Here is a 46,132-nt window from a genome sequence, read left to right as displayed (position 1 = left end):
CCCCCGGATCATCAACCGCAACAGGAGGGGGAAGTCATGCCGGACCCGAAGGCCGGAGGCCCCGTTGCGGAGCCACGAAAACGGTAACGGGGGGGCAGGGCCCGCGGCTACGTCGTGCGGTCCTCCCGGCCCTGAACGCGCCGGGCGTGCGGCACACAGCAGTGGGCCGGCGGCGGGGCCGCGGGAGCGCTGTGGGTGATGTGCTCGGTCCTCGTCCGGGGCTCCGGATCGTCATCGAGCGGATGCACGTCGGTCCAGTAGATGCTGAGCATCGTGCGGAGCGTCGTCGGATCCTGCCCGGGGCCCGTGGGCACGGTCAGCCGGTCCAGATGCCGCCACAGCTCGTGGTCGGCCGGCTCGGCGCCGCCGCCGTTGCGGGCGTGGACCGCCTGGTGGCGTTGTACGGCAACAGCCAGTTCACGGAGCGTCTCCCGGCTCTGCTGACCGGAGCTGAGGCTCTGCGCCCGGTTCACGTTCCGCTGCTCCTGGCCCAGCTCGGAGATGGCTCGCTGGACACGCTGGTGGAAGTTCGCGGTGCGGCGCCGCAGCGATTCGAACTCGGCCCGGGTGGCGAACCATTCACGCTTGCCCGCCTCACCCCGCGCGAAGCACTCGACGCGGAACTCCTCGCGCTCGGTCTTGCGGCGGCGCAGAACGCTCGCGGTGCGCTCGTGGACATGCGTGAGGATCTTCCGGGCGCGCGGCAGATTGTCGGGGTGAGTGATCGCCGCCCATGTTCTGGCGTCGCGGGTGGGCGGGTGAATGTTCGAGGTGAGAATCTGCTCGAACTCTTTGTCGGCGAGCTGCGCGAGGTCCTGGGCGTCCACTACTGGCCTCCAAGCCGGTGTTGGGCGGTATGTGTTCAGCGTGGCGTATGTCACTGACAAGAACGTAGAAATCCGGAAATAGAACGCGTCAGGTCCAAGGGTCATGGGGACGGCATTGGTGACGGTGTGTCAGCCGGGGTCCGTCGGCCCGCTCCGTACGGCGGTGGTCAACAGGCACGGCCCACAGGAGACCGCCGCGTCGGCGAACGCGCCTCGTTCGCGACGCGACCCCCGGGCGCGGATTCGTGAACACGGCGCCTCCGGCGCGGAGTAAGGCCACCCTCCGCATGTCCGAAACTGGACGCCGCGAGTCAACGTGCCCGGTGGCTGCCGGTCCTCCGTGGCTTGCCGCCTGGACCGGTCGACTGGGCTTCCGTCCATGGCTCGTGGTCCCTGTCGAACTGGTGATCCTCGACTGCGACGGTGTTCAGGCGCGCCACCACGGCGCACGCACCACGTCGTCCTCGGAGACCTGGCAGTTCAGGCCGTTCACGACCTCGTGGCGACCAGCGCCTCGCTCGCCTCACCCCCGCCGCCGAGCGTCCAGGCCGGCTTGAGGACGGGCACGGCGAAGACGACCGCCAGCAGGATCATGTGGCCGGGTCCGCCCTTGAGATCCTCCGCCTTTTCGTTGGTGCTCATGGCGCAAGTCTTGGCGGCGTCCGGGCGGTCGGCGAGGCGACCTGCCGGGGCCGCCGCCCGCGCGGTGCGGCACGGTCGGTCCGGGTATCACCCGAACGGCGGATCCCCGGCCGGTCCGTCAACGGGCCCGGAGGTCCGTGACGGCGTGCCGCGCGACGGTGGCGGCGGATACGCGATCGTCCGCGCCGTTGCGGGACGGGGTGGGCGTTGGTCTAGTGAAATCACCTGCCCGATGGGGGCCACGAGGCGACCGCGACGATCCGTGGGCCCCGGGCGGCCCACGTCCGTGTCCGGCGCAGGGCGATCCCGGCAGGCGTGCCTGCCGCTCGTGCTCTCCCCCTCACCCGCACTCACTGGACGGTGACCATGACCATGTCCTCCTTCGGCTCCTTCGGCGGCCCGGACCCCTTCAACGAGCTGCTCAACCGGTTCTTCGGGATGTCCCCGGCGTCCTCACCGCCACAGGTGCAGCGGGTTCCCATCGGGCGGCTGCTGACCGAATCGGCGCGCGAGCTCATAGGCCGGGCGACCACCCGCGCGACCGAGGACGGCAGCCGGGACCTGGACACCGAGCATCTGCTGTGGGCGGCCACCCAGGTGGACCCGGCACGCACCCTGCTCGAACAGGCCGGCGCCAACCCCGACGAGCTGGCCAAACGGATCGCGCAAGTCCTGCCGGGGGAGAGCGCCACACCGTCCGCCGAGCCGAGCCTGACGCCGTCCGCCAAGCGTGTGCTGCTGCAGGCCTACGAGCGTTCCCAGGCAGCCGGTGTCTCCTACATCGGACCCGAGCACATCCTCGGCGCGCTGCTGGACACACCGGAGTCCGGTGCGGCCAGACTGCTCGGCTCCTACGGCACGGACACCGGCAGACTGCGGCGCGAGGCGGAGAACGCGGCACGGGCCGAGGGCACCCCGGCGGGCAGAACCAGCGACACCCCCACGCTCGACCAGTACGGACGGGACCTGACCGAAGAGGCGAAGGCCGGGAAACTCGACCCCGTGGTCGGCCGGGCCGAGGAGATCGAGCAGACCGTGGAGGTCCTCTCCCGGCGCTCGAAGAACAACCCCGTGCTGATCGGCGAACCCGGGGTCGGCAAGACCGCGATCGTGGAGGGAATCGCCCAGCGCGTCGTGGCCGGGGACGTCCCGCGCACCCTCAAGGACAAGCGGGTGATCGCCCTGGACCTCTCCGGCCTGGTGGCGGGCTCCCAGTACCGCGGCCAGTTCGAGGAACGGCTCAAGAACGTCATCGAGGAGGTCAGCGCCGCCGCGGACTCGACGATCCTGTTCATCGACGAACTGCACACCGTCGTCGGCGCCGGGGCGTCCGGCGAGGGCGCGATGGACGCGGGCAACATGCTCAAACCCGCTCTGGCCCGCGGTGAGCTGCATGTCGTCGGCGCGACGACCATCGACGAGTACCGCAAGCACATCGAGAAGGACGCCGCACTGGAGCGCCGCTTCCAGCCCGTCATGGTGCCCGAGCCGACGGTCGAGGAGACCATCCAGATCCTGGAGGGCCTGCGGGACTCCTACGAGGCCCACCACCAGGTCCGCTTCGCCGACGACGCCCTGGTGGCGGCGGCCGAGCTGTCCGACCGCTACATCAGCGACCGCTTCCTGCCGGACAAGGCCATCGACCTCATGGACCAGGCGGGTGCCAGGGTTCGGCTGCGCTCGCTCGGCCGGTCCACCGAAGTCGTCTCCCGCGAGGACCGGCTCGCCAAGCTGAAACGGGAGAAGGACGAGGCGGTCGCCTCCGAGGACTTCGAGAAGGCATCCGGGCTGAAGACGCAGATCGCGGAGACCGAGGGCGAGCTCGCGGGCATCGAGGAACGCCGTGAGGGCGTCATGGACGTCACCACCGCGGACATCGCCGATGTCGTCTCCCGCCGCACCGGTATCCCGGTCACGCAGCTCACCGCCAGCGAGAAGGAGAAGCTCCTCAAGCTGGAGGATGCCCTGCACTCCCGCGTGGTCGGCCAGGACGAGGCGGTCACCGCGATCGCCCAGGCGGTGCGCCGCAACCGGGCCGGAATGGGCGACCCCGACCGCCCCGTCGGCTCCTTCCTCTTCCTCGGCCCCACCGGTGTGGGCAAGACCGAACTCGCCAAGGCGCTGGCCGAGTTGCTCTTCGGCGACGAGCACCGCATGGTCCGCTTCGACATGAGCGAGTTCCAGGAGAAGCACACCGTCTCGCGGCTCGTCGGCGCACCGCCCGGATACGTGGGCCACGAGGAGGCCGGCCAGCTGACGGAGAAGGTACGCCGCCAGCCGTACAGCGTGCTCCTGTTCGACGAGGTGGAGAAGGCCCACCCGGACGTCTTCAACACGCTGTTGCAGGTACTCGACGACGGACGCCTGACCGACGCACAGGGACGGACGGTGGACTTCCGCCACACCGTCGTCATCATGACGTCCAACATCGGTGCCCAGCGCATCCTCGCCCACAAGGGCGATGTCTCCGAGATCCGCGACGACCTCATGGGCGACCTGCGGGGGCACTTCCCGCCGGAGTTCCTCAACCGTGTCGACGAGACGATCATCTTCCACGGCCTCGACAAGGACGACCTCGGCCTCATCGTCGACCTGATGCTGGACGGCAGCAAACGCCGCGTACGGGCCCAGGGCATGGAGCTGGAGATCACCGAGGCAGCGAAGAAGCTCCTCGTCGCGCACGGCCACCAGCCGGAGTTCGGCGCCCGCCCGCTGCGCCGCACGATCCAGACCGAACTCGACAACCGCATCGCCTCCCTGCTGCTGAGCGACGAAGCGGAACCGGGCGACACCGTCGTCGCCGACGTGAAGGACAACGCGCTGGTCTGCTCGATCCGCCGGCCGGAGCCAGGGGCGGAGGCCGGGGCCGATACCAAGTCGGGTGCCGGGTCAGGGTCCGGGGCCGACGCGGCCGAGTAGGCCCCGCCGCCGATCCCCGACCACAGGGCCCGGTGCGCACTCCCGGGGGCTGCGCGTCGAGCCCTGCCGGGGATCCGGCAGCGTCTCGCCGGGTCAGTCCTCGGCGTGCAGTACGCCCTCATAGGCGAGCCACTGGGCGAAGGCGTGCAGTCCGCGTGCCAGACCCGTCGCGGGCGTCCAGCCGGGCGGTCGCACCGCGTCCGCCGGGACAGGCCGCCCGTTCCCGGACCCGGCAACGGCCCCGTCCCCGGTCCGCACCGGCACGGGCCGTACGGCCTCGTGCACGGCCTGTGCCAACTCGGCCGCCGTGCACGGCTTCTCCGGCGCGACCGTGAGGACGTGTGGTTCCGGCCGGGTCCGGAGCACGGCCTCGATCGCGTCGGCGAGATCGTCCACGTACACCGGATGCACCTCGGCGTCCGGATCGCCCTCGACCACGACGGGGCGGCTCCGCAGCGCCTCCCACACCATGCGGCCGACCCGGCTGTCGCGCGAGCAGCCGGGGCCGTACACCTCACCCACGACCAGGCGGTACGGGACGGGGTCGCCCTGCGGACGGATCGTCACCTCCGGTTCGGCGCAGTCGAGCCGCGTGAGGTCGATCACCGCGGCCGACCGCTCCTCCCGGTCCGCCAGCCTGCGCACGAGGTGTTCGCCGAGCGGGGTCGCCGCCCCGCGCCACACCGGGCCGCCCGGCCGACAGGACCGCGGCCGGTGCCCGGCGGCTGCCTCGTGCCCGGCCCAAAGCGCCCGCCGCGCCACCTCGGCCAGGGGCTCGCGGCGCCGCGCGATGTGTTCCTCCGTACTGGTGTTGCTGATGCCGCCCGGACCGATCGTCGCCACCGCCTCCGCGTACGCCCCGGACGCCTCGGGCGGCACCGCGAATCCGGCGCGGGCCGCCTCGAACCCCATCGCGACAGCCGTCAGCCAGGTCCCTCGCACATCCGCCTGCCCCGCGCCGCCGCCGGGCGGACGGAGCAGCGCGGGCGAGAGACCGGCGCCGCGCAGGTACTGCTCCGCGTCCAGGTGCAGCCACCGCTCCGGGCCGGGGCCGGCGACCCGTACCGCGCACTTCGCGACGCCGTACTTGAAGAACGGGATCACCGTCAGACCGGTCAGGGTCCGGCCCTCGTCCCCGGCCCCGTCCTCCGGCAGGAAGCAGACCGAGCGGCGCGGGCCGCGGAACGCGTTCCCGGAGATCGAGCCGCGGTCCTCGTGCTCGGCGAGGTTCGGCACGGCGACATGGCGCGGCACACCGCTGGCACACAGATAGCGGTACATCAGGATGTCGTCGGGCCAGCCGCCGAGCCGTTTCCTGCCGTATGCGACGAAACCCTCGGCGACCCGGCGCGGCAGAACGATCGCCACACAGGGGAAGTACTCGTTGACGGCACCGACCCAGCGGGCACCCGCCATCGCCCCGAACCGCACGGCCGCCCCGTTGCGGGAGTCCCAGAGGGCGAACAGGGCGAGCGCCGAGTCGGGCAACTCCTCGATCGCGCACCGGACCCGGTCGAAGAAGGAATCGGACAACACCATGTCGTCCTGGATCACCAGTTGATGTGTGGCCCCGTCCTCGATCGACGACCACGCGGCCAGCGCGGTGCGCAGCACCGACGGAGTCCCGGTGGGGTCCGGGTCCATGACGACCCGCAGAAGGCCGGACGGCGCGCTCAACGCCAGTTTCTCGGCCGCCGCGCGGCGCTTGGGATGGGTCATGACCACTGCGCTGAGCCGTTGACGCGCCATACGTCCTCCCTCTGTCCGGGCCTGCCCTGCACCCATGTGCCCACCAGCCGGATCCGGACAGTACGGATGGCTCGCACGGCCCGCAAGAGTGCCGAAATCGCCCTCTGGCGGGCATGCGACGGGCCCGACGATGCTTGCGCTCGCACGCCGAGCAACGCCTACACCCCCTGACGCCGGAAAGAGGCTTCCATGCCCGCGTTACCCTCCTTGACCGTCGCCGAGGGCTCCACCGCCAACCAGGAGAGCGTCCGCTCCCGGCTCGAACAGCTCCGCGACGCCCGCGTCGTGGTGACCGGCGGCGGCGGACTCGTCGGCAGCCGGCTGGTCGCGCTGCTGCGGAGCGCCGGAGCCGTCGTCACCGTCCTGGACCGGATGGACGCCTACCCCGAGTCGGGGCACGCGACCTTCGGGGTGGCGCGCAGCGGCGCACGCCTCGTCGTGGGCGACGTCCGCGACGCCGCGGTCGTCGGCGGGCTGCTGCGCGAGGCCGACTTCGTGGTGCACGCGGCCGCCTACGCGGATGTCGCCGCCTGCACCCGGCGCCCCGACATCGCCTTCCGCGCCAACGTGGAGGGCACCCAGGTCGTCCTGGAACAGGCCGCCCGCCACCCGCTCCGCAGGCTCGTACTGGTCTCCTCCGCCTCCGTGTACGGCGACGGCGTGCCCGGCATCGAGGGGCCGCAGGTCTTCCACGAGGACATGCCCCTGCACCCGGTCTCCGTGTACGCGAACTGCAAGCTCTGGGCCGAGCACCAGACCCGGCTGATGCTCGGCGCCTCCAGTGGCACCGAGTACGCGGTGGTGCGTTACTTCTCCGTGTACGGCGAGCCCCAGATCCCCAAGCCCGGCAGCCACTCCTGGATGGTGCCCTGGCTCTCGCTCCAGGCCCGCCTCGGCCGGCCGATGCGCCTCAACGGCGGCGGGATCCAGGTCCGCGACCTCATCCACGTCGACGACGTGGCCGAGGCCACCGCACTCGCCCTGACCGAGGACCGGATGGCCGGACAGACCGTCAACGTCGGTACCGGCAGGCCCACTTCGGTCAAGGAAGTGGCCGACCTGATCGCCCCGTACTTCCCCGGCGCGCGGCGGATCACCACCCCGCGCCCCGAGGGGGACCCGCTCGGCGGCTACGCCTCGGTCGAACACTCCAGGGAACTGCTGCGCTGGCAGGCGGGCATCGGGGTCCGTGAGGGCGTGGAGCGCTACGTGCGATGGCTGCTCGCCACGCCGGACGCCACGCCGCGCTGGCTGGCCGACGAGGCGGGGCATGAGACGCTGCCCGACGACGGGCCCGCGGGGACGGCGACGGAGGCGACACGTACGACATGAGTCATGCCGGTTCCTACATCTGGTCGTTGCGTCAGGAAGTCGGCTCCAGGATGCTCCTCGTGCCCGGTGCGCAGGTGCTCCTGCTCGACCCCGAGGGCCGGGGGCTGTTCCAGCAGCGCGTGGACAACGGGGTCTGGGAACTGCCGGCCGGTGCCTGCGAGGAGGGCGGCGACTTCGTCGACGCGGCCGTGCGGGAGGTCGCCGAGGAGACCGGACTGCGGGTGGAACGGGACGACCTGGTGGCGTTCGGGTCGCTCTCCGATCCGCGGGTGCACACCCTCACCTACCCGAACGGGGACGTGACGCACTGCTTCGCGCTGTGCTTCTTCGCCCGGCGCTGGTCGGGGACGCTCACGCCCGGCGCCGACGAGGTGCGCCAGGCACTCTTCCGGCCGCTCGACGCTCCGCCCCGGCCACTGCACCCGCCGACGGAGGTGGTGCTGTCCATGTACGAGAGGTTCCGCACGGAGGGAAGGTTCCAGGCACGGTGAATGCCACACATCCGATACGCGCGGTGGTTCCCTGCCGGGCCTGCCTGTCCGGCGAGGACCTGGACTGGCTCGGCGGGGGCCGCTCGGTGAGTCTCGCGCTCGGCCTGATGACGACCGCGGAGGTCGTGCCCGGCCCCGTTCCCGACGGGGAGACCGAGGACAGCTGGCGGCGGGGGGTGTGGACGTTCCTGCGCGAGCGGCTGCCCGGCCTCGCCGCACACCCGCCCGCCGTCACCGTGCGCAGCGAGGCTCCCGCGGCGAGCGGTCTCTCGTCGTCGACGGCACGGATCGTGGCGCTGTTCCGGGCGTTCACGGACGCGTCGCTCTCCGGGCGGCGCGTCCCCGACACCACGATCGCGCAGTGGGCGTACGAGTTCGAGTTCGCCGTCTTCAACGGCGGCGGCATGGACCACCTCGCCGTCGTCGAGGGCGGCGCGCTCCTTCTCGACGGCCGCGCGCAAGGGCTTCCGGCCGTACGGGAACGGCTGGACCTCCCGGCCGAGTGGCGGGTGGTCGTCGTGGACTCCGGCACCCACAAGGACACCAGGCACCACATCCGGGACGTACGGGCGCAGCTCGCCGCCGGTGACCCGGCGCTCGCCGCGTACCGGCGCGCGGCCGACGAGGCGTCGGGCCGCGTGTGGGAGGCGCTGCGCGGCAGGGATCTGGCCGGGCTCGGGGCCGCGATGACCGACGCCCACGCAGCCATGCGGGACCACCAGCGGATGTCGACGCCGCTCCTGGAGGAGCTGCGAAGGGTCGCGCTGCGCTCCGCCGGCCTGCCGCTGAAGCTGAGCGGGGCCGGCGGAGGCGGTGCGCTGGTCGGTGTCTGCCGGGCGGAGGAGACCGCGGAACGGGTGCGGTGCCTGGAGCGGGCGCTACGCGTCTCCCATCCGGGGGCCCGTGCCCTGCCCACCACGGCGGCACCGGGCACCCGCCGGGCCCCGGTGCCGGCCGACACGGTCTAGAGGAACGGGTCGTAGTCCTCCGTCGGCGGGAGCTCGCCGGTTCCGCGGGCGATGCGCTCCAGCTCCAGGTTGGAGCCGTGGCGCGCGCAGTGGAACCGGCAGTCCCGGCTCGGGTCGACGATCCCGCGGTCGGAGTCCTGCCAGATGGTGGCGAGGTCGTCGGTGACGGCGTCGCCGATGCGGGCGAGCGGGTTGCCCCGGTGGTAGGCGCACACGTACACCCCGGAGGGGGTGATGAGGGTGCGGAGTTCGGCGACCCGGCAGCGGTCGTACTCCTTGGGCTGGACGGGGCCGACGTGGCTGCGCAGGGAGGTGAGCGTGGAGGAGTTCACGAGCTGGAACCGGTCGCTCTCCAGCCGGGCGGCCTCGGCGAGCTGGCGGTCGACCGAGTCCAGCATCTCCTGCGGGACCTGTACGACGTGGTGGTCGTCGTCGAACATGGCCTTGGTCTCGAAGTAGTCGCAGCCGATGTCGTGGGCGAGTTCGGCGGCGCGCAGCACCTCGTGGTGATTGGCGACGGTCCGCCCGTCCGGTTCCCGGCGCGACATCACGAGGAAGGAGTAGCCGAGCGCTCCGGTCTTCTCGGCGGCGAGCAGCCGCATGTTCCCGATCACCTTGTCGAAGACGCTGCGGCCCTTGCGGTCCGGCCGGAACAGGCCGTACGTCTCGGCGGTGCCGGCGTCGACGGAGACGCGGACCCAGGTGGCGTACCGGGCGAGCTCGGCGAGGTTCTGCTTGATCATCGTGCCGTTGGTGACGACCCCGACGGCCAGGCCCGCCTCGCCGAGGATGCGTAATACCTTGCGGGTGCCGCGATGGGCGAGGGGTTCCCCGCCGCCTATCAGGACGACCGCCCGGACGGACAGCGCGACGAGTTCCTCGGCGAGGGCGGCGAGCCGGTCCGGGGTGAACCGGCCCTGGTTGAGGAGCTTTCCGCTGATGCACTCGGGGCAGGCCAGGTCGCAGAACGTGGTCGGGTCCAGGTCCACGACGAGCGGGGCGCGGGAGGGCGAGCCGGAGGCGGCCTGGAGGATCCGGGGCCAGCCCGAGGGCTGGTAGAGCTTGGAGACGAGGTCGAGGCGGTCGTGCGTCACAGGGCTCTCCTCTGCGGGGTGTACGGGGTGTCGTCGGCGGGGCGCACCGGTTGTGGCCGGGCTTCGTTCAGCCCTTGACCGCGCCGGTGGCCAGCCCCGCGGCGATCTTGCGCTGGACGGCCAGGAAGAACACGACCACGGGCAGGGCGGTGAGCGTGGCGCCCGCCATCAGCCCGCCGTAGTCGGTGCCGAAGCTGGTCTGGAAGGAGACCAGCCAGATGCTGAGGGTCTGCTTCTCAGGGGTGGACAGCAGGACGTAGACGAGGACGTACTCGTTCCACGCCTGCACCATGGCGAAGACGGAGGTGGCGACGAGCCCGGGGGCGAGCAGCGGCAGGACGACGCGGACGAAGGCGCCGAAGCGGCCGCAGCCGTCGACCATCGCCGCCTCTTCGAGCTCGACCGGGATCGCCGAGATGAAGCCGTGCAGCATCCACACGGTGAACGGCAGCGTGAAGACGAGGTAGACGAGGATCACGCCGCCGAGACTGTCGGTGAGGCCCGCCTCGTTCAGGAGCAGATAGACGGGGATGACGAGGGCGGCGAGCGGGATCATCTGGACGGTGAGGATCACCACGACGAACGCCTTGCGGCCGGCGAAGCGGAACCGGGAGAGGGCGAACGCGGCGAGGGTGCCGACCAGGAGCGAGACGAGGACGGTGCCGAGACCGATGACGGCACTGGAGCGGACGTTGGACCAGAAGGTCTCCGTGCGCATCGCACGGGCGAAATTGGCGAGGGTGGGATGGGCCGGCCAGAACTCGGGCGGCAGGCTGAGGATCTCGGTCGCCGGCCGGAACGCGGTGATGACCATCCAGTAGACCGGGAAGCCGATGGCGGCGGCCACGAGGAGGCCGAGGACGTCGTAACGGCGCCGGGACCCGCGACGCGGCCCCGTGCCCGGCCCCGGCCGCTTGCGCACCGCGCTCATTCGACCTCCCCCAGCCGCAGCATCTGCCGCAGGTACAGCACGGCCCCGGCGAGCAGCAGTACGACGGTGACCAGGGCGATCGCGGCCCCGGCGCTGTAGCGGTTGACGGCGAAGGACTCGATGAAGGAGTACACGCCGAGCAGGTAGTACTCGCGCTCGGGCTGGCCGCCGCGCATCAGCCAGATCTGGTTGAAGACACCGAAGTCCCAGATCGACATCAGGGTGGTGACCATCACGAACAGGGGTTTGATCGCCGGGAAGGTGACGTACCGGAAGACCTGGGAGGGGCGGGCGCCGTCGATGAGGGCGGCCTCCTCCAGCTCCGGCGGGATCTGGGCGAGCGCCGCGTGCAGGCTGATCGCGGCGAAGGGCAGCGCGCCCCAGACGACGACGGCGGTGATCACGGCGAAGCCCTGCAACGGGTCGGTGAACCAGTTGTGCCGGGCGAGATCGAGGCCGGGCAGCGTCGAGAGCAGCCAGTTGACGACACCGTAGTCCGCGTCGAAGAGCCAACGGAAGATGGCCGCCGCGACCATCACGGGCATCGCCCACACCGCGACGAGGATCCCGGCGAGGACGGCGCGGACCCACGGGGACACCAGCCGCATCAGCAGGGCGGTGAGCAGGCCGAGCGCCATGGTGAGGGTGACGCAGACGAGGGTGAACAGGGCCGTGCGGGCCGTCACCGTCCAGAAGAACCCGTCGCCGAGGATCGTCCGGAACTGCCGCAGCCCGGCCCAGGGCGGCGCCGTGCCGCTGAACAGCTCCTTGCGGGTCATGTCCTGGAAGGCCAGGGTCACCATGTCGACCAGCGGATAGCCGAGGACCACGAGCAGGGCGAGCAGGGCCGGGGCGATCAGCAGATAGGGCAGGAGGGGGCGCAGCCTGCGCCCGGCCGGATCAGCGCTCATTGACCACGGCGTCGATCCTGCGGTCCGCTTCCCGCGCGGCGTCCGCCACGGACGCCTTGCCGGTGGCGATACGTTCCAGCATCTCGGGCAGGACGTTGGACTTCTCCACCGAGGTCCAGCCGGGTGCGAGGGGAGTGACCCAGCCGCGCGTGGCGGCCTGGGCGGCCGGACCGTTTATGCCGCTGGCAGCGACATCCGCGAGCTGGACGGTGTTGTTGGGCAGGGTGTTGGCCGCGATCAGCTGCTGCTGCGACTTCCGGTCGGTGAAGAGGCGGATCCAGTCGTTCGCCAGGTCCTGGTTCTTGGATTTGACGGGCACGGCAAGGGTGGAGCCGCCGAGGAACGGCGGGAGCAGCTGTCCGGACGGGCCGGGGAAGGCGAAGGTGGCGAACTTGCCCTTGAGTCGCGGGTCGCCGCCGGAGCGGGCGTCGGCCGCCGCCTCGGCCTCCCAGGTGTTGCCGTAGAAGACGCCGACCTTGCCCTGACCGACGACGGCGGGCTGGTCCCCGTTGTCCTTCGCCCGGTCACCGACGTAGTAGTCGTCCAGGAGCTTCTTCCAGGCGGTGAGCCCGGCGACGGACTTCGGCGAGGAGAGCGCGCCCTGCCAGCGGCCGTCCTTCTCGACCGCCATCTCGCCGCCGGCGTCCTTGACGAAGCCCATGGCGGCGTACCAGTAGCGGCCGGGCATGTAGAAGGCCGAGAAGCCCGGGTCCTTGGCACCGAACTGCTTCTTGAGCCGGTCCAGGGCGGAGATCAGCTCGGGGTACGTGCGCGGTGCGCGGGTGAGGCCGGCGCGCTGGAAGTAGTCGGTGCGGTAGACACCGACACGGGCTCCCGCGTAGTACGGCACGCAGTATGTCCGGCCCTCGTCGCGACAGGCGTCGGCGAGGGCGGGCAGCCACTGCCCGGAGCGGTCGAAGCTCTTCGGGTCGAGCGGTGCGAAGGCACCGTTGACGATGTAGTTGGTGGTCTCGCTGTTGCCCATCTCGACCACGTCGGGCACGTTCCGGCCCGCGAGGACCGCGTCGAGTTTCTGGTTCTTCGTCGTCCACTGCTGGTACTGGACGTCCACCTCGACCCCGGGGTGCTTCTTCGCGAAGCGGGCGTTGGCGGAGGCGACCAGCTCCGGCCAGCTCTCCCGGGCGTCGACCGTCAGCCACACCGTCAGCTCGTCGCCACCGCCGGCCCGTTCGCCCGCGGCGCCCCCACTGCAGCCCGCCACCGCCGTGAGCAGCAGGAGGGCTCCCAGGATCATGGATCGGCGGTGCGGGCGCAGTGCCATGGGTTCCTCCGTGCGGGGTCATTGAGACGTACGGGGCTGAGGCGACGGTCTTCTCACTACCCCGCGGGCCGCGACTCCCCGCAGCGACACGGAGTTTCGGCCGGAACACGACGGTGCGCTTCCCACGAAGAGCCCAGCACTTCCCCGCTGCGCTGTGCGGATGCCGACGGGCGCCGCGACGGCGGGGCCGCAGTCAGGCCACGCTGACGCGATCGGCACGGTGGGTAGCGGGGTGGCTCTTGACGGTGACGTGACAGTGCCCGCAGTTTGGCCTGCGGCACTCCACGACCCCGATCGAAGGGCTTGTACGTGACCGAGCAGAGCACATCCGCCCCCGACATCTCCGCGCGCCCCGTGCGGGTCAACTCCTGGAACGGCTGGGATCCGCTGCGGCATGTGATCGTCGGCCGGGCGGAGGGCACCGTGGTGCAGGCCCCCGAGCACGCGGTGCGCCGGGACTACCCCGACGACGGCTTCCCCCTGGGGACGTACGGCCCCATGCCCGCGGACATGGTGGCCGAGGCCGAGCAGCAGCTCGACGACTTCTCGGACATGCTGCGGCGGCGCGGCATCAGGGTGGACCGCCCCACCCCGTTCGACTTCAGCCGGCAGGTGGGCACGCCGGAGTGGACGCACGAGTCGATGTTCGGCTGCATGCCGCCCCGGGACCTGCTGCTCACGGTCGGCAACGAGGTCCTGGAAGCGACCATGTCGTACCGCAGCCGCTGGTTCGAGTACCTCTGCTACCGGCCGGTGCTGCAGAGCCTGTTCGACGCCGACGACCGGATGCGCTGGGAGGCCGCGCCCAAACCGCGGCTGACGGATGCCTCGTACAAGACCGGGTTCTGGGACACGTACAACGAGCTGTCGACCGAGGAGCAGCTGGCCCGGGTCCGCGACTACGACCTGGTGCTCACCGAGGCCGAGCCGCTGTTCGACGCAGCGGACGTGGCACGGTTCGGCAAGGACCTGTTCGTGCAGCTGTCGTTCGTCACCAACAAGAGCGGGTACGAGTGGCTGCGGCGCCACTACCCCGACCACCGGGTGCACGCGGTGACCTCGACCAACACCCATCCGCTGCACATCGACGCGACCTGGGTGCCGCTGCGGCCCGGACTCGTGCTGCACTGCGGCGAGCGGCTCGCGGACGCCGAGCTGATGGAGTTCTTCAAGCTCAACGACTGGGAGATCGTCGAGGCCGTCCAGCCGGCGAGCTGGGACCATCCGCCGAAGCTGTCCTTCTGCAGCCCTTGGCTCGCCGGGAACATGCTGAACCTCGACGCGAACACACTGTGCGTCGAGGAGAAGGAGGTGCGGCTCGCGGAGCAGCTGTCGTCGTACGGCTTCGAGATCGTGCCGGTGCCGTTCCGGGCGGTCGGACCGTTCGGCGGCGGGCTGCACTGTGCGACCGTCGACATCGAGCGGGAAGGCACGCTGGAGGACTACTTCCCGCACAGGTACGGCCGGTTCTAGGCATGGCACACGGTCCCGCGATGGTGCCGGACGGTGTCGGCGCGGTCGTCTTCGACTTCTACGGGACGCTGGTGCGGATGGTGGAGCCGCTGCCGCCGGACCACCGCGGGATCTTCGCGCGCCGGGGCCTGGCGGCCCAGGGCGAACTCTGGGGGGACCAGTGGTCGGTGGGCCCCGGCGAGGGCGAGGAGCACGTGGCGCACTCGGTGAGTGGGGCGACGTACACGGCGTGGGAGCGGGACCGGCTGCGGCGGCGGGCACGTGGCTGTGGGGTGCCGGAGGGTGAGTTGGACGGCCTGGTCGCCGAGCTCGACCAAGCGATGAAGGCGGTCCGGCTCGAACTGTTCGCGGACGTCCCCGCAGTGCTCGCGGCACTGCGGGAGCGCGGGCTGCTCGTCGGGGTGTGCTCCAACTGGTTCTGGAACCTGGAGGAGTGCGTCGAGGCGGTGGGGCTCGGCGGGGCCGTGGACGTGGTCGTCGGCTCCGCGCGGGCCGGGGCGCGCAAACCCCATCCGCTGATCTACCGCGCGCTGGTGGAGCGGTGTGCGCTGCCGGCCGGGCGGGTGCTGTTCGTCGGCGACATGTGGGTGCCCGACGTGCTCGGTCCGCTGGCGGCGGGAATGCGGGCGGTGCATCTGTGGCGTCCCGACCGCGCCGTGGAGGGCGTCGCGCCGTCCCTGCCTCGGGGGGCGGCGCGGATCCTCGGACTGCGGGAGCTGCTCACCCCGGCAGCGGGGTCCGGTGGCGAAGGCGGTCGAGGAGGTTGCGGGTGACGCGGACGACGGCCGGGTCCTGTTCGTGCCCGCAGACCACGGACCAGTCGGTGGTGCCCGCGGTGAAGACGGTGCCGCCCGCGGTGTGGATGCCCATCGTGGCGGCGCGCGGGCTGCTGATGGCCGCTTCGCGCACGGGACCGTTCCAGTGGCCCCACTTGAAGTGGTGGAAATCCTCGTGCACCGGTTCCAGCACGTAAATGCCCAGAATCAGGAAGGAGTCCGGAGTTCCGTCCTCCCCGGTGGCGTGGGCTGTTCCGTCTGCGTCGTAGGCGAAGGCGGCGCCGTCGCATTCGTATCCGATGAGGGGTGTTCCCGAGCCGAGCCGGTCCGCTGTTCCCCCGTCGGACCCGTCGCGCAGTCCGGTGCCCTCATAGATCCAATGGCCGGCGTGCTGCACCGTGTATCCGGAACGAGGGCGATCTCCGGGCCATTCCGTGGCGGGCCACATTCCACCATTGCGGAAACTCACCCCGGTGAGCGAATTCTCCGGATTTCCGACTCCGTCGGGTGCGGGCGTCCACCATTGGTCGGTGGCAGGCGCATGAGGGTATTCGTCACCGACATGGTGATCGGTGTCGGAGACGAAAGCAGTATTGTCGTCCGTCGGATGCACACGCCACCAGCAGGTGTTGGCGCTGAGAAAGGCGATGTTTCCCCCCTCGCGGACGAATCGCTCCGCGTGCGTGCGCATCGCGACGCTCCAGTATTCGTCGTGGCCGACGCTCAGGAGGAGATCGTACGAGGAGAGCAGGGCGGGGTCCTCGTGCAGATCGAGGTCGGTGCAGAATTCGACGGGATAGCCGTTGCGTTCCAGCCAGGCGATGAAGGGCGCGTCCCAGTAGGCGAGGTCGATGACGCCACCGGGGCGGTGCAGGCTGACCTTGTGACCCCGGAGGGCGCCGTCGGCGCCGGTGCGGTGGACGGGGTGGTCGTAGAGGCTGACGGCGCGTTCCAGACCGGGCCGGTCGGAGCGGTTGTAGGCGTGTCGTGTGAAGGTGGACTTCTTGTAGAGGATGCGGGAGTGGCCGCCGGGCACACGGGGGCGTACGACGAAGAACTCCCGAGCGTGCCCTTCGAGGTGCTCCACGTCGAGCAGGGGCGGATTCCCGGCACCGTCCGGACCGGGTCCGGTGCATTCGATGAATTCGACCAGATGAATTCCCGGCTGCCAGTCCTCCGGTACGGGAAGGGAGATCGGCGGCCAGTTCCAGTCGTCGGAGGGTGAGGCGAGTCCGGGTATTCCGTCGGGGTGCGCGGGCGGGGCATGCAGGATTCCCCGATACGTATCGGATTCTCCGACGGGCACGAGCTCCTGTCCCAGCCGGTAGAAACGGAGACGGAACGCAGGGGCGTCGGTGGAGATGTGCAGCAGTACTTCTCCACCGGCGATGACGCTTTCACGGCCCAGATATCCTTCAATCATGGCGCACATGCTAAGCAGCGCCCGATCGGACGACAACAGTGTCGTGAACCGGCCATTCGAGCCACCTTTTTGGACATAGCAGGTATTTTTTCGACTCCGCGTCAAGTGGCCCGGGTAGGGCGGAACCAGACAGGACATGAGACCGTCCGCCGACCGGTGAGGGGCTCGAATGAGCGGTGAATTCCGCGTACGGGAAATGGTGCTGGGGATCGAGGGGCTCGCGCTGCTGCGCCATGCCATGGATGCCGACGAGGCATTCGTCCAGGATCGGCTGGCGGAAATGCGCCGCTTCGTCCTCGACGAGGAAAAGCTGCCGGACGGCGGGGCCGCGGTCAGCGAGCTCGACGAGGCGGAGGGATACGCGGCCTGGTCGGCGGTGTACGACTCACTGCCCAGCTCGTACATCGAGGTGGAGGAGCCGGTCGTCCACTCGATCCTCGACGGCCTGGAGACGGGGGTGGCGCTCGACGCCGCCTGCGGCACCGGGCGGCAGACCCGGGCGCTGACCGCGCGCGGCCACCGCACGATCGGTGTGGACCAGTCGCCGCAGATGCTGGCGAAGGCCCGCGAGCACGCCCCGGACGCCGAGTTCCGTGTGGGGCGGCTGGAGCGGCTGCCGCTCGACGACGACTCCGTCGATCTCGCGGTCTGCTCGCTGGCCATGACGCATCTTCCGGACCTCGCCACAGGTGTGGCGGAGCTGGCGCGGGTGGTCCGGCCGGGCGGGCGGATCGTGGTCTCGGACCTGCACCCCTTCGTCATCTCGCTGCAGGGCCAGTGCCTCTTCGTGCGGGGCGCCGAAGAGCTGGCGTTCGTACGCAACCACGTGCATCTGCCGAGCCGTTACCTGGACGCGTTCGGCCGGGCCGGGCTGCGGGTGCGCGGCTGCCACGAGCCGCTGTTCAACGGGCGGCTCGCGCCCGGCGGTTACGAGGAGTTCATCGCGGACGCGGCCCGCGCCGCATGGGACGGCCTGCCGATCGTCGTCGTCTGGGACGTCGAGGTCCCGGCCCAGGAGCTCTCGATCTCTCCTGGAAGAGGGGCTTCATGACCCTGGTAGTGGTACGTCACGCGGAACGGCCCGAGCTGTGGGACCGCATTCCCGAGCGGTTCGCCGGTGTGGTGCCCGAGTACAACCTGCACGGTGACATCAACGGCGACTACTGGAACCGGCTGTTCGAGGACTTTCCGGAGTTCCAGTTCGTCCTGTACGACGACGAGCACGACGTGGTCGTCGGCGCGGGCCGGTCGTTGCCCCGCGCCTGGGACGGCACGGTCGCCGATCTGGGCCCCGGCCTGGACGACTCGATCGCGCGGGCCTTCGCGGACCGCGATGCCGGGCGCGCGCCCGGCGCCCTGTGCGCGCTGGGCATCGAAGTGGCCGAGGACCACCAGGGCCGGGGCCTGTCCAAGGTGCTGCTCGACGCGATGTCGGACACGGCGCGCCGCGCCGGGCTCGGGACGGTCCTGGTGCCGGTACGGCCCACGTGGAAGGACCGGTACCCGCTGGTGCCGATCGAGCGGTACGCGGCCTGGACGCAGGACGACGGGGCTCCGTTCGACCCGTGGATCAGGACCCAGGTGGGCGCGGGCGGCACGGTCGCGGCGGCGTCCGAGCGGTCCTCGCGGATCACGGGCACGGTCGCCGAGTGGGAGAGCTGGACGGGTCTCGCCTTCCCGGAGGACGGGCAGTACGTCTTCCCGGGCGGCCTCGCGCCACTCGATGTCGACCGGGCGCGGGACCTGGGCGCGTACTGGGAGCCCGGGGTGTGGATCACGCACCGGGTCGGGGCGGGCGCCGGCCCTTCGTAAGGGGCCGGGCGGTCCGCTACTGCTCGAAGCGGGGGTGTCCGTCGGCGGACACCCCCGCAAGCCGTTCGCCCGCGCGGACGGCGGTCCACGCGAACGCCGCCATCGCACGGACCTCGTCCGGGCCCGCCTCGGGACGGCGTTCGGGCGGGAGCCCGGCGGGTCCGGCGGTGGCGACGGCGGAGCGCCTCATCCGGTCGAGCGCGTCCGGGGGGACATCGTCCGGCGAGGGGGACAGGCGCCGGGCCGCTCGGGCGGCCTGCCGTCCGAGCAGCAGACAGTGGATCCACAGCTCCTCCGCGAAGGCCCTGCCGAAGCTCCGGGCCACATCCGCCGCCAGTCCCTGCGGCAGGTGCGCGTCCCGTGCGTCCCGGACCAGCTCCTCGGTGAGCCCGGTCGCGGACAGCACCTCGCGCCACCGGTGGTGGCCGCGGCCGCCGTCGGCACTGTGCTCCTGGCCGGCCAGCCGGATGTATCCCTCTCCGTACCGCATGTACGGGATCCATCCCGGCTCCTCCAGGACGCGGCCCCGGGCGAGCAGGGGAGCGGCGTCGGCGGCGGAGGTGGGGCAGACGGCGAGGCGGATGCCCTGGGCCGCGTGGCCGTTGATGCTGCTGGTGCCGATGTGCTCGACGATGTTCGGAACGGCGAGCAGGCTCATCCGGCCCCGGCCGCGGCTGCGGAAGAAGACGGAGAGCAGTTCGTCGTCGTGGCGTTCGGCGCTCTCACGGGCGTACTCGCGGAAGTCGGCCGCGGTCCCGGACGGCAGGCAGACCCCCAGCGACGGCGTGAACTCATCGGGCACGGCCCGCACCCAGCAGGCTCCGGCGAGAGCGGCGAGCCGGACGGCGGCGCCGTTGCGCGCGTGCCAGTTGGTGTAGAAGACCAGTGCCTCGTCGGGAAACCGGGCAGCGGCCCGCCCGACGATCTCCAGGAGCTCGACGGGGGCGTCGACGTCGTCCTGGACGACGAGATGATGACTGGCCCGCGGAGTCACGGTGGCCCATGCGACCAGGGCGGTGCGCAGGGCGGAGGGCGGCCCCTCGGGGTCGGGGTCGAGGGCGAGACCGTCGAGCCGCAGCCGGGCGGCGAGGTCCTGGGCCTGGGCGAGGCGCACGGGGTGGGTCATGACGGCCGAACTCACGTGGACCTCGGTCACACGGCACTCCTCGGCTGCTCGGCGGGGGTGGTCGCCGGTCATAATCGCAGAGCGCGGCCGCGCGGGGGCCGGAGCGCGGGGACTTTGGCCGGATCAGGGGCGGTGGCGGGTGCCCCAGTGGGAGCGGGCGTGGGGCTCGCCGTCGATGGGGCAGCGCACGGCCTGGTGGTGCCGGCCGCCGGCGCCGTCCACGCGGACGTCCGGAACCCGGCGCCCCCGGAACAGCAGGACGGCGACGACGAGCCAGCACAGCACGATGGCGGCGTCGGCATACACGACGAAGCCGAGCGGCAGACCGGCCCGGTGCACCGCGACTGCCACGAGCCCCGCGAGGCCGCCCCCGACGACGAGCAACAAGGACCGCAGAGTTCGCCGCACTGTGAACCCCCCTCATCCGTCACGCTGCTTGCGAGCTTCCGAGAAGTGAACGGCAGAGCATCCCGTCGTGTGACGGCCCATTCCGGCCAGTCTGGCCCGACACCGCGGCAGGCACGGCGCTGTGCGCGGCCGCGTACTGACGTGAGTCGGACGGCGGCGGCAAGGTCCAAGAGCGGTAGCAAATATGTTCCGGGGGTGAATCACTCGACCCGTAAGGGTGATTGACCCCCCGGGCGATGCGGCCACGCGTCGGGGTGCGGCTAACTCTGCTGCTTGTGATTCACACCTTGCTGCGTACCGCCACGGCGGTCGCTCTCACCGCCCTGCCCCTCACCATGACGAGCCCGGCGCACGCCGGAGAAGACTCCGTCGCACCACGGGCGAGCTCCGTTGCCCCACAGACGGATTCCACCGTCCGACGAACGGCTTCCACCGCGCCTCAGCCGGTTTCCACCGCCCAGCAGCCGGTTTCCACCTCTCCACAGGCGAACCCGTGTGCCACCGTCGTCGCGCCTGCCGGACAATTCTGCGTGCCCTCGCCCAAGCAGTGCTTCACGACGCCGTGCCCTCAGTACGATCTCGTGGCCATCCCGTTCCGCCCCCGGCCCTGGGGGACGGCGAAGCCGTGACCTCCGAAGGTTCCGCACCCACCTTCTGACGCCGCCAGGGGGACGGCGCGCTCCGCTCCTCCCCGCCCCCTGCAGGTGATCGTCCGCCTATGGCGCTGAAACGTCGATGCCCTGCTGCGCGGCTGCCGCACGTCCATGGCCGCGGGCGCGCAGCGGGTGGCGTCGCGGCCGCGACCGGGCGTTGTCAGTGGCCGTAGGTATGTTCGGTCGTGTCCTGCCGTTGTGGCGGGGAAGTCGCCTTGGTGCACAGAGGAGTGGTGTGTTGTCAGATTGGGAGAGGTCGAGCACGGCACGGGTGACAACACCCGCGCGACCGCGCAAGCTGGCCAAAGTCCCGTTCGTCGAGCTGGCCGACGGACGCCTGCAGGGTGTGGTGTCCAGCGGCTCCGACATCGGGCGGGTCTATGTGTCGTCGGTCGCCGCGGCCACCTACGCGTTCGCCTGCAGCACCAACAACAACCGGCCCTGCGGCGGCGCGCGGGGAGCGTTCTGCAATCACATCAGGGCCCTGATCAACGAGGCGGTGCTGCAGTACGGTGCCGAGCGCGTCGCCCGCTACCTGAAGGCCGAGCCCGCGGACGGGGACCCGAGCGCGCAGACGATAGCCAATGACATGAGCGCCGCACGTCCGTCGCAGGGGGACACCACGGCCGCCGCACCCGTCTTCAGCAGGTTCCTGCGCCACCTCGCCTACCTGGAACTCGCCCCGACCACGACGCCGTTGCCGGAGATGCAGTGGTTCCCGCCGACCAGGGCGGTGGCGTGATGCGTGCCGACCTGTTCGCGGAGGACATCACCGGACTCGACGAGGCCCTGGAGGCCGTCGACGGCTTCGACCGGGCTCTCGTCGCCGGCCTGCTGCGCCCTCAGCCCGCCCAGAGCGCCGGACTGACCGGACTCGCCCACGCGGTCGCCGGTACGCCACTGGCCGCGAGGGTCGCCGAGGCGGCCGGGAAGGCGGCGGACGGAGCCGCGGGCGAGGACCACCTCCTCGCCCTCGCCGCCGCCCGCACCGCGCTCCTCGGCTCCGTCCACGACGCACTGATGACCCGCATCGAGGAGGCGACCGGCCGGCCCCGTGCCGAGGCGACGGTCCCCGCTCCCGCCGAGCAGCAGGGGGCGAACCTGCTCATCGCCGCCCGCTCCTGGCTGGCCGATCTGGCGCGCTGCGGGTGGCAGGGCATCGACCACGAAGTGGTATCCGGCGCGGCGCCGGTCGTCTCCGCGATGCTGCCGGATCCCGCGCTACGCCGCCTGGCGACGCTCCTGGACGGCTTCGCCGCCGAACTGGCGGCGTCGTGTCCGGGCCTGTCCATGGAACGGATCCCGGCACGCCGCTGGGCCGACCTGTGGTCACGCGCCCTGCTGCTGACGGTGCCCGGCGCGGCCGATGTGCCCGTGACCGGTACGGCCACCGGCCGTCTCCTGCCCCTCGGTATCGACGTCCATGAACACGCCACCGCCGTACAGGCCCAGGTTCACGCGGTGTTCGAGCCCGCCGACGGCAGCACGCCCCGCCTGGTACGCGCCGGGGCGGCGGTGCCGAAACCCGACACGGTCGTCGGAGCAGGGCTCTGGCAGCTCCTCCGCCCGCACATGTCGCTGCTGGCCGCCCTCGGCGAGGGCCGCTCGATGGAGCTCACCGACATGCCCGTCACCGCGGAGGGCGACCTGATCTGGAGCGACGAGCACGCACGCCGGGGTGAGCCCGCCGACGCCTTCGCCACCGCCCGCGTCGTCCTGCCCACGGCCACCGACGCGGCGACAGCACCCCTGGACCGCCACCCGGCGCGCATCGCCGTCCCCGTGTTCCTGGAAGGCTATGCCGCCACCAAGGACGACGACGCGGTCACGTTCACCCTCGCCGCGGGCCCCCTCGCCGTCGACACCGACCGCGTTCCGACCGCCGGACCGCTCACCCCCGAGGCCGTCGCGGCGTCCGGCGCCTGCATCGCACTGCTCCGCTGGGACGCCGGGACGTATCGCGTGCAGCCGCTGGCCGTCGAGACGACCGTACGGAAGAAGGCCGTCGCGATCCACGCCGGGGGATGGGCCGGGGGCACGACCGACAAGGCCGGTGTCAAGGCCGAGAAGGCCGCCACCGACGCCGTGGCCGTGCTGCGGGAGCGTGCGGGGAGGCTGCTGCGGAAATGACGGACCATACGACGGAACGAACCACCGGGACCACGGCCCCGCAAACCATTCAGCCCCAGCAAACCACTCAACCCGCCCGGACCCCGGAGGCGGATCCCCAGGACAACCGCCGGCAGGTCCTGTACTGGCGGCTCCTCGCCCGGCTCTTCGACCCCGAGGAGCAGAGCACGCTGGAATCCGCGAGCCTCGCCGTCGTCGAGGACATCGGCCTGCCCTCCGCGCTGCTGGACCCACAGGCTTCCGTCGACTCGATCGTGCAGCGGCACCCCGACCTGGCAGCCGAGTTCGACGGCCTGATGACACCCGACCCCGACTCGGACCTCGGCTCCGAGGGAGCCGACGTCCGCGACCGGGCCGCCGAAGTACGTCGCGCGGCGCTGGTGTCGAAGGTGCTGCTCAATGTCTTCGCCTCCGGCTCGGGCACGGTCACCGCCGGACAGCTGGCGCGCTGGCAGTCCGACGCGGGCTGGCTCGAACGTGCCCTCGGCTGCGTCCCCGGCGAGCTGCGCGGCGGCCGTCCCGGTGGAGGGATGGCAGGAGTGGGTGTCAGCCCGACCGGGAGCGGCGGCCGGCACACGTCCCCCGACCTCGGCCGGCTGATCCCGGAGATCGGACCGGAACTGGCCACCATCGAGGCCGACCTCGTCAAACGGATGCACCTGCGCGAGGTGCTCGCCGATTCCGGGCTCGCCTCGCGGCTCACCCCGAGCATGTCGCTGATCGAGCAGCTGCTGCGGGACAAGAACAACCTCTCGGGCGTGGCCCTGGCCAACGCCAAGGACCTCATCCGCCGCTTCGTCGACGAGGTCGCCGAAGTACTGCGCACCCAGGTGGAGAAGGCCACGGTGGGACCCCTGGACCGCTCGGTCCCGCCCAAGCGGGTGTTCCGCAACCTCGATCTCGACCGGACGATCTGGAAGAACCTCACCAACTGGAGCCCGGAGGAGGAGCGGCTCTACGTCGACCGCCTCTACTACCGGCACACGGTCCGCAGGACGACACCCCAGCGCCTGATCGTCGTCGTGGACCAGTCGGGCTCGATGGTCGACTCCATGGTGAACTGCACCATCCTGGCGTCCATCTTCGCCGGGCTGCCGAAGGTGGACGTCCACCTGATCGCGTACGACACACAGGCGCTCGACCTCACACCATGGGTGCACGACCCCTTCGAGACCCTGCTGCGCACCAACCTCGGGGGCGGCACCGACGGCACGGTGGCCATGGCGCTGGCCCAGCCGAAGATCGCGGAGCCCCGCAACACCGTCGTGGTGTGGATCTCCGACTTCTACGAATGGCAGACCGAGCCACTGTTCCAGAGCATGGTCGCCATCCACCGTTCGGGAGCCAAGTTCATCCCGGTCGGTTCGGTCACCAGCTCCGGCCGCGGCAGCGTCAACCCGTGGTTCCGCGAGCGCTTCAAAGACCTCGGTACGCCGGTTCTCTCCGGCCACATCCGCAAGCTCGTCGACGAGCTCAAGACGTTCCTCGCCTAGAAAGGCCCTTTCATGTCCGACCTGTTGCGCGCCCCCGCCGAGATCAAGTACGCCGAGGAACTGGAGTGGCTGGAGTCCATCGACGACAACCCCAAGCCCTTCTCCTGGCGGCTGTCCCCGAAGATGGTCCGCCTGTTCATCCTGGGCTCCGAGCGGTCCGACGGCCTGGACCGGGAGATCTCGCAGAAGTGGTACGGCGACCGCAGTTTCGTCGAGCGTTCCATCGTCACACTGGCCTCCGACCGCGGCCTGCTGCTCATAGGTGACCCCGGCACGGGCAAGAGCTGGCTGGCCGAGCTGCTGTCCGCCGCGATCTGCCGCAATTCCACACTGGTGGTGCAGGGCACGGCCGGCACCACCGAGGACCACATCAAGTACTCCTGGAACGTGTCCATGGTCATCGCCAAGGGCCAGTCGAGGGAATCGATGATCCCCTCGCCGATCATGACCGCGATGGAATCCGGCGCGATCGGCCGCTTCGAGGAACTCACCCGTTCCACCAGCGACGTGCAGGACGCGCTGATCTCGATCCTGTCCGAGAAGTACATCTCGGTACCCGAACTCGACAGCGACAGCATCGTCTTCGCCAAGCCCGGCTTCTCGATCATCGCCACCGCGAACAGCCGCGACCGAGGCGTCAACGACCTGTCCTCGGCACTCAAGCGACGCTTCAACTTCGTCCGCATCCCGGTGGTGACGAACAAGAAGAGCGAGGTGGAGATCGTCCGCTTCCGCACCGAGGAACTGCTGCGCCGCCACCAGATCGAACTGGAAGTGCCGCCGACCCTGCTCGACGTGCTGCTGCAGAGCTTCGCCGACCTGCGTGCCTCGGCGGCCGCGGCCGGCAGCGACGACGAGAAACTGGAGTCCGCCCTGTCCACCGCGGAACAGATCGGTGTGCTGGAGGACGCGGTGCTGCACAGCAACTTCTTCGGTGAGCGCGCCCTCACCGCCCGCACGCTGGCCTCCTCGCTCGTCGGATCGCTGGCCCGGCGCGAGCCCGAGGACCTGGCCATCCTCAACAAGTACCTGCACGGTGTCGTCGAGCCGCGCAGCAAGGAAGAGGGCGGATCCTGGCCGGAGTTCCTGGAGGGCGGCCGCGACGCGATCGCCACCCTGTCATGACCAGCACCCACGAGGGGACCTTCGAAGGACTGCGGGCCCAACTGCAGGAGGCCGCGGCGACGTTCGCCGACGGACCCGACGCGCTGGAGGGCATCCTCCTCGGCATCGTCGACGACGTCGACCACGCGGTCCGCGAGCCGCTGGAGATCTTCCCCGTCTGCCATCACTCACCCGCCTCGGCGATCGCGATGGCACGTCGCCTGCGGGAGAAGCAGCCCAAGGTGGTCTACCTCGAACTGTGCGAGGACATGGCGCCGTTGCTGACCGAGCTGCGCAACTGCAAGCTCCCGGTGGCGGTCCAGTCGTTCGCGACCGAGGTCGACGGCTTCCCGGTCGAGTGGTCCCCGCTCTCGGTGGTCGCACCGATCACCGAGGCCTCCGCCGAGTACCAGGCGATCGCCTACGCCCTGGACACCCCGGGCGTGGAGCTGGTCCTCGTCGACCGCTCGTCGGACCACGTCTTCCAGTGGGACGCACGTGCGGCGGAGTCCACCGAACCGGCCGGCCCGGACGCGCCTCCCGCCGAGGAGGAGGCCGCACTGCACGGTGACGCGGTCGGCGTGGAGATCGGCGACCTGCGACCGCGCTTCGCCGAACTGGAGGAGCACCTGCTGCACCACGGCAAGGTGCGGCACTGGTCGGAGTGGTGGCACCAGTACGTCGAGCTGCCGCTCGGTGACAGTGACCACGACACCTACCGCCAGGTCATGCTCCTGATCGGAAGCCTCTTCCGGCGACTGGCGCCCGGCGACTCCCACCGGCTCCGGGTGGACGAGGACCGGGAACGCCACATGTGGACCAGGATGCGCGAACACCTGGCCGCGACCGGCACCGACCCCGCGGACTGCCTCTACGTGTGCGGAGCCTTCCACGCGGCCAGCCGCGTCGCCGAGTTCGGTGTCCACGGCACGGACACCTTCGAGATCAGCCCGCCCAGTGCCACCAGGTGGCAGCACGGCCTGATTCCGTCCAGTCACGCGGCGATCGAGGCGCAGTTCGGCCTCGCCGCGGGATCGGTGTCGATCGCCGCGACCGTATGGGCGAAGAACGTCCGGCGCACCCGCGTGGAGCCCTTCCGCCTGGCCGGACAGGCGGGCGCCAAGAAGTCGAGGGCCAAGGCCAAGAAGGCCGTGGTGGCTGCGGTGGGGCCCGTGGAGGCGATCCCGCCCTCGGACAAGCTGACCGGATTCCTGCAGCGACCGCCCGCACTGGACCGGCTCGACGAGGCGGAACTGCTCGGCTGGTCGGTCGAGATCGTGCGCGCTGCGCGCCGCAACGGCTACCTGGCCTCCACCGCCGACGCCATCGCGGTGTTCGAGACGTCGATCCTGCTGGCCGGAATGCGTGACCGGGCCAGGCCCACGCCGTACGACTTCCAGGACGCGGCCGTCACCTGCATCGAGAAGGACACCGTGCCCGGCCGGCGCGATGTGCGGCGCCTCGTGGAGATCATGATGGGCGGCGACCGGGTCGGCCAGGTCGGCTACGAAGCGCTGCCACCCCTGGCCCGCGACGTGCACGACCGGCTCGCGCCCCTGGGCCTGAAGCTCCAGCAGACCGGTGTGCAACGGGCACTGCTGGACATCGCGTCCCAGCCGGAGTTGGAGCGCTGCTCCGACGCGTTGTGGATGCTGCGCCACCTGCTGCCGCCGGGCGCCGCCCGCCCGATCATGGGCGAACGGAAGCTGGGGGAGCGGCCGATCCAGGAATCTTGGGACCTCGCGCTCGGCACCTACCAGCGTGCGCTGATCGAGCTCGGCTACGAGGGCGTCAGCATCGAGCAGGTGCTGGAGCAGCGTCTGCGCCGTACGGCGTACGACCGGCGCGCCACCACCGCGACCGTCCTGGAAGCCGTCGAGGACGCGACGCTGTACCTGCGCAGCCGCCGCCTCGCCGACGAACTGGGCACCCACGCCCTGGAGGTGCTCTCGGCCGAACGCAGCGTCGACGGCGCACCGGAGGTACTGCGCCGGGTGCGGCGGCTGCTGGCCTACTACCGCACCAGCGAGCCGGTGCTGCCGTCCTGGATCGAATCCTTCGCCAAGACGGGATACGCCCACTACTGCACCCTGCTGCCGACGGCGTTCGCCGACGAGGACGCCACGGTCCGGCAGGTGGCCGCCACGCTGGGCTTCCTGTTCAGCATGGAGAGCCTGGCGCTGTCGCTGGGCTGCGACCGGACCCAGCTGGAACTGGCCGTGGTCCAGTCGCATCCCGAGGAGCCGGCGAAGACGGCACTGCTGTGGGCGGCCCAGGTGCAGCTCGGGCACCTCTCCCGTGCGGACCTGCGGGCGAAGTGCGACGAACTGCTGGGCAACCCCTTGGTGGTGCCCGCCTATCCGCGTTACCTCAGCGGCTTCGTACAGGCCCTGGAGCCCGTCCCGGGCCTCACGGACTTCGTGGTGGAGGCGGTGTCGAACGCGTTCGCACGGCTGCCGGATCCGGTGCTCCTGCCCTGGCTGCCGACCCTGATCACCACTTTGCGCTCCAGCGGCTCGGAGCTGGCTCCGCTGCTGATCCGTGAAGCCGGGCGGACCTTCCCCGGCCGGCTCGCGGCGCTGGACGCATGGGTTCCGCCGTGGCTGGCACAGCCCGAGGCCGTGCGTCCGGCGGCCGACCCGGCAGGCCCCGACGGCTGCACACTGCTTGCCGCGCACCCCGCGACGTGCGACGCGTTGGCGAGCCTGCTGGGCTACGAGGGCACGTGGCGGACGGCGCGGACCGACCGCCCGGCAGGTGCGGCGCTGACCGGTCGCCATCCGGAGACGGCCGCCGCGCTGGAGGTGCTGCTGGCCGGAGCGTGACCGCACACGGCTGTGCTGCTCGGCGAGGTCGGGCGGCACAGCCGTACGGTCGGGCCTACGGCCGCACGACGAACCGGTGGACCTGGGAATCGCGGACCTGGAATCCCAGACGCTCGTACAGCCGATTCGCTGCCCGGCGGGAGGGACGCGAGGTGAGATCGACCGTCCGCGCCCCGGCCACCCCGGCGAGGCGCAGTGCCTCCTCTGTCAGTGCCGCGCCCACTCCGTGCCCCCGCGCCGCCTCGTCGACCACGACATCCTCGATGCGGCCCCGAAGGCCCGTCGGCAACGGAAACAGGATCAGAGTCAGCATGCCGACGGCCCGGCCCTCGATCCTGGCCATCAGCAGGGTGGTGGCGTCACTGCGCAACAACGCGGCCACCGAATCCCGGTCGGGCACACCGGCAGTACTCGAAAGCTGCGGCAGCAGGCGAGCGATCGCCTCCACCACTTCATCGGTCGCCCCGCGGACGACCTCCACCTCGACGCTCATTGACGTGACCCTACCGATAGGTCCCGCGAACAGGGCGGGGGCGTCCGCTTCGCGTGGTCACGGACGCCAGTACAGCGCCGGGTCGGGGTGGTCGGTGAAGCCGAGCTCACGATAGAGCGGTTCGCCCTCGGGGGAGGCGTACAGGTCGACCCGGGTGACATCGCTCTCCCGGAACCAGTCGAGCAGCCCCCGCATGATCGAGCGGCTGTGACCGAGCCGCCGGTACCCCGGGTCGGTGACCACGCCGATCACCTGCCCGATCCGGCCGTTGCGCAGGTGCGGACCGGGCAGTCGTTGCTCGATCGTGCCGATGCCGCAGGCGGCGAGGCCGCTCCCACCGTCCACGACAAGGATGCGCACGCCGCAGGTACCGGAGCCCGCGTCCGTGTCCGTGCCCGCGGGCAACTGCTCCTTGAGCACCGCGGCCAGGGCTTGCAGCCAGTCGTCGCCTCCCGATGCGGGGGCGAAGAAGTCGCCGCCGAGGTCGTCGAACAGCATCGCCCGCAGGCGCACCAGTTCCGCGATGTCGCCCTCCATCGCCTGTCGTACAGCTGTGTGGTTCTCAGTGCTCCGGCTCATGCCGACCACACTGATGTAATGGTCTTATGCACCTCAACCCTTACGGCGCGGATGTTGTGAAGCTGGCCGCGGACCTGGCCAACCGGCGCCCTGCGAGCGCCGACGAACTCGCCGCCCGCTGCCGCGCCGCCGGCCTGGTGGTGGAGCTTCCGGTCACGGCACAGGATCTCGACCGCACCCAGGAAGTGCTGGACGCCTGGGAGAAGGTCGTCGACGCCGAAGAGGAGTACGAGCGCGCCGAGTTGCTCAACCGGATGCTGGCGGCGGCCGCCGCCCACCCGAGGCTGACCGACCACGCCGAGGACGGCTGGCACCTGCACTACCGGGACGACCGGCAGCCGCTCGGCCCGCTGCTGTTCTCCCTGATCTCCGTCGGCACGGCCCTGCACCTGGCGGGGCGGGGCATGCGACGGCTCCGGCGGTGCGCCGTCACCGAGTGCGCCGTGATCTTCGCCGACACCTCCCGCACCGGGCGGCAGCGCTACTGCTCCCGGCAGTGCGCCAACCGCGACGCGGTACGCCGACACCGCGCGCGAAACGCGCCCTGACCCGAAGGACGGCCCGGTCGCCACCGACCCCGACCCCGACCCCGCCCCCGACGTCGGCCGGCCGACCCGCGCCGAAAAGCAGTGGTCCAGGCCGATCGGTGCCTGGACACTGACTGTTCATGCCTATCAAGCCTCCCTCCGGCCCGATGTGTACCCGTGATTCGCTCGCCTCCGACCTCCGCGCAATGGGCCTGCGCGACGGTGAGGTCCTCCTCGTGCATTCCTCGCTCAGCTCGCTCGGCTGGGTCTGCGGCGGTCCCGGCACCGTCGTCATGGCGCTGCTCGACGTTCTCGGCGACAGTGGGACCCTGGTGGTGCCCACCCACTCCGGCGACAATTCGGATCCGGCGTACTGGCAGAACCCGCCCGTGCCCGAGGCATGGTGGGCGGACATCCGCGCCTCGATTCCGGCCTTCGACGCCCGGACCACTCCCACCCTCGGCGTCGGCATCATCCCGGAGACCGTACGCAACTGGCCGGGCGCCCTCCGCAGTTGTCATCCGCAGACCTCCTTCGCGGCCGTGGGCCCACGCGCATCAGCGATCGTGGACGCCCACGCGCTCGACTGCCGGCTCGGCGAGCACAGCCCCCTCGCCCGGCTGGAAGAGGCAGGGGCGCGGGTTCTTCTCCTGGGCGCGGGCTTCGATTCCTGCACGGCGTTCCACCTCGCCGAGTACCGGGTCCCTTCCTCGCAGGTGGACAACTCCTTCGCCGTCATGACTCCGCAGGGCCGCGCCTGGGCAACCGTGCGTGACACCTCGTTCACTTCGGACCGCTTCGATGAACTGGGTGCGGCCTTCGAGAAGGAACGCCCGGTGGTACGGGGCACGGTGGGCGGTGCGGAGGCCCGGCTGTTCGGCTTGGCCGAGGCCGTCGCGTACGCCGAGGACTGGTTGCCCGAGCACCGTCCGCGCCCGTCCGCGGAGTGATCGGATCCACGCCGACCGCCGGCCGGCGCCGGGCTCCCGCACCGGCCGGCGGTGTGGGATCGGGCGCGGGGGCGGGAGCGCTGAGGTGCGGCGGAGCGGTCTGAGGTACACCGTTAGATCACGAACTCGGCCTGCCGATCGCCAGCACGTCCGTCACCGACCGGCCAACCCGGTACGACGCTCGGTGACGGAGGCAGCGCCGAGCCCTTGGTATGGGAGGCGATCGATCGCGGAACCCACGGCGAGGCCGGTTCGACGTGGACGAGTCGTGCACACGGATCGAGGCGCGACCCGTGGGACATCGGCAGCGACGAGAGACCCGAAGGAGCATCGAATGCCGACCCTCGGAAGGATCAGGCACGTAAACGGCGCTCCCTGCTGGGTCAGCCTGATGACTCACGATCTGCACGCGACCCAGGGCTTCTACGCCGACGTCATGGGCTGGGATTTCGTGGCCAGCAGCCTCGGCAGCAACTTCTCCGTGGCCATGGCGCACGACCGCCCCGTGGCCGGGATCGGATGCTGCGGCCCCGCCGCCAGTCCGCCCGCCGTCTGGACCCCGTACTTCGCCGTGGACGACGCGGACGAGACCGCCGACCGGGTCAGGGAGCGCGGCGCCACACTCGCCGTCGGGCCGGTGAAACTGGCCGATGGGCGCGCGGCGATCGCCGCCGACCGGGACGGGGCCGTCTTCGGACTCTGGGAAGGCACGGCCCTCGCCTGGTCCGTGGGGCAGGGCAGCGCTCCCGCGCGCCTGGACCTGCAGACCCGCCACGCCTTCGAGGCGGCGATCTTCTACGCGGGGATCTTCGACTGGGCCGAACCGCCCGGTGGCTGCACGGTCGAATACGCGCAGGACCACGTTCTCGTCAAGCTCGAAGGGCGAACCGTTGCCACCCTGCGCGGCGGAGGCATCGAAGCCGCCGCGGACCCCCGGATCCGGCCCCGCTGGATCGTCGACTTCCGCGTCGAGGACAGCGCACGCGCCGCAGCCGCCGCCAACGATGCCGGCGGTGAGTCGTCATTGGTTCCCGCACTCGACGACCCGTCGAAGGACGCCTTCGTCATCCGCGACCCGGACGGCGCGCTCTTCACCGTGTCCGGCCCATGACAGCAACTCCCGCACCCACCGTGCACGGTGTCGGCCCGTCCGCCGAGGCATCGGCCCGCCGAACCGCGGGCCGGTGGGGCCCGAAGTCCCTTGCCGGGTCACCGGCCCCCGCCTATGGTTCACTCCATGGGAACTCTGTGACAGATGAGGATGCGCGGCGTTGAGCTGGACTCCGTCGCCGCATCCAGCAGCGTGCTGCTGATACACCACCGCACCGGTTTCGCCCGCGCCGCTTCCGAGCGTCGCGGCGGCCCTGGTGCCGGTCCTCTCCGGTTGTGCCGCATTCTTCGGCCGTACCGTCCGGCGCGCGCTCACGCATTCACCCGTCCTCATCTGGAAACAGGAGACACCCGCGTGTCCATTGCGCAATTCGCCCTCCATGACATCACCAAGCGTTACCACGACCGCATCGTGCTCGACCGGGTCGGTTTCAGCATCAAGCCGGGCGAGAAGGTCGGCGTGATCGGCGACAACGGATCCGGCAAGTCCACACTGCTCAAGGTCCTCGCCGGCCGTGAGCAGCCCGACAACGGCATGCTCACCGTGGTCGCTCCCGGCGGCATCGGCCACCTGGCGCAGACGCTGGAGCTGCCGCTCGACGCCACTGTCCAGGACGCCGTCGACCTGGCCCTGTCCGACCTGCGCGAGCTCGAAGCGGCGATGCGCCGGGCGGAGGCGGAACTGGCCGAGCACGACGCGGACGGCCCCGCACCGGAGCTGTCCGCCATCCTCCGGCGCTACTCCGGCCTCATCGAGCGGTACCAGGCGCGTGGCGGCTACGAGGCCGACACACGGGTGGAGGTCGCGCTGCACGGCCTCGGACTGCCGGGCCTGGACCGCGACCGCAGGCTCAGTGCCCTCTCCGGCGGCGAGCGCTCCCGGCTGGCACTCGCGGCGACCCTGGCCTCGGCACCGGAACTGCTGCTGCTCGACGAGCCGACCAACGACCTCGACGACGGGGCGATGGAATGGCTGGAGGACCACTTGCGGGGCCATCGCGGCACGGTGATCGCGGTCACCCACGACCGGGTGTTCCTCGACCGGCTCACCACCACGATCCTGGAGGTCGGCTCCGGCCGCGTGACCCGCTACGGCGACGGCTACGAGGGGTATCTGACGGCCAAGGCCGTGGAACGCGCGCGGCGGCTGCGGGAGTACGAGGAGTGGTGCGCCGAACTCGACCGGAACCAGGGGCTGATCGCCTCCAACGTGGCGCGGATGGACAACATCCCGCGCAAGACGCCGCTGTCCGTGTTCGGCCACGGCGCGTACCGCAGGCGCGGACGCGACCACGGCGCGATGGTGCGGATCCGCAACGCCAAGCAACGAGTGGCCCAGCTGACCGAGAACCCGGTCCACGCCCCCGCGGCCCCGCTTTCCTTCGCGGCCCGCATCGAATCCGTGGACCCTCGGGCGGCTGAGGAGGAGGCGGTGGCCGAACTCACCGACGTGCGGGTCGCGGACCGGCTGTCCGTCGGCTCCCTGCGGATCAGGCCGGGCGAGCGGCTGCTGATCACCGGTCCGAACGGCGCGGGCAAGTCCACCCTGCTGCGGGTGCTTTCCGAGGAGCTGGAACCGGACAGCGGCTCGGTGCGCCTCGGCTGCCGCGTCGGGCACCTGCGGCAGGACGGGACACCCTGGCCGCCGGAACTGACCACGCTGCGGGCCTTCGCCCACGGCCGGGCCGGCTACTTGCAGGACCACGCCGAAAAGCTGCTCTCCCTGGGGCTGTTCGGCCCGTCCGACCTACGGCGACGGGTGAAGGACCTGTCGTACGGACAGCGGCGCCGGATCGAGATCGCGCGGCTGGTGAGCGAACCGACGGACCTGCTGTTGCTGGACGAGCCCACCAACCACCTCACCCCGGTGCTCGTCGAGGAACTGGAGCAGGCACTGGTGGACTTCCGGGGTGCCGTGGTCGTCGTCACCCACGACCGCCGGATGCGGTCCCGGTTCACCGGCGCCCGGCTCACCATGGACCGCGGACACATCACGGATCCCAGGGCGGCCTGAGCCACTTTCACCTGGGCTCCGACCCCGGCCCCGGCCCCCGCCTTCGTCAGGCCCTGGTGCCGGCCGTGGCCGCTCCGCGGAATGTCCTGCGGTAGGTGAGCGGGGGGACACCGATGGCCGCGTGCAGGTGCTGGCGCAGCGAGGTGTCACTCCCGAACCCGGTCCGAGTGGCGACTTCGTCCACGGGCAGGTCGGTGGATTCCAGGAGGTGCCGGGCCCGGGCGACGCGCTGCTGGGTCAGCCAGCGCCCCGGGCTGACCCCCACCTCGTTCTGGAAGCGCCGGGCGAAGGTGCGGCGGCTCATCCGGGCGTGGGCGGCGAGGTCGGTGAGGGCCAGCGGTTCGTGCAGCCGCTCCAGCGCCCACTGACGGGTGGCGGAAGTACTCTGCCCGGTCGGCTCCGGTACCGGCTGGTCGATGAACTGCGCCTGCCCGCCCTCCCGCCACGGCGGCACCACACAGTGCCTGGCCACCTGGTTGGCGACCGCGCTGCCGTGGTCCGTACGCACCAGATGCAGGCACACGTCGACCCCGGCCGCGGCCCCCGCCGCGGTCAGCACATCGCCGTCGTCCACGAACAGGACCTTCGGATCCAGCTGGACGCGAGGGAACCACTCGCGGAGGCATCCGCTCAGGTCCCAGTGGGTGGTGGCCCGGCGGCCGTCGAGCAGCCCGGCGGCGGCCAGTACGAACGCACCGGTGCAGATGGACACCATGCGCGTGCCGGACGGCACCGCGGCAAGGGCTGCCGCCACGGGCGGCGGGAGCTCGCGCACGACGCAGGAGGGATCGATGGGCGGGATCACCAAGGTGTCCGCCGTGCCCAGCACCTCGGGGCCGTGCTCCACCATGATCGAGAAGTCCGCGTTGGTGCGCACCGGGCGACCGTCGACACTGCAGGTCAGTACCTCGTACCGGTCACCCGCCGCGCCGAAGATCCGGCTGGGGATGCCCAGGTCGAAGGGGTAGACCCCGTCCATAGCCAGTACGACGATCCGATGTGCCATGGCACGATTCTATTGAAGAATGGCATTTGTGCCATGGCGGGCCCGTGGGTCCGACTCGATGCTGGAAACCATGAACGAAAGCAACACGAACACCGACGTGCCGACCATGCGTGCCATCCGCCAGGACGAATTCGGCGGACCGGAGGTCCTGAAGGAAGCGACCGTGCCCATGCCGGTGCCGGATGTCGGAGAGATCCGCATCGCGGTGCGCGCGGCGGGCGTCAACCCCACCGACTGCCAGCACCGCGCCGGAGGGCTCTTTCTGAACGACCTTCCCCTCACCCTGGGATGGGACGTCTCCGGAGTCGTCGAGTCGGTGGGCCTCGGCGTCACCATCTTCCAGCCGGGCGACGAGGTCTTCGGCATGCTGCCCTACCCGTACGGTGTCGGCGCGTACGCCGAGTACGTGGTCGGCCCCGCACGCTCCTTCGCCCGGAAGCCGGCCGAGCTCGATCACGTCCGGGCGGCCGCGCTGCCGCTGGCCGCCCTCACCGCGTACCAGGCCATCGTCGACACGGCCGGCCTGCGCCCCGGACAGCGGGCTCTCATCCACGCGGCATCCGGCGGTGTCGGGCACCTCGCGGTCCAGATCGCCAAGGCGCGCGGCGCCCACGTCATCGGCACGGTGCTCGGGAAGGACCGCCAGGAGTTCGTGCGCGGCCTCGGCGCGGACGAAGTGGTGGACAACGCCACCACCGACTTCGCCGAGACGGTCGGTGAAGTGGACTTCGTCCTCGACACGCTCTCCGGGGACATCCGGTCCCGCTCGCTGTCGATTCTGCGCCCCGACGGCACGATGGTCACGACAGTGCCCAACGGAGCGGCCGACGCCGCGGAGCGCGAGGCCGGTCAGGGCGGTCGTGTCCGGATGATCGGAGTCCAGGCGGACCACGCCGGAATGAAGGCCATCGCGGACCTGGCGGCCTCCGGCGCGCTGAGGCCGCAGATCCACGCGACGTTCCCGCTGGCGAAGGCCGCCGAAGCGCACGCCCTGCTGGAGAACGAGCGGACCACGGGGAAGATCGTCCTGGTGGCGGAGGGCCGGGAGGACCGGAACACCGACTGAGCGCGTCGAGCCGGGAGGGGCCGGGGGTACGGGAGAGGCGCGGGCGCGGCGGATGGCCCCCCCGTACCCCCGCCCGCACCCCGGCACGTCCCTCCCGCCCCGGTCCCTCGCCGCCGTCGCGTATCCACTCGAACGGCGGCAACTCTCCGCAGTCGCGCATCTACACTGTGCTCACGTCTTGCGAAGGTGCGGGACTTGAGCATCACGGGGACGCCATGGGATTCGGCTTCGGGCAGCGGCGCAGCGGGCAACCCCCCGCCGAGCGGACCAGCTTCGTCGGACGTGCCGAGGAGATCTCGCTGATCCAGGAGGCCTTCCGCGCAGTACGGCTCGTCACCCTGGTGGGCCCCGGTGGTGTCGGCAAGAGCCGCACCGCTCTGCGCGCGGCGGAGGGCCTGCGGGAACGGTTCCCGGACGGGGTGTGGCTGGCCGAGCTGTCGGCCCTGTCCGACCCCGAACTGGTACCCGCGACGCTGGCCACCGTGCTGGGCGTCCCGGACCAGGCTGGGCTGGAACCCCTGGACGCGGTCGTCGCCCATCTCAAGGGACAGCAACTGCTCATCGTGCTCGACACCTGCGAGCACATGGTCGACGCCTGCGCCGTCCTCTGCGACGTCCTGCTGCGCGAGGCCGCCGAGGTGTGCGTACTGGCCACCAGCCGGCAGCCCCTCGACCTGGCCGACGAGCGAACGATGCCGATCGCCCCGCTCGGAGTGGACGACGCCGTGGAGCTGTTCACACAGCGAGCCGCCCGCGTCCTGCCGGGCTGGACCGTCACCGAGGCCAACCGGACACAGACGCTGGCGCTCGTCGAACGGCTCGACAGAATCCCGCTCGCTCTCGAACTGGCCGCCGTACGGCTGCGGGTCGCCCCCCTTGCCGAGCTGGTGGCCCGGCTGGATCGTCGGTTCGAGGTGTTCACCGGCGGGCAGCGCGCGGCCTGCGCCCGGCACCAGACGCTCCGTACCACCATCGGCTGGTCCTACGATCTCTGCACACCGGCGGAGCGGCTGCTGTGGGCACGCCTGTCCGTCTTCGCCGGGCCCTTCGACCTGGCGGCCGCGGAACAGGTGGGCGGGGGCGAAGGGCTCCCGTCCGATGCCGTCCTGGAGGCGCTGTTCGGCCTGGTGGACAAGTCGGTCGTGCAGCGCGTCGGCGAGGACGGGGCGCGATACCGGTTCCTGGACACGATCCGGGAGTACGGTGCCGAGCGCCTCGACGAGGAGAGCAACGCGGCCGCCGTGCGCGGGCGGCACTTCGAGTACCACCGGGACACGGCCGGGCGCCTGTGGGCCGAACTCATCACTCCGGCCCAGGCCGAGCTCCACCGCGCGGTGCGCAGCCGGATCGCCGACATCCGGGCCGCGATGAAGTACGCCTTCACGATTGCGGACCGTGCGGCGGAAGGGCTGAGCCTGGCAGCGCAGCTCGCCCCGCACTGGAGGGCGACCGGCACCCTCTCCGAGGGGCGGTACTGGATCGACAAGGGGCTCCGCCTGGTGCCCGAGGACTGCTCGGAGCGGGCCTGGGGCCTGTTCATGAACGGAGTGTTCGCCACCTGGACCGCCGATCTCGCTGCCGCGCCGACCTTCTTCCAGCAGGCGCGGGAGGCCGCGCTGAACTGCGACGAACAGCGCGTGGCACTGTTCACGGAGCCGTACATCGGATCGATGCGGGCGCTCTGCGGCGAGATCGACGAGGGACTGGCCGAGCTGGAACAGGGGCGTCGGCGGATCGTCGCCGTGGGCGACTCACTGGGCATCAGCATGGTCCACTACGAAGGCGCGTTGCTGCGCGCGGTGCTCGGGGACACCGACGGGGCGCTGGAGCTGTGCGAGGTGGGGCTGGCCCATCTGGACGGCACGGGTGACCGCCAGTTCTACGGATCCACACTCCTGGCGGAGGGCTTCATCCTCTGGCTCGCCGGTCGCCACGAGGAGGCCGCCGAAGCGCTGCGGCAGTCCCTGGACGCCATCAGCGAGATCGATGACGTGCTGGTCGCCGCGCTCTGCTGCCTGGGGCTGGCCTGGCACGCCGCAGAACAGGAACGCTACGTCAGGGCGGCGTGGCTGCTGGGGTACGCGGAAGGAGCGCGGCGGCTCAGCGGCGACCCCGTGGCCATGCTGGCGTCCCTGCTGGACCAGCAGGAGACGACCCGCAACGCCCTGCGGGACGCGCTGGGAGACGCGGAGTACGAACGCTGGCACGGCGTGGGGTCACGGCTGTCGGGCACCGAGATCCTGCACGCGGTACGGGCGGACACCGACAGCCCGCTCTCCGCGGGGCGCCTGCCCCGCAGCCGGCAGGGGTCCACGGCGGTCGACGTACTCACCCCGCGTGAACGGGAAGTCGCCACGCTGGTCGTGCGCGGGCTGTCCAACCGGGAGGTCGCCGAGCAGCTGGTGATCTCCAAGCGGACCGCGGACACCCATGTCGAGCGCATTCTCACCAAGCTCGCGATCGATTCACGCACGGAGATCGCGTCGGTGCTGAGCCCCTGAGGGCTGTCCCGTGCCCCGCGCCGGTGCAGGGCTCCGCCCACAGCCGTACGTATACCCGTTCCGCCACCGGTACGTATGCCGACGCCAACGGGGTGAGACGGGTCCGGCGGCACAGATACGTGTACTGACCCGCGGTTCAACACGCGTCACGGCACCGTGCGGTGCGGCAGGCTGGGCGTGCCGCCGGGGAGGTGGAGTTACTGCGCAGCGTTGGTGGACGGGGCTGTCGCAGACCCGAGTGCTCCCACCCCCTGGCGGCACCGGAAACGTGTGCCCGCGCCGTCGGCGGTGCAGGCACATGATTCCGGCCGCGGAAACCCGCCTCCTGCCCCGACTCGGCTACCGGCGGCGCGCCTCGACCATGAAACAGCCGAACTCCACCGCGCGGACGTGCACGAGGGCCACTGCCGGATCCGCGAAGACCTCGTGCAGTGCGTCGTCCACCTCGGCCGCCCGCTCCTTGGGGAACTCGATCAGCCGCCCGCCGAGGATGTGCCCCCGGCTGTCGTAGGCCCGCAGTACCCGGCGGGCACCGTGCAGCTCGGCCGGATAACCGGCGCCGGAAGCCGGTCCGTCGCACTCCTCGGCGTGGACGAAGACCGGACCGCACTCGTCGTACGGGCCGGGCTCGGCGTCCGTCTCCACCGCCCAGCGACGCAACGGCGCGTAGGAGACGAGGACGATGCGCTCACCCGCCTCGCTGTGCCGCAGACAGCAGCGCAGCGGGGCACCGCCCTCCGGATCGGTGAGGGGCGTCCGGGTCCGGCCGGCGTCGTCCCGTTCCCGCAGTCGCTTCAGTACGGCGGGGTCGATGGCCCGCACCTCGTAAGTCGTGGTCATGGCTCCAGCATCCGCAGACGCCCGTCCCGGAGCTGGCGGAAATCGGACGTCGCCCTGTCGCGTTCCGACTTCGTCGGGGCGGAGGCCGCCGGCTCAGTCGCCGCGGACCGGGCTCCACTCGTAGACCATCGGAACGGCCTCGACGACCTCGCTGGGCCAGACCCGGCGAACGTGCTCCAGGCGGTCCCGATGGTCCTGGACCCAGTCGTCGTGCGGCTGGATCGCGAACAGTGCGGAGAGCCGGTCGGGGTCGTGGATCGTCACGCTCACGGACCGGTCCTCGTTGACGCGAAGAACGAGCTGCAGTCCTCGGCCGCCGCCGAGTTCCGCCATGTCCCCGGGTGCCAGGGCGGCCAACTGCTGCGACCAGGTGGTGAGATCCCGCTGGGAGAGCCGGAGAGCGAGCCGTGCGTCGAGGAAGTCGGCGGACAACAGGACGTCGGCGCACAGGGTGTCGTGTCCGGGCAGCACGCCGGGCTGGTGGCGCCCGGTGACGCGCACGACGCACTGGTTCCCGGCTGCGTCCGCCAGATGAATCAGGTCGACGGGCTCCGGCTTTCCCACTGTGTGCCTCCGCATGGCCTCGCTGGTGCAGGTGGCGTGCATCCTCTCCCATGGGCCGCGCGCGGCTGCGGGAGGCCCTGGAGAACGAGCACTGCGATCAACGGCTCCGGGGCCGGGCCGGCACGGGGCGGCCCCGCGTCATTCGGCCGGCCCCAGCGCGTCACGGACGATGGCGGCGGACGCCCGCGCCGCGGCGAGGACCGGGGCCGTGTCGTGGGCCGCGCGGGCGAGCATGAAGGCACCTTCCAGCAGGGCGATCACCGAGCCCGCGGTGTCCCGGGCGGTGTCCGCCCCGATGCCCGCCGCGGCGTAGAAGCCGGCGAGGGCCTCGATCCACGAGGCGAAGACGTCAGCCGTCGCGCGACGCAGCCCCTCGTGCGTGCCGGCGACCTCCAGGGCCACGGTGGCGATCGGGCACGGGTCGGTGAAGTCCAGTTCCCGGAGGGTCTCGGCCGCGCCCGTGAAGGCGGCAGCGGTGGCGGCTGCCGGATCCGCCCCGGGGTCGGCGAACAGAGTGCCGATCAGCTCCAGGTAGGCGGCTCCGGAGGTACGGATCACCTCCTCGCCGAGCTGGCCCTTGCCTCCGGGGAAGAAGTGGTACGCCGAGCCGTACGGGGCTCCGGCCTCCGAGACGATCTGCTTCATGCCGGTCGCCGCGTAGCCCTGGCGCCGGAAGAGTTCGGTGGCGGCGGTGACGATCCGCTGCCTGGTGTCGCCGGTGGTCCTCATGCCGGATAGTCTCTCACTAGATCGGTCTATCTAGTAGCGGTCACGGGGAGGCCATGCGATGCCGGAGATCGAACTGAGTGCCGGAACCATCGAGTACACCGACACCGGGGACGGTCCTGGCGGGACCGTGGTGCTCGTCCACGGGCTCGCTTTCGACGGATCGGTCTGGGACGCCGTCGTGGCGGAGCTGCGCGAGGACTTCCGGGTGGTGGTTCCCGTCCTGCCGCTCGGCAGCCACCGACACCCGATGCGGCCGTCCGCGGATCTGTCGGCACAGGGCGTAGCGGACCTGCTCGCCGAATTCCTGGAGCGGCTGGACCTGCGCGAGGTCACGCTGGTGCAGAACGACGCCGGTACCGCCCAGCTCCTGCCCGGCGTACGCGACGAGCGCATCGCCCGCCTGGTGCTCACCTCCTGCGAGGCGCTCGACAACTACCCGCCGGGCGTCCAGGGCCGCACACTCCTGGCCGCGAGCCGGGTGCCCGGCGGCCTGTTCCTGCTCCTCCAGTCCTTCCGGGTGCCCTTCCTGGCGTCGATGAGCAGCTCGCTGGGCGGAATGACGGCGCACTCGATCCCGTACGAGCGGGTGCGCCGCTGGTACCGGCCGCTGCTGACCGACCGGGCCATCCGCCGGGACCTCGCCCGCTTTCTGCGTTCCACCGAGAAGGACACCTATCTGCGGGCCGCCGAACGACTGCGGCACTTCGACCGGCCGGTGCTGGTGGCCTGGGGCGCGGAGGACCGGATGATGCCGCCCGAGACCGGTCGGCGCCTGGCCGCACTGCTGCCGCGGGGGCGATACGTCGAGATCCCCGGGGCGGGAACGCTGGTGCCCATGGACAACCCGTCGGCGCTCGCCCACGAACTGCGCCGCTTCCTGAAGGAGGAGGCGAACGGCTGAGAGCGGGAGTCCGGTGTGCTTCCGCCGGTGCGGTCACGAGGGCTTCCTGTGAGCCGTGCCGTCCGGTTCGGGCCTTGTCCACGGGGACCACGGGGCAGCCCTTACGCTGTACGGAGCAAGACCGTGCGCGGGCACGAAAAGAGGAAGCACCATGTCCTTCGCTCCCCTCGGCCGGCACAACGGCGAGCACAGCGACTACTGCAACACCAGCCTGTGCTGCCGCTGCCAGCAGCGGAACTGGACGACTCAGCAGGGCAACGAGCGGTTGTGCGGGCTGTGCGCGGCCTGCTGCCGCGAATGCGGCCGGGCGCCCGCGCCGCATCTGGACGGGCTGAACGACGGGCTCTGCGTGGACTGCCGCGGACTGTGCACCCGCTGCCACAATCCGCTGCCCGACGGGGGAGTCTGCCACTGCCAGCAGTGGAAGCAGAATCCGGGCAACGATCCGATCCGCTTCATCATGCAGGGCTTCCCCCAGCCACTGCTCCAGGCACTCGGGCACCGCGTCCCGCGCACCTTGCACGACATCCTGTACGAGGAGCTCGGCCACCGGACGGCCGCCCAGCTCCTCGACCGGATCGAAAGGCGCTGGAGCAACCGCTGGTCCCACGCGATCCACGAACGCGACGAGGAGAACCGCCGCCGCTGGGCACCCCAGGAGATCGCCGAGGCCCTCGTGAGCCCCACCAACTGCTCGAACCGGGTCTGCGAGGACGGCTATCTCCTCGCTGACGCGGCGCCCTGCCCGTACTGCCGACGGCCGGCCCACCGCTTCGTCCCCGCCACCGCCGAGGCGATCTCCACCTCGGAACACGCACGGGCGACCGCCGCGCAGATCCGGCAGGCACTCGTCGGCAACCGCTCGGCCGGGAAGAGACCGAACCGCCCGGCACAACCGGGCGCCTGGCCCACGCCTCCCGCCCGCTGAATCCGCAGGGGAAGAGGCCGAACCGCCCGGCACAACCGGGCGCCTGGCCCACGCCGCCCGCCCGCTGAATCCGCAGAGACCACCGGCCCCACCGATCGGCTGACCGGTGGGGCCGGTGGTCTCATCGCCCCGCTGGGATCACTGTCCTGCGGGCATCAGTGCGCCGGGGCGGCCGGCGACTTCCCGCCGGCCGCGTTCTCTTCCGCGAGCCGCTCCATGCCGCTCTGCGTCTTGAGCGGCTTCTCCTTGATGAACAGCACCGCGATCAGGGCGAGGAACGCGAACGGGGCTCCGATCAGGAAGACATCCGCGGTCGCGACCCCGTACGCGTGCTCGACGATCTGCCGGGCCGGTTCGGGAAGCTTGGAGAGATCGGGAACGCCGCCCTCGGCGCCCCCGTTGCCCGCCGCCCCGCCGAAGCCCTTCGCCATCTCGCTCGCCACCCGGTGGCTGAGCACGGCACCCAGCGCGCTCGTGCCGATCGCCCCACCGAGGCTGCGGAAGAACGACAGCACCGAGGTCGCCGCACCCAGCTCCGACGCGGGAACGTCGTTCTGGGCCGCCAGCACCAGGTTCTGCATCAGCATGCCGACGCCCACGCCGAGCACCACCATGTACACACTGAGCAGCCCGAACGAGGAGTCCGCGCTGATCGTGGACAGCAGGCCCATGCCCGCGGTCATGATGATGCCGCCCGCGATCAGAAAGCCCTTCCACTTGCCCCGGGAGGAGATGATCTGCCCGGCGACCGTCGTGGAGATCATCAGACCGAGGATCATCGGCAGGCTCATCAGGCCGGCGACGGTCGGCGTCTTGCCGAGCGAGATCTGGAAGTACTGGGAGAGGAACACCGTGCCACCGAACATGGCCACGCCCACCAGCAGGCTCGCCACGGTCGTCAGCGTCACGGTGCGGTTGCGGAAGATGTCCAGCGGGATGATCGGTTCCTGGACCCTGGACTCGACCACCACCGCGGCGGTCAGCAGGACCACACCGGTGGTGACCAGGGCGGCGGTCTGCCACGACGCCCAGTCGAACCGGTTGCCCGCGAGGGTCACCCACAGCAGCAGGGCGCTGACCCCGCTCATGATGAGGACCGCACCGAGATAGTCGATCTTCACCTCCCGGCGGACCGTGGGCAGCTTCAGGGTCAGTTGGAGCAGCACGATCGCGAGCAGCGCGAACGGTACGCCGATGAAGAAGCACCAGCGCCACCCCAGCCAGGAGGTGTCCACGAGCACACCGCCGATGAGCGGTCCCGCGACGGTGCCGACGGCGAACACGGCACCGAAGATGCCGGAGTAGCGGCCGAGTTCACGCGGCGGAATGATCGCCGCCATCACGACCTGGGCGAGCGCCGTGAGACCGCCCGCGCCGATGCCCTGCACCACACGGCTCACGATGAGCAGGCCGACGCTGTGCGAGAAGCCGGCGACCAGCGAGCCGACGATGAACATCGAGAGGGACAGCTGGATGAGCAGCTTCTTGTCGTAGAGGTCGGACAGCTTGCCCCAGATCGGAACGGTCGCCGTCATCGCGAGAAGCTCCGCGGTGACCACCCAGGTGTACGAGGACTGGGTGCCGTGCAGGTCGGCGATGATGCGGGGAAGTGCGTTGGAGACCACGGTGGAGGCCAGGATGGCCACGAACATGCCGGCCATCAGGCCCGACATGGCCTGGAGTATCTGACGACGCGTCATGGCTGGTGCGGCCCCCTCGGGCGCACCGGCCATGCCGGCTTCGGGTGTGACGGCAGCGCTCATCGGCTGGCGTTCCTCAATCTCTGGTTTCTCGGTTGAACGGCCCCGGGCGGGGCCTTCGGATGTGCCTCAGTCGTTCAGACCGGCGGCCAGCGAGGCGAACGCCTCGCGATAGATGCTCTGGAACGCGCGGGTACGGCCGGAGGCCACCCAGAGCTCCACGGCGGCGCGCACGGCGCCGATCGCCGTGAGCGCGAGCAGCCGGGGGCGGAGGTCGGTATCGGGGTCCCGGCCGAGACGCTCGGCCACGGCGGCGACCAGTGCGCGTTCGTCGGCACCCTGGGCGGCCAGGAATCCGGACAGCAGTGCGGGACTCTTCCTCAGCACGGCCATCTGGAGCTCCCAGCGTTCGTGGTCCTCCTCGATGTGGGCGAGTTCCTGGCCGATCGCCTCACTCAGGGCGTCGAGTGCCGTGAGTTCCGCCGGTGCGTCGAGCACCGCGCGGCGGGTCCGTTCGGCGTTGTTCTGGTTGGGGCGGGTGATCGCGTCCTCAAGGCACGGGAAGTAGTTGAAGAAGGTGCGCACGGAGACGCCGACCGCACCGGTGACCGCTTCCACGGTCACGTTCTCGATCCCGCGGTCCGCGGCCATGCGCAGCGCCGCGTCCGCGAGCGCGTTGCGCGTCGCGCGCTTCTTGCGCTCGCGCAGCCCGAGAGCCGTGTCTTCGGCGGTGTCGGCATGGTCGGCACTCATGAAGTGCATGCTATGCAAGTTTGCGTGCTGCGCAAAATTATTGTCGGGTGCTCGCACACCCGGCCGCGTGCCCGGCAGAGGGCGAAACCGGGGTGGTACGGCGAAAGTCCGGAACCCCCGGCCGACCGAACGATCCTCTACTGTGTCGCGTCATGACACTCCTGGTCATCGGAGGCAGTGGTTTCCTGGGGACCGAGCTGGTCCGCCGGGCGGTGGCGGCGGGGCACACGACGGCCGCGACCTTCGCGACCGGCCCCGGCAGCACCGCGGAGGCGACCTGGCACGCCCTCGACCTGCGCGTCCCCGATCGCGTCGAAGCGGTCGTCGCCGAGGTGGAACCGAGCGTGATCATCAACGCGACGAGCAGCAGATCCGACTGGGCGGTCACGGCGGAGGGCCCCGTCCGGCTGGCGATGGCCGCGGCGAAGCACGGCAGCCGGCTGATCCATGTATCGAGCGACGCGGTCTTCTCCGGCACCCGCGTCCACTACGACGAAACCTGCCTCCCCGACCCTCTCACTCCGTACGGTGCGGCGAAGGCGGCGGCGGAGACGGGCGTCCGCCTCCTGCACACCGATGCCGTCATCGCCCGTACCTCACTGATCGTCGGCGACGGCCGGCGCTCCGAGCACGTACGCGCGGTGCACGGCCTCGCGGCCGGAACCCGCGACGGAGTCCTGTTCACCGACGACATCCGATGCCCGGTGCACGTCGCCGACCTGGCTGCCGCACTGCTGGAACTCGCCTGCAACGACTCGAAGGGCGTTCAGCATCTGGCGGGAACCGACGCCGTGAGCCGTCATGAACTCGGCATCCTCATCGCCCGGCGCGACGGACTCGACCCCTCCCGCCTGCCCGCGGGTCTGCGGGCCGAAAGCGCGCTTCCAGGAGGACTCGACATCCGCCTCGACAGCCGTGCCACCCAGCGGAAGCTGCGTACGACGCTGCGTGGTGCCCGCCGGTTCCTCACCGCGGCGGATTGAGGCAGACGGACGGGGGCGTCCTGCGGGGGGGTGCCCCTATGTCTTTGGTCAAGCTGGTCGGGTGTGAGTTCGGGGCGTCTGGAACGATGTGTCCGTGCATGCTGATGATCAGGTTGGTG

The 46,132-nt window shown here is 71.0% G+C and carries 40 protein-coding genes; 22 read left to right on the top strand and 18 right to left on the bottom strand.

Annotation, left to right across the window (positions count from 1 at the left end; translation table 11 throughout):
- Nucleotides 1-107 precede the first annotated feature (107 nt).
- On the bottom strand, nt 108-827 hold the full coding sequence (locus ACFYY1_RS40205) for a hypothetical protein (protein WP_388594805.1): 720 nt from the start codon (nt 825-827) through the stop codon (nt 108-110).
- A 489-nt stretch (nt 828-1,316) separates the two neighbouring features.
- A complete protein-coding gene (locus ACFYY1_RS40200) occupies nt 1,317-1,469 on the bottom strand; it encodes a hypothetical protein (protein ID WP_388594803.1) in 153 nt (50 codons plus the stop codon).
- Between the two features lie 366 nt (nt 1,470-1,835).
- Between ACFYY1_RS40200 and ACFYY1_RS40195 the strand changes: the two genes are divergently transcribed.
- Nucleotides 1,836-4,388 (top strand): ATP-dependent Clp protease ATP-binding subunit, encoded by a 2,553-nt coding sequence (locus ACFYY1_RS40195; RefSeq protein ID WP_388594802.1) that lies wholly within the window; start codon nt 1,836-1,838, stop codon nt 4,386-4,388.
- Between the two features lie 93 nt (nt 4,389-4,481).
- Here the strand turns inward: ACFYY1_RS40195 and ACFYY1_RS40190 are convergent, their stop codons facing one another.
- Nucleotides 4,482-6,137, bottom strand: a complete 1,656-nt coding sequence (locus tag ACFYY1_RS40190; RefSeq protein ID WP_388594800.1) for an NAD-dependent epimerase/dehydratase family protein — start codon at nt 6,135-6,137, stop codon at nt 4,482-4,484.
- A gap of 189 nt (nt 6,138-6,326) precedes the next feature.
- Here ACFYY1_RS40190 and ACFYY1_RS40185 point away from each other — a divergent pair, with 189 nt between their 5' ends.
- Genes ACFYY1_RS40185 through ACFYY1_RS40175 form a run of 3 tightly spaced genes read left to right on the top strand, consistent with a single transcriptional unit; the run spans nt 6,327 to nt 8,928 of the window.
- Complete coding sequence (locus tag ACFYY1_RS40185; protein WP_388594798.1) at nt 6,327-7,469, top strand: NAD-dependent epimerase/dehydratase family protein; 1,143 nt, start codon at nt 6,327-6,329, stop codon at nt 7,467-7,469.
- Nucleotides 7,466-7,960, top strand: a complete 495-nt coding sequence (locus ACFYY1_RS40180) for an NUDIX domain-containing protein (RefSeq protein WP_388594796.1) — start codon at nt 7,466-7,468, stop codon at nt 7,958-7,960. Before ACFYY1_RS40185 ends, ACFYY1_RS40180 begins: the two co-directional genes overlap by 4 nt.
- A complete protein-coding gene (locus ACFYY1_RS40175; protein WP_388594794.1) occupies nt 7,957-8,928 on the top strand; it encodes a mevalonate kinase in 972 nt (323 codons plus the stop codon). Before ACFYY1_RS40180 ends, ACFYY1_RS40175 begins: the two co-directional genes overlap by 4 nt.
- Here the strand turns inward: ACFYY1_RS40175 and ACFYY1_RS40170 are convergent.
- The 4 genes from ACFYY1_RS40170 to ACFYY1_RS40155 all read right to left on the bottom strand — a co-directional run bounded on the left by ACFYY1_RS40170 (nt 8,925) and on the right by ACFYY1_RS40155 (nt 13,146).
- Nucleotides 8,925-10,022, bottom strand: coding sequence for a radical SAM protein (locus ACFYY1_RS40170; RefSeq protein WP_388594792.1), 1,098 nt, complete (start codon nt 10,020-10,022; stop codon nt 8,925-8,927). The two genes, ACFYY1_RS40175 and ACFYY1_RS40170, sit on opposite strands and share 4 nt — an antisense overlap.
- Nucleotides 10,023-10,089: 67 nt before the next feature.
- Nucleotides 10,090-10,953, bottom strand: coding sequence for a carbohydrate ABC transporter permease (locus ACFYY1_RS40165; RefSeq protein ID WP_388594791.1), 864 nt, complete (start codon nt 10,951-10,953; stop codon nt 10,090-10,092).
- Entirely contained in the window at nt 10,950-11,864 is a 915-nt protein-coding gene (locus tag ACFYY1_RS40160) for a carbohydrate ABC transporter permease (protein WP_388594789.1), read from the bottom strand. Before ACFYY1_RS40160 ends, ACFYY1_RS40165 begins: the two co-directional genes overlap by 4 nt.
- Nucleotides 11,854-13,146 carry an extracellular solute-binding protein gene (locus ACFYY1_RS40155; protein ID WP_388594787.1) on the bottom strand — a complete coding sequence of 431 codons (1,293 nt, stop codon included), beginning with the start codon at nt 13,144-13,146 and terminating at the stop codon, nt 11,854-11,856. Before ACFYY1_RS40155 ends, ACFYY1_RS40160 begins: the two co-directional genes overlap by 11 nt.
- A gap of 309 nt (nt 13,147-13,455) precedes the next feature.
- On the opposite strand from ACFYY1_RS40155, the gene ACFYY1_RS40150 reads away from it, so the two are divergent.
- Together ACFYY1_RS40150 and ACFYY1_RS40145 are read left to right on the top strand one after the other, a co-directional pair.
- Nucleotides 13,456-14,619 carry a serine/threonine protein kinase gene (locus tag ACFYY1_RS40150; protein ID WP_388594785.1) on the top strand — a complete coding sequence of 388 codons (1,164 nt, stop codon included), beginning with the start codon at nt 13,456-13,458 and terminating at the stop codon, nt 14,617-14,619.
- Between the two features lie 2 nt (nt 14,620-14,621).
- The gene (locus ACFYY1_RS40145; protein ID WP_388594784.1) at nt 14,622-15,392 is read left to right on the top strand and encodes an HAD family hydrolase; all 771 of its coding nucleotides are present in this window, start codon (nt 14,622-14,624) and stop codon (nt 15,390-15,392) included.
- Here the strand turns inward: ACFYY1_RS40145 and ACFYY1_RS40140 are convergent.
- Entirely contained in the window at nt 15,340-16,818 is a 1,479-nt protein-coding gene (locus tag ACFYY1_RS40140; RefSeq protein WP_388594783.1) for a N,N-dimethylformamidase beta subunit family domain-containing protein, read from the bottom strand. The two genes, ACFYY1_RS40145 and ACFYY1_RS40140, sit on opposite strands and share 53 nt — an antisense overlap.
- A 169-nt stretch (nt 16,819-16,987) precedes the next feature.
- Here ACFYY1_RS40140 and ACFYY1_RS40135 point away from each other — a divergent pair, with 169 nt between their 5' ends.
- A complete protein-coding gene (locus ACFYY1_RS40135) occupies nt 16,988-17,869 on the top strand; it encodes a class I SAM-dependent methyltransferase (RefSeq protein ID WP_388594781.1) in 882 nt (293 codons plus the stop codon).
- Nucleotides 17,866-18,630 (top strand): GNAT family N-acetyltransferase, encoded by a 765-nt coding sequence (locus ACFYY1_RS40130; RefSeq protein ID WP_388594779.1) that lies wholly within the window; start codon nt 17,866-17,868, stop codon nt 18,628-18,630. Before ACFYY1_RS40135 ends, ACFYY1_RS40130 begins: the two co-directional genes overlap by 4 nt.
- A 16-nt stretch (nt 18,631-18,646) precedes the next feature.
- On the opposite strand, the gene ACFYY1_RS40125 is transcribed toward ACFYY1_RS40130, so the two are convergent.
- Together ACFYY1_RS40125 and ACFYY1_RS40120 are read right to left on the bottom strand one after the other, a co-directional pair.
- On the bottom strand, nt 18,647-19,786 hold the full coding sequence (locus ACFYY1_RS40125) for a hypothetical protein (protein WP_388594778.1): 1,140 nt from the start codon (nt 19,784-19,786) through the stop codon (nt 18,647-18,649).
- 93 nt (nt 19,787-19,879) lie between these two features.
- The gene (locus ACFYY1_RS40120) at nt 19,880-20,143 is read right to left on the bottom strand and encodes a hypothetical protein (protein WP_388594777.1); all 264 of its coding nucleotides are present in this window, start codon (nt 20,141-20,143) and stop codon (nt 19,880-19,882) included.
- A 912-nt stretch (nt 20,144-21,055) separates the two neighbouring features.
- Between ACFYY1_RS40120 and ACFYY1_RS40115 the strand changes: the two genes are divergently transcribed.
- Genes ACFYY1_RS40115 through ACFYY1_RS40095 form a run of 5 tightly spaced genes read left to right on the top strand, consistent with a single transcriptional unit; the run spans nt 21,056 to nt 28,369 of the window.
- Nucleotides 21,056-21,559 (top strand): hypothetical protein, encoded by a 504-nt coding sequence (locus tag ACFYY1_RS40115; protein WP_388594775.1) that lies wholly within the window; start codon nt 21,056-21,058, stop codon nt 21,557-21,559.
- On the top strand, nt 21,559-22,947 hold the full coding sequence (locus ACFYY1_RS40110) for a hypothetical protein (protein ID WP_388594773.1): 1,389 nt from the start codon (nt 21,559-21,561) through the stop codon (nt 22,945-22,947). The genes ACFYY1_RS40115 and ACFYY1_RS40110 overlap by 1 nt, the downstream gene beginning before the upstream one ends.
- The gene (locus tag ACFYY1_RS40105) at nt 22,944-24,440 is read left to right on the top strand and encodes a VWA domain-containing protein (RefSeq protein ID WP_388594771.1); all 1,497 of its coding nucleotides are present in this window, start codon (nt 22,944-22,946) and stop codon (nt 24,438-24,440) included. Before ACFYY1_RS40110 ends, ACFYY1_RS40105 begins: the two co-directional genes overlap by 4 nt.
- A 12-nt stretch (nt 24,441-24,452) precedes the next feature.
- Nucleotides 24,453-25,565, top strand: coding sequence for an AAA family ATPase (locus tag ACFYY1_RS40100; protein WP_072484794.1), 1,113 nt, complete (start codon nt 24,453-24,455; stop codon nt 25,563-25,565).
- Nucleotides 25,562-28,369, top strand: a complete 2,808-nt coding sequence (locus ACFYY1_RS40095) for a hypothetical protein (protein WP_388594769.1) — start codon at nt 25,562-25,564, stop codon at nt 28,367-28,369. The genes ACFYY1_RS40100 and ACFYY1_RS40095 overlap by 4 nt, the downstream gene beginning before the upstream one ends.
- Nucleotides 28,370-28,424: 55 nt before the next feature.
- Here ACFYY1_RS40095 and ACFYY1_RS40090 read toward each other — a convergent pair whose 3' ends face one another.
- Nucleotides 28,425-28,862: a GNAT family N-acetyltransferase gene (locus tag ACFYY1_RS40090; protein WP_388594767.1), complete on the bottom strand. Its 438-nt coding sequence runs from the start codon at nt 28,860-28,862 to the stop codon at nt 28,425-28,427.
- Nucleotides 28,863-28,919: 57 nt separating this feature from the next.
- Nucleotides 28,920-29,441 carry a GNAT family N-acetyltransferase gene (locus ACFYY1_RS40085; RefSeq protein ID WP_388594765.1) on the bottom strand — a complete coding sequence of 174 codons (522 nt, stop codon included), beginning with the start codon at nt 29,439-29,441 and terminating at the stop codon, nt 28,920-28,922.
- 26 nt (nt 29,442-29,467) lie between these two features.
- Here ACFYY1_RS40085 and ACFYY1_RS40080 point away from each other — a divergent pair, with 26 nt between their 5' ends.
- The 4 genes from ACFYY1_RS40080 (at nt 29,468) to ACFYY1_RS40065 (ending at nt 34,042) form a co-directional block, all read left to right on the top strand.
- Nucleotides 29,468-29,989, top strand: a complete 522-nt coding sequence (locus ACFYY1_RS40080; protein ID WP_388594763.1) for a CGNR zinc finger domain-containing protein — start codon at nt 29,468-29,470, stop codon at nt 29,987-29,989.
- Nucleotides 29,990-30,108: 119 nt separating this feature from the next.
- The gene (locus ACFYY1_RS40075; protein WP_388594762.1) at nt 30,109-30,918 is read left to right on the top strand and encodes an aminoglycoside N(3)-acetyltransferase; all 810 of its coding nucleotides are present in this window, start codon (nt 30,109-30,111) and stop codon (nt 30,916-30,918) included.
- A 391-nt stretch (nt 30,919-31,309) separates the two neighbouring features.
- Complete coding sequence (locus ACFYY1_RS40070; protein ID WP_388594760.1) at nt 31,310-32,029, top strand: VOC family protein; 720 nt, start codon at nt 31,310-31,312, stop codon at nt 32,027-32,029.
- Nucleotides 32,030-32,383: 354 nt separating this feature from the next.
- A complete protein-coding gene (locus ACFYY1_RS40065) occupies nt 32,384-34,042 on the top strand; it encodes a TlrC/CarA/OleB/SrmB family ABC-F type ribosomal protection protein (RefSeq protein ID WP_388594759.1) in 1,659 nt (552 codons plus the stop codon).
- 46 nt (nt 34,043-34,088) lie between these two features.
- Here the strand turns inward: ACFYY1_RS40065 and ACFYY1_RS40060 are convergent, their stop codons facing one another.
- The gene (locus ACFYY1_RS40060; RefSeq protein WP_388594757.1) at nt 34,089-35,048 is read right to left on the bottom strand and encodes a GlxA family transcriptional regulator; all 960 of its coding nucleotides are present in this window, start codon (nt 35,046-35,048) and stop codon (nt 34,089-34,091) included.
- A 106-nt stretch (nt 35,049-35,154) separates the two neighbouring features.
- On the opposite strand from ACFYY1_RS40060, the gene ACFYY1_RS40055 reads away from it, so the two are divergent.
- Together ACFYY1_RS40055 and ACFYY1_RS40050 are read left to right on the top strand one after the other, a co-directional pair.
- Nucleotides 35,155-36,114, top strand: coding sequence for an NADP-dependent oxidoreductase (locus tag ACFYY1_RS40055; RefSeq protein ID WP_388594807.1), 960 nt, complete (start codon nt 35,155-35,157; stop codon nt 36,112-36,114).
- Nucleotides 36,115-36,329: 215 nt separating this feature from the next.
- Entirely contained in the window at nt 36,330-38,615 is a 2,286-nt protein-coding gene (locus tag ACFYY1_RS40050; protein WP_388594755.1) for an ATP-binding protein, read from the top strand.
- 339 nt (nt 38,616-38,954) lie between these two features.
- On the opposite strand, the gene ACFYY1_RS40045 is transcribed toward ACFYY1_RS40050, so the two are convergent.
- From ACFYY1_RS40045 to ACFYY1_RS40035, 3 genes are all read right to left on the bottom strand, one after another.
- Nucleotides 38,955-39,455, bottom strand: coding sequence for a DUF1203 domain-containing protein (locus ACFYY1_RS40045; RefSeq protein WP_388594753.1), 501 nt, complete (start codon nt 39,453-39,455; stop codon nt 38,955-38,957).
- A 93-nt stretch (nt 39,456-39,548) separates the two neighbouring features.
- Entirely contained in the window at nt 39,549-40,034 is a 486-nt protein-coding gene (locus ACFYY1_RS40040; RefSeq protein ID WP_388594751.1) for a DUF5959 family protein, read from the bottom strand.
- 123 nt (nt 40,035-40,157) lie between these two features.
- Complete coding sequence (locus ACFYY1_RS40035) at nt 40,158-40,748, bottom strand: TetR/AcrR family transcriptional regulator (RefSeq protein WP_388594750.1); 591 nt, start codon at nt 40,746-40,748, stop codon at nt 40,158-40,160.
- Nucleotides 40,749-40,806: 58 nt separating this feature from the next.
- Here ACFYY1_RS40035 and ACFYY1_RS40030 point away from each other — a divergent pair, with 58 nt between their 5' ends.
- On the top strand, nt 40,807-41,649 hold the full coding sequence (locus ACFYY1_RS40030) for an alpha/beta fold hydrolase (protein ID WP_388594748.1): 843 nt from the start codon (nt 40,807-40,809) through the stop codon (nt 41,647-41,649).
- A gap of 151 nt (nt 41,650-41,800) precedes the next feature.
- Entirely contained in the window at nt 41,801-42,577 is a 777-nt protein-coding gene (locus tag ACFYY1_RS40025) for a hypothetical protein (protein WP_388594746.1), read from the top strand.
- 155 nt (nt 42,578-42,732) lie between these two features.
- Here ACFYY1_RS40025 and ACFYY1_RS40020 read toward each other — a convergent pair whose 3' ends face one another.
- Nucleotides 42,733-44,340: an MDR family MFS transporter gene (locus ACFYY1_RS40020; RefSeq protein WP_388594744.1), complete on the bottom strand. Its 1,608-nt coding sequence runs from the start codon at nt 44,338-44,340 to the stop codon at nt 42,733-42,735.
- Between the two features lie 66 nt (nt 44,341-44,406).
- Nucleotides 44,407-45,030 carry a TetR family transcriptional regulator gene (locus ACFYY1_RS40015; protein WP_388594742.1) on the bottom strand — a complete coding sequence of 208 codons (624 nt, stop codon included), beginning with the start codon at nt 45,028-45,030 and terminating at the stop codon, nt 44,407-44,409.
- A gap of 152 nt (nt 45,031-45,182) precedes the next feature.
- Between ACFYY1_RS40015 and ACFYY1_RS40010 the strand changes: the two genes are divergently transcribed.
- Nucleotides 45,183-46,013: an SDR family oxidoreductase gene (locus ACFYY1_RS40010; protein ID WP_388594741.1), complete on the top strand. Its 831-nt coding sequence runs from the start codon at nt 45,183-45,185 to the stop codon at nt 46,011-46,013.
- Nucleotides 46,014-46,132 lie beyond the last annotated feature (119 nt).

This window comes from Streptomyces sp. NPDC001890 (assembly GCF_042891445.1).
Lineage (GTDB): Bacteria > Actinomycetota > Actinomycetes > Streptomycetales > Streptomycetaceae > Streptomyces.
This window is presented reverse-complemented; position numbering and strand designations above follow the sequence as displayed.

What these genes read in the sequence shown, in the direction of transcription:
- ACFYY1_RS40015 (WP_388594742.1), bottom strand. Translation starts at nt 45,030, where the DNA reads ATGAGTGCCGACCATGCCGACACCGCCGAAGACACGGCTCTCGGGCTG.
- ACFYY1_RS40145 (WP_388594784.1), top strand. Translation starts at nt 14,622, where the DNA reads ATGGCACACGGTCCCGCGATGGTGCCGGACGGTGTCGGCGCGGTCGTC.
- ACFYY1_RS40185 (WP_388594798.1), top strand. Translation starts at nt 6,327, where the DNA reads ATGCCCGCGTTACCCTCCTTGACCGTCGCCGAGGGCTCCACCGCCAAC.
- ACFYY1_RS40035 (WP_388594750.1), bottom strand. Translation starts at nt 40,748, where the DNA reads ATGAGGACCACCGGCGACACCAGGCAGCGGATCGTCACCGCCGCCACC.
- ACFYY1_RS40100 (WP_072484794.1), top strand. Translation starts at nt 24,453, where the DNA reads ATGTCCGACCTGTTGCGCGCCCCCGCCGAGATCAAGTACGCCGAGGAA.
- ACFYY1_RS40090 (WP_388594767.1), bottom strand. Translation starts at nt 28,862, where the DNA reads ATGAGCGTCGAGGTGGAGGTCGTCCGCGGGGCGACCGATGAAGTGGTG.
- ACFYY1_RS40060 (WP_388594757.1), bottom strand. Translation starts at nt 35,048, where the DNA reads ATGGCACATCGGATCGTCGTACTGGCTATGGACGGGGTCTACCCCTTC.
- ACFYY1_RS40095 (WP_388594769.1), top strand. Translation starts at nt 25,562, where the DNA reads ATGACCAGCACCCACGAGGGGACCTTCGAAGGACTGCGGGCCCAACTG.
- ACFYY1_RS40160 (WP_388594789.1), bottom strand. Translation starts at nt 11,864, where the DNA reads ATGAGCGCTGATCCGGCCGGGCGCAGGCTGCGCCCCCTCCTGCCCTAT.
- ACFYY1_RS40135 (WP_388594781.1), top strand. Translation starts at nt 16,988, where the DNA reads ATGAGCGGTGAATTCCGCGTACGGGAAATGGTGCTGGGGATCGAGGGG.
- ACFYY1_RS40045 (WP_388594753.1), bottom strand. Translation starts at nt 39,455, where the DNA reads ATGACCACGACTTACGAGGTGCGGGCCATCGACCCCGCCGTACTGAAG.
- ACFYY1_RS40040 (WP_388594751.1), bottom strand. Translation starts at nt 40,034, where the DNA reads ATGCGGAGGCACACAGTGGGAAAGCCGGAGCCCGTCGACCTGATTCAT.
- ACFYY1_RS40085 (WP_388594765.1), bottom strand. Translation starts at nt 29,441, where the DNA reads ATGAGCCGGAGCACTGAGAACCACACAGCTGTACGACAGGCGATGGAG.
- ACFYY1_RS40080 (WP_388594763.1), top strand. Translation starts at nt 29,468, where the DNA reads ATGCACCTCAACCCTTACGGCGCGGATGTTGTGAAGCTGGCCGCGGAC.
- ACFYY1_RS40070 (WP_388594760.1), top strand. Translation starts at nt 31,310, where the DNA reads ATGACTCACGATCTGCACGCGACCCAGGGCTTCTACGCCGACGTCATG.
- ACFYY1_RS40155 (WP_388594787.1), bottom strand. Translation starts at nt 13,146, where the DNA reads ATGGCACTGCGCCCGCACCGCCGATCCATGATCCTGGGAGCCCTCCTG.
- ACFYY1_RS40055 (WP_388594807.1), top strand. Translation starts at nt 35,155, where the DNA reads ATGCGTGCCATCCGCCAGGACGAATTCGGCGGACCGGAGGTCCTGAAG.
- ACFYY1_RS40180 (WP_388594796.1), top strand. Translation starts at nt 7,466, where the DNA reads ATGAGTCATGCCGGTTCCTACATCTGGTCGTTGCGTCAGGAAGTCGGC.
- ACFYY1_RS40190 (WP_388594800.1), bottom strand. Translation starts at nt 6,137, where the DNA reads ATGGCGCGTCAACGGCTCAGCGCAGTGGTCATGACCCATCCCAAGCGC.
- ACFYY1_RS40140 (WP_388594783.1), bottom strand. Translation starts at nt 16,818, where the DNA reads ATGATTGAAGGATATCTGGGCCGTGAAAGCGTCATCGCCGGTGGAGAA.
- ACFYY1_RS40200 (WP_388594803.1), bottom strand. Translation starts at nt 1,469, where the DNA reads ATGAGCACCAACGAAAAGGCGGAGGATCTCAAGGGCGGACCCGGCCAC.
- ACFYY1_RS40110 (WP_388594773.1), top strand. Translation starts at nt 21,559, where the DNA reads ATGCGTGCCGACCTGTTCGCGGAGGACATCACCGGACTCGACGAGGCC.
- ACFYY1_RS40165 (WP_388594791.1), bottom strand. Translation starts at nt 10,953, where the DNA reads ATGAGCGCGGTGCGCAAGCGGCCGGGGCCGGGCACGGGGCCGCGTCGC.
- ACFYY1_RS40010 (WP_388594741.1), top strand. Translation starts at nt 45,183, where the DNA reads ATGACACTCCTGGTCATCGGAGGCAGTGGTTTCCTGGGGACCGAGCTG.
- ACFYY1_RS40075 (WP_388594762.1), top strand. Translation starts at nt 30,109, where the DNA reads ATGCCTATCAAGCCTCCCTCCGGCCCGATGTGTACCCGTGATTCGCTC.
- ACFYY1_RS40025 (WP_388594746.1), top strand. Translation starts at nt 41,801, where the DNA reads ATGTCCTTCGCTCCCCTCGGCCGGCACAACGGCGAGCACAGCGACTAC.
- ACFYY1_RS40105 (WP_388594771.1), top strand. Translation starts at nt 22,944, where the DNA reads ATGACGGACCATACGACGGAACGAACCACCGGGACCACGGCCCCGCAA.
- ACFYY1_RS40130 (WP_388594779.1), top strand. Translation starts at nt 17,866, where the DNA reads ATGACCCTGGTAGTGGTACGTCACGCGGAACGGCCCGAGCTGTGGGAC.
- ACFYY1_RS40195 (WP_388594802.1), top strand. Translation starts at nt 1,836, where the DNA reads ATGACCATGTCCTCCTTCGGCTCCTTCGGCGGCCCGGACCCCTTCAAC.
- ACFYY1_RS40020 (WP_388594744.1), bottom strand. Translation starts at nt 44,340, where the DNA reads ATGAGCGCTGCCGTCACACCCGAAGCCGGCATGGCCGGTGCGCCCGAG.
- ACFYY1_RS40050 (WP_388594755.1), top strand. Translation starts at nt 36,330, where the DNA reads ATGGGATTCGGCTTCGGGCAGCGGCGCAGCGGGCAACCCCCCGCCGAG.
- ACFYY1_RS40030 (WP_388594748.1), top strand. Translation starts at nt 40,807, where the DNA reads ATGCCGGAGATCGAACTGAGTGCCGGAACCATCGAGTACACCGACACC.